50 protein-coding genes, 1 pseudogene and 1 riboswitch are annotated in these 49,477 nt (G+C 35.9%); of the genes and pseudogenes, 23 read left to right on the top strand and 28 right to left on the bottom strand.

Annotation, left to right across the window (positions count from 1 at the left end; all coding sequences use genetic code 11):
- Positions 1 to 97 precede the first annotated feature (97 nt).
- Genes HGC4_RS11810 through HGC4_RS11795 form a run of 4 tightly spaced genes read right to left on the bottom strand, consistent with a single transcriptional unit; the run spans position 98 to position 2,649 of the window.
- Positions 98 to 742 (bottom strand): MBL fold metallo-hydrolase, encoded by a 645-nt coding sequence (locus HGC4_RS11810; RefSeq protein ID WP_050710342.1) that lies wholly within the window; start codon positions 740 to 742, stop codon positions 98 to 100.
- A 49-nt stretch (positions 743 to 791) separates the two neighbouring features.
- Positions 792 to 1,160, bottom strand: a complete 369-nt coding sequence (locus HGC4_RS11805) for a hypothetical protein (protein WP_050710345.1) — start codon at positions 1,158 to 1,160, stop codon at positions 792 to 794.
- 18 nt (positions 1,161 to 1,178) lie between these two features.
- Positions 1,179 to 1,799 carry a 16S rRNA (guanine(527)-N(7))-methyltransferase RsmG gene (gene rsmG, locus HGC4_RS11800; protein WP_050710341.1) on the bottom strand — a complete coding sequence of 207 codons (621 nt, stop codon included), beginning with the start codon at positions 1,797 to 1,799 and terminating at the stop codon, positions 1,179 to 1,181.
- 7 nt (positions 1,800 to 1,806) lie between these two features.
- Positions 1,807 to 2,649 (bottom strand): RsiV family protein, encoded by an 843-nt coding sequence (locus HGC4_RS11795; protein WP_082204164.1) that lies wholly within the window; start codon positions 2,647 to 2,649, stop codon positions 1,807 to 1,809.
- 272 nt (positions 2,650 to 2,921) lie between these two features.
- On the opposite strand from HGC4_RS11795, the gene HGC4_RS11790 reads away from it, so the two are divergent.
- Positions 2,922 to 3,359 carry a hypothetical protein gene (locus HGC4_RS11790; RefSeq protein WP_050710339.1) on the top strand — a complete coding sequence of 146 codons (438 nt, stop codon included), beginning with the start codon at positions 2,922 to 2,924 and terminating at the stop codon, positions 3,357 to 3,359.
- 3 nt (positions 3,360 to 3,362) lie between these two features.
- Here the strand turns inward: HGC4_RS11790 and HGC4_RS11785 are convergent, their stop codons facing one another.
- The gene (locus HGC4_RS11785) at positions 3,363 to 3,710 is read right to left on the bottom strand and encodes a hypothetical protein (RefSeq protein ID WP_050710338.1); all 348 of its coding nucleotides are present in this window, start codon (positions 3,708 to 3,710) and stop codon (positions 3,363 to 3,365) included.
- An 18-nt stretch (positions 3,711 to 3,728) separates the two neighbouring features.
- Complete coding sequence (locus HGC4_RS11780; RefSeq protein WP_050710337.1) at positions 3,729 to 4,031, bottom strand: FtsB family cell division protein; 303 nt, start codon at positions 4,029 to 4,031, stop codon at positions 3,729 to 3,731.
- A gap of 338 nt (positions 4,032 to 4,369) precedes the next feature.
- Between HGC4_RS11780 and xerD the strand changes: the two genes are divergently transcribed.
- Together xerD and HGC4_RS11770 are read left to right on the top strand one after the other, a co-directional pair.
- The gene (gene xerD / locus HGC4_RS11775; RefSeq protein ID WP_185099970.1) at positions 4,370 to 5,293 is read left to right on the top strand and encodes a site-specific tyrosine recombinase XerD; all 924 of its coding nucleotides are present in this window, start codon (positions 4,370 to 4,372) and stop codon (positions 5,291 to 5,293) included.
- A 127-nt stretch (positions 5,294 to 5,420) separates the two neighbouring features.
- Positions 5,421 to 6,044 (top strand): inorganic pyrophosphatase, encoded by a 624-nt coding sequence (locus HGC4_RS11770; RefSeq protein ID WP_050710336.1) that lies wholly within the window; start codon positions 5,421 to 5,423, stop codon positions 6,042 to 6,044.
- Between the two features lie 98 nt (positions 6,045 to 6,142).
- Here the strand turns inward: HGC4_RS11770 and eno are convergent, their stop codons facing one another.
- Entirely contained in the window at positions 6,143 to 7,438 is a 1,296-nt protein-coding gene (gene eno / locus HGC4_RS11765) for a phosphopyruvate hydratase (protein WP_050710335.1), read from the bottom strand.
- Positions 7,439 to 7,669: 231 nt separating this feature from the next.
- On the opposite strand from eno, the gene HGC4_RS11760 reads away from it, so the two are divergent.
- The 4 genes from HGC4_RS11760 to HGC4_RS19140 all read left to right on the top strand — a co-directional run bounded on the left by HGC4_RS11760 (position 7,670) and on the right by HGC4_RS19140 (position 12,724).
- Positions 7,670 to 8,530 (top strand): hypothetical protein, encoded by an 861-nt coding sequence (locus HGC4_RS11760; protein WP_157258254.1) that lies wholly within the window; start codon positions 7,670 to 7,672, stop codon positions 8,528 to 8,530.
- A 45-nt stretch (positions 8,531 to 8,575) separates the two neighbouring features.
- Positions 8,576 to 8,785: riboswitch (cobalamin riboswitch) on the top strand.
- Between the two features lie 328 nt (positions 8,786 to 9,113).
- Entirely contained in the window at positions 9,114 to 10,655 is a 1,542-nt protein-coding gene (locus tag HGC4_RS11755) for an acyl-CoA carboxylase subunit beta (protein ID WP_050710333.1), read from the top strand.
- Positions 10,656 to 10,672: 17 nt separating this feature from the next.
- Positions 10,673 to 12,175 carry an acetyl-CoA carboxylase biotin carboxylase subunit gene (locus HGC4_RS11750; RefSeq protein ID WP_050710332.1) on the top strand — a complete coding sequence of 501 codons (1,503 nt, stop codon included), beginning with the start codon at positions 10,673 to 10,675 and terminating at the stop codon, positions 12,173 to 12,175.
- 12 nt (positions 12,176 to 12,187) lie between these two features.
- Positions 12,188 to 12,724, top strand: a complete 537-nt coding sequence (locus HGC4_RS19140) for an acyl-CoA carboxylase biotin carboxyl carrier protein subunit (protein WP_304437592.1) — start codon at positions 12,188 to 12,190, stop codon at positions 12,722 to 12,724.
- Positions 12,725 to 12,823: 99 nt separating this feature from the next.
- Here the strand turns inward: HGC4_RS19140 and HGC4_RS11740 are convergent, their stop codons facing one another.
- The 8 genes from HGC4_RS11740 to HGC4_RS11705 all read right to left on the bottom strand — a co-directional run bounded on the left by HGC4_RS11740 (position 12,824) and on the right by HGC4_RS11705 (position 18,908).
- Positions 12,824 to 13,699, bottom strand: coding sequence for an aldo/keto reductase (locus HGC4_RS11740; protein ID WP_050710330.1), 876 nt, complete (start codon positions 13,697 to 13,699; stop codon positions 12,824 to 12,826).
- A 73-nt stretch (positions 13,700 to 13,772) separates the two neighbouring features.
- On the bottom strand, positions 13,773 to 14,369 hold the full coding sequence (locus tag HGC4_RS11735; RefSeq protein WP_373419311.1) for a MarC family protein: 597 nt from the start codon (positions 14,367 to 14,369) through the stop codon (positions 13,773 to 13,775).
- A 70-nt stretch (positions 14,370 to 14,439) separates the two neighbouring features.
- Complete coding sequence (locus HGC4_RS11730; RefSeq protein ID WP_050710328.1) at positions 14,440 to 14,889, bottom strand: hypothetical protein; 450 nt, start codon at positions 14,887 to 14,889, stop codon at positions 14,440 to 14,442.
- A 95-nt stretch (positions 14,890 to 14,984) separates the two neighbouring features.
- Entirely contained in the window at positions 14,985 to 15,938 is a 954-nt protein-coding gene (gene rfbD / locus HGC4_RS11725; protein ID WP_050710327.1) for a dTDP-4-dehydrorhamnose reductase, read from the bottom strand.
- Between the two features lie 77 nt (positions 15,939 to 16,015).
- On the bottom strand, positions 16,016 to 16,558 hold the full coding sequence (locus HGC4_RS11720; protein WP_050710326.1) for a DUF4924 family protein: 543 nt from the start codon (positions 16,556 to 16,558) through the stop codon (positions 16,016 to 16,018).
- 87 nt (positions 16,559 to 16,645) lie between these two features.
- A complete protein-coding gene (locus HGC4_RS11715) occupies positions 16,646 to 17,542 on the bottom strand; it encodes a glycosyltransferase family 2 protein (protein ID WP_050710325.1) in 897 nt (298 codons plus the stop codon).
- Positions 17,539 to 18,087 (bottom strand): RsmD family RNA methyltransferase, encoded by a 549-nt coding sequence (locus HGC4_RS11710; protein WP_050710324.1) that lies wholly within the window; start codon positions 18,085 to 18,087, stop codon positions 17,539 to 17,541. Before HGC4_RS11710 ends, HGC4_RS11715 begins: the two co-directional genes overlap by 4 nt.
- Entirely contained in the window at positions 18,084 to 18,908 is an 825-nt protein-coding gene (locus HGC4_RS11705; protein ID WP_050710323.1) for a DUF3822 family protein, read from the bottom strand. Before HGC4_RS11705 ends, HGC4_RS11710 begins: the two co-directional genes overlap by 4 nt.
- A gap of 198 nt (positions 18,909 to 19,106) precedes the next feature.
- Here HGC4_RS11705 and HGC4_RS11700 point away from each other — a divergent pair, with 198 nt between their 5' ends.
- The 11 genes from HGC4_RS11700 to HGC4_RS11650 all read left to right on the top strand — a co-directional run bounded on the left by HGC4_RS11700 (position 19,107) and on the right by HGC4_RS11650 (position 28,605).
- The gene (locus HGC4_RS11700; protein ID WP_050710322.1) at positions 19,107 to 20,522 is read left to right on the top strand and encodes an ATP-dependent DNA helicase; all 1,416 of its coding nucleotides are present in this window, start codon (positions 19,107 to 19,109) and stop codon (positions 20,520 to 20,522) included.
- A gap of 128 nt (positions 20,523 to 20,650) precedes the next feature.
- A complete protein-coding gene (locus HGC4_RS11695) occupies positions 20,651 to 21,199 on the top strand; it encodes an RNA polymerase sigma factor (protein ID WP_050710321.1) in 549 nt (182 codons plus the stop codon).
- The gene (locus tag HGC4_RS11690) at positions 21,196 to 22,539 is read left to right on the top strand and encodes a hypothetical protein (protein WP_050710320.1); all 1,344 of its coding nucleotides are present in this window, start codon (positions 21,196 to 21,198) and stop codon (positions 22,537 to 22,539) included. Before HGC4_RS11695 ends, HGC4_RS11690 begins: the two co-directional genes overlap by 4 nt.
- A 38-nt stretch (positions 22,540 to 22,577) precedes the next feature.
- The gene (locus HGC4_RS11685; protein ID WP_050710319.1) at positions 22,578 to 23,372 is read left to right on the top strand and encodes a hypothetical protein; all 795 of its coding nucleotides are present in this window, start codon (positions 22,578 to 22,580) and stop codon (positions 23,370 to 23,372) included.
- A 375-nt stretch (positions 23,373 to 23,747) separates the two neighbouring features.
- Positions 23,748 to 24,203 (top strand): 50S ribosomal protein L13, encoded by a 456-nt coding sequence (gene rplM / locus HGC4_RS11680; protein ID WP_050710318.1) that lies wholly within the window; start codon positions 23,748 to 23,750, stop codon positions 24,201 to 24,203.
- A 5-nt stretch (positions 24,204 to 24,208) separates the two neighbouring features.
- The gene (rpsI, locus tag HGC4_RS11675) at positions 24,209 to 24,595 is read left to right on the top strand and encodes a 30S ribosomal protein S9 (RefSeq protein ID WP_050710317.1); all 387 of its coding nucleotides are present in this window, start codon (positions 24,209 to 24,211) and stop codon (positions 24,593 to 24,595) included.
- A 194-nt stretch (positions 24,596 to 24,789) separates the two neighbouring features.
- The gene (gene rpsB, locus HGC4_RS11670; RefSeq protein WP_050710316.1) at positions 24,790 to 25,632 is read left to right on the top strand and encodes a 30S ribosomal protein S2; all 843 of its coding nucleotides are present in this window, start codon (positions 24,790 to 24,792) and stop codon (positions 25,630 to 25,632) included.
- Between the two features lie 194 nt (positions 25,633 to 25,826).
- Entirely contained in the window at positions 25,827 to 26,651 is an 825-nt protein-coding gene (gene tsf / locus HGC4_RS11665; protein ID WP_050710315.1) for a translation elongation factor Ts, read from the top strand.
- 96 nt (positions 26,652 to 26,747) lie between these two features.
- The gene (locus HGC4_RS11660; protein ID WP_050710314.1) at positions 26,748 to 27,215 is read left to right on the top strand and encodes a hypothetical protein; all 468 of its coding nucleotides are present in this window, start codon (positions 26,748 to 26,750) and stop codon (positions 27,213 to 27,215) included.
- 1 nt (position 27,216) lies between these two features.
- Positions 27,217 to 27,855, top strand: a complete 639-nt coding sequence (gene pdxH / locus HGC4_RS11655) for a pyridoxamine 5'-phosphate oxidase (RefSeq protein ID WP_050710313.1) — start codon at positions 27,217 to 27,219, stop codon at positions 27,853 to 27,855.
- Between the two features lie 156 nt (positions 27,856 to 28,011).
- The gene (locus HGC4_RS11650; RefSeq protein WP_050710312.1) at positions 28,012 to 28,605 is read left to right on the top strand and encodes an RNA polymerase sigma factor; all 594 of its coding nucleotides are present in this window, start codon (positions 28,012 to 28,014) and stop codon (positions 28,603 to 28,605) included.
- Here HGC4_RS11650 and dinB read toward each other — a convergent pair.
- The 4 genes from dinB to HGC4_RS11635 form a co-directional block, all read right to left on the bottom strand.
- Positions 28,586 to 29,686, bottom strand: a complete 1,101-nt coding sequence (gene dinB / locus HGC4_RS11645; protein ID WP_087880170.1) for a DNA polymerase IV — start codon at positions 29,684 to 29,686, stop codon at positions 28,586 to 28,588. The genes HGC4_RS11650 and dinB overlap by 20 nt on opposite strands.
- A gap of 72 nt (positions 29,687 to 29,758) precedes the next feature.
- On the bottom strand, positions 29,759 to 30,172 hold the full coding sequence (locus HGC4_RS18470) for a DUF2752 domain-containing protein (RefSeq protein ID WP_082204162.1): 414 nt from the start codon (positions 30,170 to 30,172) through the stop codon (positions 29,759 to 29,761).
- Entirely contained in the window at positions 30,129 to 30,500 is a 372-nt protein-coding gene (locus tag HGC4_RS11640) for a TM2 domain-containing protein (RefSeq protein ID WP_050710310.1), read from the bottom strand. Before HGC4_RS11640 ends, HGC4_RS18470 begins: the two co-directional genes overlap by 44 nt.
- Positions 30,501 to 30,551: 51 nt before the next feature.
- Positions 30,552 to 30,893: a TM2 domain-containing protein gene (locus HGC4_RS11635; RefSeq protein WP_050710309.1), complete on the bottom strand. Its 342-nt coding sequence runs from the start codon at positions 30,891 to 30,893 to the stop codon at positions 30,552 to 30,554.
- 221 nt (positions 30,894 to 31,114) lie between these two features.
- On the opposite strand from HGC4_RS11635, the gene HGC4_RS11630 reads away from it, so the two are divergent.
- On the top strand, positions 31,115 to 33,730 hold the full coding sequence (locus HGC4_RS11630) for a valine--tRNA ligase (RefSeq protein WP_050710308.1): 2,616 nt from the start codon (positions 31,115 to 31,117) through the stop codon (positions 33,728 to 33,730).
- 74 nt (positions 33,731 to 33,804) lie between these two features.
- Here HGC4_RS11630 and HGC4_RS11625 read toward each other — a convergent pair whose 3' ends face one another.
- The 7 genes from HGC4_RS11625 to HGC4_RS11595 form a co-directional block, all read right to left on the bottom strand.
- Positions 33,805 to 34,740 (bottom strand): glycosyltransferase family 2 protein, encoded by a 936-nt coding sequence (locus tag HGC4_RS11625; RefSeq protein ID WP_050710307.1) that lies wholly within the window; start codon positions 34,738 to 34,740, stop codon positions 33,805 to 33,807.
- Entirely contained in the window at positions 34,733 to 35,734 is a 1,002-nt protein-coding gene (locus tag HGC4_RS11620; protein WP_199327778.1) for a glycosyltransferase, read from the bottom strand. The genes HGC4_RS11625 and HGC4_RS11620 overlap by 8 nt, the downstream gene beginning before the upstream one ends.
- A 127-nt stretch (positions 35,735 to 35,861) precedes the next feature.
- Entirely contained in the window at positions 35,862 to 36,545 is a 684-nt protein-coding gene (locus HGC4_RS11615; protein WP_050710305.1) for an acylneuraminate cytidylyltransferase family protein, read from the bottom strand.
- 74 nt (positions 36,546 to 36,619) lie between these two features.
- Positions 36,620 to 38,179 (bottom strand): aldolase catalytic domain-containing protein, encoded by a 1,560-nt coding sequence (locus HGC4_RS11610; RefSeq protein WP_050710304.1) that lies wholly within the window; start codon positions 38,177 to 38,179, stop codon positions 36,620 to 36,622.
- An 85-nt stretch (positions 38,180 to 38,264) separates the two neighbouring features.
- The gene (locus HGC4_RS11605) at positions 38,265 to 39,518 is read right to left on the bottom strand and encodes a hypothetical protein (protein WP_050710303.1); all 1,254 of its coding nucleotides are present in this window, start codon (positions 39,516 to 39,518) and stop codon (positions 38,265 to 38,267) included.
- Between the two features lie 253 nt (positions 39,519 to 39,771).
- Positions 39,772 to 41,034 (bottom strand): metallophosphoesterase family protein, encoded by a 1,263-nt coding sequence (locus tag HGC4_RS11600; RefSeq protein ID WP_082204161.1) that lies wholly within the window; start codon positions 41,032 to 41,034, stop codon positions 39,772 to 39,774.
- A 16-nt stretch (positions 41,035 to 41,050) separates the two neighbouring features.
- Positions 41,051 to 41,290, bottom strand: coding sequence for a hypothetical protein (locus HGC4_RS11595; RefSeq protein WP_050710302.1), 240 nt, complete (start codon positions 41,288 to 41,290; stop codon positions 41,051 to 41,053).
- Positions 41,291 to 41,559: 269 nt separating this feature from the next.
- Here HGC4_RS11595 and HGC4_RS11590 point away from each other — a divergent pair, with 269 nt between their 5' ends.
- The 4 genes and pseudogenes from HGC4_RS11590 (at position 41,560) to HGC4_RS11575 (ending at position 46,066) form a co-directional block, all read left to right on the top strand.
- Positions 41,560 to 43,110 (top strand): glycoside hydrolase family 10-like protein, encoded by a 1,551-nt coding sequence (locus HGC4_RS11590; RefSeq protein WP_050710301.1) that lies wholly within the window; start codon positions 41,560 to 41,562, stop codon positions 43,108 to 43,110.
- Positions 43,111 to 43,204: 94 nt separating this feature from the next.
- A pseudogene (locus tag HGC4_RS11585) lies at positions 43,205 to 44,359 on the top strand (class I SAM-dependent RNA methyltransferase); the annotation flags it as partial.
- 174 nt (positions 44,360 to 44,533) lie between these two features.
- Entirely contained in the window at positions 44,534 to 45,142 is a 609-nt protein-coding gene (locus tag HGC4_RS11580) for a hypothetical protein (protein WP_050710299.1), read from the top strand.
- Between the two features lie 12 nt (positions 45,143 to 45,154).
- The gene (locus tag HGC4_RS11575; RefSeq protein ID WP_050710298.1) at positions 45,155 to 46,066 is read left to right on the top strand and encodes a helix-turn-helix domain-containing protein; all 912 of its coding nucleotides are present in this window, start codon (positions 45,155 to 45,157) and stop codon (positions 46,064 to 46,066) included.
- An 83-nt stretch (positions 46,067 to 46,149) separates the two neighbouring features.
- Here the strand turns inward: HGC4_RS11575 and HGC4_RS11570 are convergent, their stop codons facing one another.
- The gene (locus HGC4_RS11570) at positions 46,150 to 47,055 is read right to left on the bottom strand and encodes a sugar phosphate nucleotidyltransferase (RefSeq protein ID WP_050710297.1); all 906 of its coding nucleotides are present in this window, start codon (positions 47,053 to 47,055) and stop codon (positions 46,150 to 46,152) included.
- 154 nt (positions 47,056 to 47,209) lie between these two features.
- A complete protein-coding gene (locus tag HGC4_RS11565) occupies positions 47,210 to 49,333 on the bottom strand; it encodes a Tex family protein (protein ID WP_050710296.1) in 2,124 nt (707 codons plus the stop codon).
- Positions 49,334 to 49,477: the final 144 nt, after the last annotated feature.

Below are 49,477 nucleotides of genomic sequence, written 5' to 3'. Positions count from 1 at the left end.
TAATAAAGAAAGAGATTACCCCTAGGTAATCTCTTTCTTTATTATAATTATACCTTACCTTAAACGGTATAGGTGAGTTTATTAAAAGGGCTAGGAATTATCTACCAGCAAAAAAAGGATTGCTTCTCATTTCTTCAGCAATGGAAGTTTTAGGACCATGACCAGGATAAACAACCGTTTCGGCAGGTAATGTGAATAGTTTCTGGCGTATAGCTTCCAGAAGTTGATCTTGATTACCTTTAGCTAAATCGGTACGTCCGATGCTGCCTCTAAATAATGCATCGCCTACAATAACACAATTACCTTCAGCACTATAAAAGGCAACACTGCCGGGTGAATGTCCCGGAACTTCCAGAATCAATAGTTTTTGATTACCGAATTCAATTGTATCATTTTCCTTTATGTATGTACCTATTTCTGGAGCGTCTTCGCCATCCTTAAATCCAAACATTTTCATTTGAGCAGGCATGCCCTCTAGTAAGAACTGATCGGCTTGATGTGCTTTTGTTTTCAAATCGAACTGATCTAGAATAAACTTATTACCAAATACATGGTCAAAATGTAAATGCGTATTTAAGAGGTGTTTTACAACTAGATTATTATCTAAGATAAAATCGAGAAGTTCCTGTTTTTCATCAGGATAGAAGCAACCTGCATCGATGATAACACATTCGTTTGTTTCGTCATACAAAACGTAAGTATTTTCTGCTATAGGGTTAAATTCGAAAGTCTTGATATTCATAGAACTGAAAATTAAATCAAAAAATGAGGTCTTTTGACCTTTTGTTATATTAATAGGGTAGATCCTCTTCGGCTACACCTATATAATCTGGTGATGGATTAGTCTTGAGTTGTACAGCTTTGATATGTTTATCTTTGTTAAGCAATGCCTTTATTACTCTGTGCATTCCGTCCATAACTCTGCCTTCGGACGATAGTATAATGGGATAAGACAAATCAGCCTCTGTTATTAGAGTAATGTGTTCGGCAATCTTTCTGCATGTAGGAGCATCGTTAAACCAATACGATTCGTCAATTTCCTTAATATCATCCAAAGCTATTAGTTGTATAGGTAAATCTTTAGTCAGCTCTATAAGACGATGTACGTCCCAAGCCAAAAGACCTTTTTCGCTTTTAAGAAGATGATATTGCTTTCTCATATCCAATTAAAGATATAATTATATGGGAACGTAGACTACTTTTTTAGTTTCGAAAAATTCTTCTTCGAAAAATTCCTTAAGGTCGTCTACCTCTGCATATTTTCTGAATGGATGTATTTCTCCCTCAAGCTCACCACCTTTTAAGCAGATAAGCCCATTAGGTAGAGGATTCTTTTGTTCTTGAGATACATTCTTACGGATAATCTTAATCAAGTCACCTAGAGGCATAACAGCACGACTTACTACAAAGTCAAATTTGCCTTTTTCTTCTTCTGCTCTGCAATGTCTAAAACTGATATTGGTCAAACCTATGGCATCGGATACCTCTGTTGCTACTCTTATTTTCTTACCAATGCTATCAACTAAAAGAAAGGTTGATTCGGGGAAGAGTATAGCTAGCGGTACTCCCGGGAAGCCTCCGCCGGTGCCTACATCCAAAATTTTACTGCCTTCTTTAAATTGAATAACCTTAGCTATTCCTAAAGAATGAAGTACATGGTGTATGTACAGATTTTCTATATCTTTTCGTGAGATTACATTTATCTTCGAGTTCCAGTCAAGATACAGATCATATAACGCCGCAAATTGACCTTTCTGCTTATCTGTAAGGTTCGGGAAATATTTTAATAGTATATCCATTAATGTTTTATTTAGCAAAAAAATGAGAGATAGGAGAATCATTTTTCAAAGCTAACTCTATCTCGTTGTAGGGTATAAATATTTTAATTGCATCGAGCTTATAAGCTGAATATTCTCCTTTGTTGAAAACATATGTTATCCCCTTATCATCAAGTAGGAAGTTATCATTAGGAATCATTTCATCAATACCTAAATAACCTAGATCTTCAAGCTCATTAATAGTTTGTACTTTGTTCGATTTTATCAGATAATCTTTAAAGATAGAGGTCAAAAGCTTTTCATACCCCGGTTTGAAAATATCTTCTTCGGTTATAAGCTTCCCTGTTTTTAAATTGATAGCGTGATTCTTAAAGAACTCATAAGAACTAGCTCCGCCTTTATAATTGGACTGCGTGATTTGAAATACAAGGATGTCTCCTTTGTTGAAGGTTATTTGATTTGAAGTTGTCTCATAATAAGAGAAGTATTCTTCGTTGTCGTCATGAGCATCATTATTCTCTGCGAATATCTTCACATCCTCTTTATAATTTTCAATATATGCTTTGGCATAATTATCTACTGCTTCCTGAGGTGTAAATAGGGCATATGTTTCATCAAAAAAAGACGAGATGAAAATACGTTGAAGTGAATCTAATATTGCCCGATCATCATAAGACACAGGGTATGTAAAAGTCAACTTCAGATTACACGATGGCTGTGTAGAATCGTTGTCCCAATGATAGTTTTGTACAGAATGGATTGTGTCAAATTCAATACTATTATCACGAGTGGGGGTCTTCTTTGTGTTACAAGAAAACAAAGACATTGCAATAATGCACAATGTTCCTAAGTATATACTAAAATGTTTCATAAGACTTTCATAAATCTAGTTACAAATGTACCAATAATATTAGAGTAATCTAGTTAAAAAAGGGGATTTTAGAGATCTTAATTAGAGGTGGTATTTTGTGAATGCTCAAGCTTATTGTATTTATTGAGTTCTGAATGTCGAATGTTAATATACGGCGTTTTGACTCTATTAGCTTAGAGTCTTATATTGTGTTAACACTCTTGGTTTTTAATGTATTAATGTTTATTTTAGGAGAGTAATAAGAGTTAACCGAATTAAATATTTCAAATCTGATGCTGAAAACTAACTATCACACGAAGTTATTTTTTACTTTGGGAATATTATTCTCTCTCGTTTTATGTGCTAGAAGTCAAACATTGGAGGATTCGAAAATATGGCTGAGGCAGGAGCGAAAAGATCAGTTAAAATCATCTATACTGTTAGCTCCCCAATCTAAAATGATAACATCAAGGACGGATATTTTCTCTACTTATAAACTTGTAGATGACAAGAAGAAAGAAAAATATACGGTTGATTATTTGAATAACTCTATAAAGGTAGGGATCGAAAATATGATGCTTGAACCTCCTGGACTTTCAGAGAATGGATTTGGGGTGATAATTGGCGGCTTGAACTTAAGTAATCCAAAGGCTTGGTTTACTGCTGCAAAGTTTAAGAAACGAAAACAAAAAATGGAGCAGATAACAAATTGGGTCTATTCAATAGACTGATATTTACTTGTTTTCGTTCTTCTCCTTATTGTATTCTTTCGAAAGCATAAAAGTGGTATAGAGTAGTAAAAATGCTGCTACGAGCATAGAAATTACCCATTCGTTTTTCTGTTCGAACATCAAGTAGGTAGCTATTGCCATGAAAGCGATTCCAAATATCTGAATGCTGAATAAACGTTTTCCTCTTAAGCTTTTACCTGGGTATGGCGTTGTAAAAGTTACACCTGCAAAACCAAGTACGCCTATGGCCATAATAAATGCTGCTACTACAGGATTGAAGATATAGGATATTGCAGCAACTAGTATAAGTAGAGCCGAAAGTTTAAATATAAAATCTTTAGGTTTGGTCATAATTTGTAGGTCTGTAATCTATTCGATGATGAATACTTCTTCGTTTTCTCTTTTCATCAAATAATTTTCACGAGCAAATTTCTCAATATTGTCTTTATCAGAGCGAAGTTCGTTCAACTTACGCTTGTCAGTTTCTGTTTTCTCTTGGTAATACTCAATTTGAGTTTTCAAATTATGAATCTCTAAATCATAACCGAATCGAGAGAAGATATTACTATCTCCAATTACAAAACAACAAATAATAAGGACAACTATAATTGCCAACTGAATTTTGCTGAATTTTCGCAGGATATATCTTCCGATTCTCTTTAACTGTTCCATATTGAGTAATATTATTCTTTTCTTGCCATATAACTTATAACTATCTCTGATTGTTATAACCAGTCTAAGTAATAAAGAGGGCTTTTGAGCTGAATGTGGATTCGAAAATTAATATTCAATACAAATATATAGATATTTAATCAGATGATATCTAAGTAGTGTGAAATATTTATTATTGTACTTAGCTGTTTTAGATAGCCCTGGTTATTGTTATAGTTTATCTAAGTAAAAAAGAGATTAGTTCTTTAATTGAAATATTTTTGTGTAACCGACATAGAAAACGATACATTTGTATGAAATGGGTGTAGCAAATAAGCTGATTATAGTAAATTATATTTATGGCATCTGAAGAAGAAATAAAAAAGTCTGCGAGTTTAATCTCGAAATATAAATCATATTTATTGTTGGAGAAAGCTTTGTCGCCAAACTCAATTGAAGCATATCTGGATGACTTGTCTAAACTATTGCAGTATTTTGAAACAGAGAATCTTAAAATACAAGAGATAAGCTTAGAGAATCTTCAACAGTTTGTTACACAATTGTATGATTTGGGAATCAATGCGCGTTCTGTTGCTCGCGTTTTGTCGGGGGTGAGGTCTTTCTTTAATTTTCTGATCTTAGACGGTTATATCCAAAATGATCCGACTGAATTATTGGAGACTCCCAAGATAGGGTTAAAACTCCCTGTTGTTTTAAGTCTCGAAGAAATAGAGAACATAATCTCGGTAGTAGACCTATCTACAAAAGAGGGTCAACGTAACCGTGCCATTATTGAGGTACTGTATAGCTGTGGTTTGCGTATATCGGAATTGACGAACCTAAAATTCTCGGACTTATTCTTAGATGATGGATTTATTCGGGTCGAAGGGAAAGGCAGTAAACAGCGCTTAGTGCCCATATCGCCAACTGCAATTAAAGAGATCGGAAATTATTTACTCGATCGTAAGCATCTGGATGTGAAAAAAGGGTCGGAAGATATGGTTTTTCTCAGTAAAAGAGGTACGCCTATATCTCGTATTATGGTATTTCATTTTATAAAGCAATATGCTGAACTGGCAGGAATAAAAAAGAATATAAGTCCGCATACGTTCAGGCATTCATTTGCAACCCATTTGTTAGAAGGAGGTGCAAATATTAGAGCAATACAACAGATGCTTGGGCATGAAAAAATAACGACTACCGAAATTTATACGCATATGGATAGGGAATATCTTCGTCAGGAAATAATAGAACACCATCCACGTAATATGGATAAGCGATAATCCTTTCATTTTGTACAGCAAAACTGTAAGAACATAATAAAAAGAGGAAAATGTAGTTTCTATATTTGAAATATCCTTAGGGATTCTTTACTTTTGATAAAACAGAACGAATAAATTCACATAAAAGATGATTAAGAAATATAAATCGCATCCTTGGCATGGTATCTCTCTAGGGAATGAAGCACCTGAGGTCGTGAGAACATTTATAGAGATTGTTCCAACTGATACAGTTAAGTATGAGGTTGATAAGCAAACGGGGTATTTATGTATAGATCGTCCTCAGAAATATTCGAATATCATACCTGCATTATATGGATTTTTACCTCAGACAATAAGTGGCCCTAGAGTAGCCGAACTGAGCAATAACAGGCTTGACAGAACTGATATTGTGGGTGATAACGACCCGATAGATATTTGTGTGTTGACCGAGAAGGATATTACTCATGGTGATATTATTGTAAATGCACGCCCTATTGGAGGTTTTCGTTTAATAGATCATGGGCAAGCAGATGATAAACTGATAGCTGTTTTAGATAATGATGCTATTTATAGCTCTTATCGCGATATTAGTGATGTTCCGTTTGCTGTTATAGATCGTTTGAAACACTATTTTACAACTTACAAAGATATTCCCGGTGATAGTGAGCGTAAATGTGTGCTGACTCATGTTTATAATGTAGATGTTGCATACGAGGTCATCAGACGATCAATAGATGATTACAATGATTATTTTAGTGTGTGTGGAATATAAGACCTCACATTCTTCGATCTTTTTTTGACGCTATAAAAAATATAAAAGCCGATATTCATTTGAATATCGGCTTTTGCTATATAATTAAGAATCGCTTCTTATTTTTTGCGTTGTACACGTTTGTAACCATATACAGCTTTGTCACCCAATTCTTCTTCGATGCGAAGTAGTTGGTTGTATTTAGCCATACGGTCAGAACGGCTCAATGAACCAGTTTTGATTTGTCCTGAGTTAGTTGCAACTGCGATGTCAGCGATAGTAGCATCTTCAGTTTCACCCGAACGGTGAGAAGTTACTGAAGTGTAACCTGCACGGTGAGCCATTTCGATAGCATCTAAAGTTTCAGTAAGAGAACCAATTTGGTTAACTTTGATAAGGATTGAATTAGCACAACCTAGTTCGATACCTTTTCTCAAGAAATCAACGTTAGTTACAAATAAATCGTCTCCAACAAGTTGTACTTTATCGCCGATTGCATCTGTAAGGTTTTTCCATCCGTCCCAATCGTTTTCGTCCATACCGTCTTCGATAGAATCGATAGGATATTTTTCAGAAAGTTCTTTCAAGAAAGCAGCTTGTTCAGCAGAAGTACGTTTAGCTGCGTTAGGACCTTCAAATTTAGTATAATCGTAAACTTTAGCAGTTTTGTCGAAGAATTCAGAAGCAGCACAGTCAAGAGCGATAGTTACGTCTTTAGCTGGCTCATATCCTGCAGCTTTGATAGCTTTAAGGATAGACTCAAGAGCATCTTCAGTACCGTTTAATTTAGGAGCGAAACCACCTTCATCACCAACAGCAGTACTAAGACCTCTGCTTTTGAATTCTTTTGCAAGAGCGTGGAAAATTTCAGCACCCATTCTCAAACCTTCTTTGAAAGAAGCAGCACCAACTGGACGAATCATAAACTCTTGGAATGCGATAGGAGCATCAGAGTGAGATCCACCATTGATGATGTTCATCATAGGTACAGGAAGAGTATAAGTATTAGTACCACCAATATAACGGTACAATGGAATATCTAGAGCATTGGCAGCAGCTTTAGCAACAGCTAAAGAAACACCAAGAATAGCGTTAGCACCCAATTTAGATTTAGTAGGAGTTCCGTCAAGAGCAATCATTTTAAGGTCAACACCTCTTTGATCCAAAGCACAGTCTCCGATAAGTGCAGGAGCGATAACGTTGTTTACGTTCTCTACAGCTTTTTGTACACCTTTACCTAAGTATCTTTTTTTGTCTCCATCACGAAGTTCAAGAGCTTCATGCTCTCCTGTAGATGCTCCTGAAGGAACAGCAGCACGTCCAAATGCACCACACTCTAGTGTTACGTCAACTTCGATTGTTGGATTTCCTCTTGAGTCCAAGATTTCACGTCCGAAAATACGTTCGATTCTCATGTTTGTTTATTTTAGTTTGAATAAATAATATGTCTTAATTTTTAATTCTCACGTTTGCGTAACAAAAATACTTCTTTTTTTCGTTTATTGAAATACTTTTGTGGTGTAAAATGTTTTTTAAGGTCTCAGACCTTTTTTTATACTTTGGTAAGCATAAGTGCAACTAACTGTTATACTTAAATAATATTGCATTATGTGTTTGCTATAACTAATAATAACTTTAGTATGATAATGAGAAAAATAGTAGTGTTGATAGTAGTATGTGTCTCGATAGTAGCCTGTAAAGAGATCTCAAAAGCGGAGAATGGAAGTGATATTCAGATAGCAGGAGATTCTTTAGCAATAAAAGATAGTATTGCTAGTTCCGATTCCATTGACAATATAGATTGGATAGATGAAGAGCTTTATCCTAAAAGTAAGGATTTACCTCTATCGGTATTATCTACAGGAGTTTTTCATGGAGATGAAACGTCTCCCGAAATGATAAATAAAGGATGGTTTGGTATTTTTCAGGATAGAGGACGATATTATATTGCATCTACCACTCTTAGTATTCAAAAAGCGTTTGACGTTGTTTTGGATGAAACGGTAGATGAACACAACTCCTCGAATTGGACAGGGTGGGAAGTTAAGACTTCTCATATTGACACGTCTTTGGTTTTGATAAGTAGTTCGCCTCGCTTATCATCTCATGAAATAAAAACAATACCATTAGACAAAGATTTTATTGACCTGAATGAGAAAAAAACATTTACATATAATGGCTCATCTTATACACTATATTCGACGGGCAACTTAAAACCTGCTGAGTACAATAAAGATGAAATGATTATAAGTAATTATAAACTATATCTCAAGGGATACAAAGAAGGAAAAGAAATAAATCAATTGTTGGCATCTACCCCTACTTTTGATGATACTATGTTTAGAGTATTCTTAATAGGTGATATTGATAATGATGGATTTCCAGATTTAGTATTAAACACAAGCTATCATTATAACCTTTATAGACCAACGGTTTATCTATCATCATTTGCCGATAAAGATCAATTGGTAAAAGTGGTAGGTTTGCACTCAAGTGTGGGATGCTAAAATAAAAAGAGATCGAAAAAAGATATAGATAAAATAAATCGCTTATATTTGCTTTACAGTTTTGGTGTTATTCAGTCACTTTTGCTGAAAGAATAATGAAAAGGGAATCCCGTGAAAATCGAGAACAGACCCGCTGCTGTAAACTTCATAAAGAGTCTCTAAATAACACTCTATACCACTGTTCCTTAATGCGAATGGGAAGGATGTTTAGGGATGAAGTAAGTCAGAAGACCTGCCAAAATATATAAATTCGGATGCTTTCGGGAAACAAGGCAATGAATCTTAACCATAGAAGTTTACAATTAGTAAATATTCGGTCGGTTTTTTTACATATTGTTATTTTATAAATAAGAAGAGAACTATGTTTTTTCTTTTTTATAACTTGTGGCGCTAATTTTAGATAATAAAAGGCAAAATTATAATTACATATTCTGAAAGTATGTAATTGTTGAGTGCGTAATTGTTTGATAAAGAATTGTCTGATTGTAGTTTTCAATTGTGCAGGTATCTGCCGAAATGATAAGTGAATCTTAGACTTTATATTATTGTAGCAAAAGAAGATTAAAGATATTATAGTAATAAAATGAGAAAAATTTACGAACAGTTTGTAGCCCGCGAAAATCTGCTAAATAAGCAGTACGATGAGGCGTACTATAAAAAACAACATCAAAGAGGGAAGTTAACCGCCCGCGAACGTATTCTATTATTGTTTGATGAAGGTACTTTCGAAGAAACGGATGCTTATACGCCACCGGCAACAGCATCTTTTGGGAAAACCGTAGAAGCTTTCGGAGACGGTGTAGTTACAGGATTTGGGTCCGTAAACGGACGTTTGGTATACGCTTTCTCTCAGGATTTTAGTGTGCTTGGAGGTTCTTTAGGTACAGTTCATGCAGCTAAAATCGTAAAAATACAGGATATGGCTCTTAAGACGGGAGCTCCTGTTGTTGGGCTTATCGATTCGGGTGGTGCCCGTATTCAGGAAGGTGTAAGTAGTTTGAATGGCTATGCCGATATTTTTAAACGGAATGTAATGTCGTCGGGGGTAATTCCTCAGATTTCGGTAATAATGGGACCTGCTGCAGGTGGTGCAGTATATTCACCAGCTCTCACCGATTTTATATTTATGACTGCCGATACAAGCTATATGTTTGTAACAGGTCCAAATGTGGTGAAAGAGGTTTTGAATGAAACTGTATCGACCGAAGATTTGGGTGGAGCATCTGTTCATGGAACTAAATCGGGAGTTGCCGACTTTGTATATAATGATGATGAGAATACAATTTTAGGAGTAAAGAAGCTATTGTCTTACTTACCTTCTAATAATATGGAAAATCCTCCCTTGGTAAAATCGGAAGATCCGATAAGTAGGGTAGAGGAGAGTTTGAGGAATATTGTACCCGATGATCCCGATAAACCTTATGATGTAAAAGATATCGTAAGACTAATCGTAGATAAAGGCGAATTTTTAGAAGTTGCCGAAAATCATGCAGCCAATATATTCACTGCATTTGCACGTCTGGATGGTCAAGTGGTAGGTATTGTAGCCAATCAACCTAAAGTCATGGCCGGAACGTTAGATATTGACTCATCTATAAAAGCGGCGCGCTTTATTAATATTTGCGATTCGTTTAATATACCTATTATAACATTGGAGGATGTTCCCGGATTTTTACCCGGAACAGATCAGGAGCATGATGGTATTATTCGCCATGGAGCGAAACTATTGTATGCATATACTTATGCAACAGTGCCTAAGATTACCGTAATTTTGCGTAAAGCCTATGGAGGTGCATACATTGTAATGAATAGTAAAGGTATAGGTGGTGATTTTAGTTTTGCATGGCCTACTGCCGAGATTGCAGTAATGGGTCCTGATGGGGCAATTGCTATCCTTTACAGAAAAGAATTAAAGGAATCAGAAAATCCGGTAGTACTTAAAAAGGAGCTGACTCAGAAATATAGAGAAGAGGTTACCAATCCTTATATTGCTGACGAAAAAGGATTTGTTGATGAGGTTATTGATCCCGCTCTGACTCGTCACAAAATAATCAGGTCTTTAAAAACACTGGAAAGAAAAACTGAGTATAAGCCTAAGCGTAAACATGGTAATATGCCTCTTTAATTTGGATAAGAATCAAGATGAAACAAAAGAATAAAATAAAATCAATATTAATAGCCAATCGTGGTGAGATAGCTATTCGTATAGCTAAGACCACTAAAATAATGGGTATTACTTCGGTGGGTATTCGTACCCTTAAAGAACCGAATGCACTATATTTATCGTCAGTCGATAAAGTAATAGATTTCCCAGATATTGATAACGGCGGCATTCCTGAATTTCTCGATATAGAATCATTGGTGTTATTAGCCAAGAGAAATAATATAGATGCCATTCACCCCGGATATGGTTATCTGTCTGAAAATGCACAATTTGCAACACGCTGTACCGAAGAAGGTATTATATTTATAGGTCCTTCGCCGCGTGTTATTCAGAACATGGGTGATAAGGTAATTGCCAAAGAAATAGCTGCGAAGAATAATGTTCCCATGTTGGGAGGTAGTAATGGAAGCGTTGATACACTTGAGGATGCTTTGGATGTTGCCGAAAAGATTGGATTTCCACTTATTATAAAAGCTTCTGCCGGAGGTGGTGGACGTGGTATGCGTGTGGTGTACAAGAAATCGGAAATGAAACAAATGTATTTCTCTGCGTCATCTGAGGCTCAGAATGCATTTAACAATCCATCGGTATTTATCGAACGCTTTTTGGAAAACCCGAAACATATTGAATTTCAAATAGTAGGTGATTCACACGGAAATGTAATTCATTTAGGAGAGCGTGAATGTTCTGTACAACGCAAACATCAAAAATTATTAGAGGAAGCTCCATCACCAGCTCTTTCTGAAGAACTTCGTGAAAAAATGGCCACCGCTGCTGTCTCTTTAGCAAAAGGTGCAGGATATGTAAGTTTGGGAACAGTTGAGTTTCTGCTTGATAAACAAGGGAATTTCTTCTTTATGGAAATGAATACTCGTGTACAAGTAGAGCATCCTGTGACGGAAATGATAACAGGTCTTGACCTTATCGAATTACAAATTCGTATTGCCAGAGGTGAAAAACTTCCAATTGCTCAAAGTGATGTGAAGTTGAATGGTTGGGCTATTGAGTGTCGTATAAATGCAGAAGATGTTCAATCAGGATTTTCTCCATGTACGGGAATCATTAAAGGATTGAGAACTCCCGAAGGCGAAGGCGTGAGAGTTGATAAAGGAGTTGTTACAGGTTCCGAAATTACTCCCTATTTTGATTCTATGGTTGCTAAATTGATTGTTCATGCAAAAGACCGCCCAACGGTTATTGAAAATACATTGAAAGCATTGAACGATTTTCATATCAAGGGTATTAAAACAACCATTCCATTTTGCAAAGCTGTTCTGCATAATGAAGTTTTTAAAGGAGGAAGTTTCGATACTTCATTCATTGAAAAAGATATGGATTCTCTGGTTCATCACGAAAAAGATGAGGCTCTATTTGGTGCTCTATTAGCGATAACCAATCATCGTATAGAAAACGAGCCAATCAAAGAAGAGAAGCAATCGTTAGATGCATGGTCTTTGATAAACAGAATTAATAATATGTAATCTGGAATGGTAATGAACAAGCAAAATATAACTCAAAAACAATTGGTTGCTCTTGATTTAGATAATTCTAAAGAGTATGAGTTTCTTATTGGAGATAATGATACATATACAATTGGGGATAAAGAGCTGAACGCTCATTTGGAAGAAACTCCTGATGGTTTTACTTTTATGAATGTCAATGGAGTGAGTTATCCCGTAGAAATAGTTGCTCAGAAGCAGAATGAATATGAGATTCTGATTAATGGCATAAGCTATTGTTTTTCGGTAGAAACACCATTCTCTTTGCAGAGAAGAAAAATTCTGAGTTCGCAGGCTAATGAGTCCAGTACTATATTGCTAAAAGCTCCAATGCCCGGTAAAATATTGGATGTATTGGTGAAAACAGGTGATACTGTAAAAGCGGGAGATACATTAGTGATTTTAGAAGCGATGAAGATGCAGAATGCAATCTTAGCAAGTACCAAAGCCATTGTAAAGAAAGTAGTGGTAAAAGTAGGTGATACTACCAGCAAGAGCGATCTGCTTATAGAATTGGAAAAGGATAATTGAGAAGTTGTATACTTTGATATAATAGAAAGAAAGAGCGTGAATATTGATTCACGCTCTTTCTTTTTTAGTTACATTAGGTAATGTAATAAATTACTAATACTACTCCCATTCAGGAAACTGGCTAGTGTCCAAATCTAACTTAGAGATTTGCTGCATATCTGAGGCATCAAGTTCGAAGTCAAAGATATTTATATTTTCCATCATATGTTCTTTACTTGATGTTCTGGGAATGGCTACTATACCTCTTTGTATAAGCCATCTCAAAGTAACTTGTGCAATGCTCTTGTTGTGCTTTTTGCCAATGGCTGCCAATGTCTGATTACTGAAAAGATCATTGCGTCCTTGAGCGAAAGGAGACCATGCTTCCATTTGTATGCCTAATTTTTCCATCGCTGCTTGTGCTTCGTGTTGCTGAAAAAATACATTGGTTTCTATTTGATTGACCGCAGGTTTAATTTTAGCATACATAAGCAAATCTGCTAGTTGGTCAGGCTCAAAATTACTTACCCCGATGGCTTTGATTTTACCTGCCTCATACAGCTCTTCCATAGCTTTCCAAGTACCTTTTACATCTCCCCTTGGTCGGTGGATCAGATAGAGGTCTATATAATCTAAGCCTAATTTATTCAGAGATTCCTCAAAAGCCTTTTTGGTACTTTCGTAGCCCATGTCGCTAACCCAAACCTTTGTCGTAACAAAAAGTTCTTCTCTTTTGATTCCACTCTTTTTGATTCCCTTTCCTACGGCTTCTTCGTTTCCATATATTTTACCAGTATCCAGAAGACGGTAGCCAACAGAAATAGCTTCTGCAACACATCTTTCACCAATGGAATCTGTAAGGTATAAAGTCCCAAAGCCAAGAATTGGCATTGAAACCCCATTGTTAAGAGTTTGCTTTGGTACGGATTGACCAATCTGAGAGTAAATACTAATAGACAAAAAACAGAGTATACAGAGTGCTAAATATTTCTTCATACACTTTCAATATTAGTTTATGTAACAATTATAGTCTTAATCTGTAAGGTTGCGAGAAAGTTTGTATAGTATCTTATTGAGAAAACGATTGTAATAAGATGTGCAAATTAGACGTAAATAGTTTTACAGCAATTCCCATAAGGATAATACCGAAAAATTTACGCATTACATATACACCACCTACTCCAAGAAGCCGTTTTACAAATTTCAGATTTTTGAGAACCAAGAATACGATTATCATATTAAGAAGAAGTCCGATAATAATATTGCTGACCTGAAATTCGGCTCGCATTGATAACAATGCTGTAAATGTTCCCGGACCTGCAATCAGAGGAAATACGATAGGAACTAAAGTAGTAGACCCTGGAGGAGCATCGTTTCTGAAAACTTCTATTCCGAAAATCATTTCCACAGATATAATAAAGATAACTAATGCACCTGCAATAGCAAACGAAGAAACATCAACATTAAATAAATGTAATATCAGTTCCCCAACAAAAAGAAAAGCAGTCATTATGACAAACGAATATATGGCTGCCTGTTTAGGGTTTACATCTTCCCCCTTTTGTTGAAAGTTGAGGAAAATAGGAACTGACCCTAAGACGTCAATCAGTGCAAATAATACAACAAAGACACTTAGTATCTGAGTGAAACTTATACCCATGGTAATTCAATTTAAATACAAAAATATATCATAATAATCATCTTATTTTATCTTTTAAGGATAAAGCACTGGGAGTTTATTTAGTTTCTATTAGAATTATTCCATTAAGAGCTCTTGTCCCATATATAGCTGCAGTAGACGGGATATCTCCAGATAGCACTGTGATTTTCGTTGTCTGACCGTATTCTATATTATTTAGATCTTTTAGATAATGTGCTTGATTATCAACCACTATCAGAGGAAATTTAGAGTGGGCAGTTTTCTCGTCAATGCTCAATTCTTCTCTCATTTTTTTTTCAATGTAAATATAAAGAGATGATTTGGGAGTATTCTTAGGCAAGAATTCATCTTCTCTAATAACTGTGCTATTCCTGTGTAGACTCGATTCTGAGTGTTTGCGATATTTGAGTTGGTTGGACTCTATGTTTAATGTCGAATCCTTACTATTAGTTGAGGTTTCAATCGTTTCTTTACAGTACCCAATAAGAGGAGCTAAGGCGAAAAACAATATTATAAGATATCTCATATGTGATCTAGATTACGGTAAATCAGAGGAGAGTGCAATATAATAAAAAAGGTTACACGAATGGTGTAACCTTTATATTTATTTGTGCTGTAATTTTACTTGATTAGTTCGTTTACGCAAACTTTAAGACTGTCCTCCCATTGAGGAGTTTCAACTTCGAAAGTAGTCTTTATTTTGGTTTTGTCTAAAACACTGTATTGAGGACGACTTGCTCTCGTGGGGTATTGATCTGTTGTAATAGGGCTAACCTTGCAACTTGTAATACCTGCATATTTATGAATAGCCACAGTGAAATCGTACCATGATGTAACCCCCTCGTCGGTATAATGATAGATACCTGCTTTGAAGTGGCTGTAAGATTCACTATGATCTAATATCTTAACAATAGCTTTAGCCAAATCAGCAGCATTGGTTGGGCTACCGGTTTGATCTGCTACTACATTCAATGCATCTCTTTCTTTACCTAGCTTGATCATTGTTTTTACAAAGTTATTTCCATAGATAGAATATAACCATGCTGTGCGGATAATGATTGAATCGGGGCATACTTCAAGTAAAGCTGCTTCACCCTCTTGTTTAGACTTTCCGTATACCGATTTTGGATTTACAGGATCGGTTTCCAAATAAGGACGACTTCCTGTACCATCAAATACATAATCGGTAGATGTATGAATTACTTTAGCTTCATTGTTGGTTGCTGCAATACCCAGATTACGGGCTGCATCTTTGTTTATTTTATAACAAAGTTCAACATCATCTTCAGCTTTGTCTACTGCTGTATAAGCTGCGCAATTGACAATGTATTTGATATTGTTGTCTTTTACAAATTGCTCAACAGCTTGTAAGTTTGTAATATCTAATTCGGCAACATCAGTAAAAATAAAATTAAGATTCGCTTCATGATCTGCGGTTGCACGCTTAAGCTCGCTCCCTAACTGACCATTAGAGCCGGTTACTAATACATTTTTAGGAACTAATTGAAATACGAAAATATTTTTTGCTGACTTGTCTTCGTCATCAGCTTGTTTGTTTCCTGAGAAAAATGCCATTATAGTTAGTTTTTATGGTTGTTGAAATATATGCTTTTTTATTATTGCTTGCTTAGAAAGTAAAACGGTATGTGATTTTATATCTCTAACTTCCCTTCTTTGTCTAAATGGTATCTGTTAGATAGCATTCGAAGAAATGAACTGATTTGAGATATTGCTGCTTGAGTTTCTCCCGAAATTTCCTTTTGCTGTAAGCGTAGTAATAAGAATCCGTATAAAGCAGAGAAACAAGTTTCTAGTTCGGGGGTACTTTTGTCTTCAGATTTTGCTCTCAGCTCTACAATAAAAGGCAGCGTTTTGTAGTAGTTTGAGATGTATTCGGGTTCTTTGGGCGATTTAAGTAATCTTAAATGAAGGTCGGTTAGATCGATAATTACATTTTTGTTGATTTGAAGATGTCCCTTTTCAGTTATACCTTCTAGTTTCATCATCTCGATTAAGCCTTCATACCAATCTTTTATTTCTTTTTTAATATCATCAGTCTGGTCAAATTTATTAATGATACTTTCTTCTATAACATCAATATCTAATTTGTTTGCCCTTAGAATATCTTCTATTTGCCACATATATAGCAAATATTCAGCAATATTTTCGTTCTTTTTTTGTTTGGCTATTAGCATTCTTTTTCGATTAAGTAAGATGTTTAAGTAACGATTGCTAAATCTTATAACTATAACTGTCTCTTATTATTGTATTTATCAAAGTAATTATTTTTGCCTTGAATAGGTGCAAAGATAACCTAGTTTATAGAGATCGAGAATAAATAAACTGGGTTTATTTCCTAAAAGATTCTTAATGAAACTTTTTTTCAGCAATTGAAAAGAGAAGGAAACAAGCCGCGTTAGCCTTAATCTGTCAATCTTAGACTTAGTCTTAAGAAGTTTTACTGTTTCGGTTAAGTCTACTTTGTCATTCCCCGATTCTTGTAATAAATATAGATTCTCCAGAGCTGACTCTGTTCTTTTAAGAAATTCATCGTTTGAGATGATGCCTGTGTGAATCAATGGATTATTGACTTGAGTAATATGATGTCCTTGTTTTATTATTTCGGTATGAAATACAACATCCTCATATCCGTATTCTTGTATACTTTCGTCGAAAGGAGTAAGTAGTAAAACCCGCTTATCTATCATGAAATTGAAAGTCGAGAAATACTGATCAGGATGTTCTTTTCGTGTCTCTATCGAAATAGCTTCTCTATACATCCCGAAAAGCCAACGTAATGAATGCTGACTGTCTTTACAAGGTAGGTACTCGCATCCACCATAACACACTATGCCTGGCGATCGCATTTTTATGTAAGTAGAAATATAATGTGGGGAACAGACCTGAGCATCATTATCTATATAAATAAGATAAGGATGCGCTGCTTTTTGCGGGAAAAGATTACGGATTTTAGCCCTGCTAATATTAACAGGAAGTTCTTCGTAATGTATATTTTCAAGTTTCGATAATTCTCTATTGATCGTTTGAAAGGGCAAGTCCGAAGCATCATCAATCAAAAGTATTTCATACGGAGCATCCAAAGCCTCGCATTGTAGATGTAGGTCTGTTACAAGCTTTGTAACATCAGTATTATATATCGGGATACATACTGAAATCATTCAACACTTTCTTCTTTCTCGAATATAGAAAAGTTGACACTGCCGTAAACTCTTTTCTCTTTGAATAAAGGAGCTGATGAAAAATCGTCTGATTTCGAATGTTCCATCACAAATACTCCTCCGGGTTTCAAAAGATTCTTCTCAAAGATAAGTTTAGGTACCTCTTTCAGGAAAGGAAGATCGTAAGGCGGATCTGCAAAAATAAAATCGAACTGATCTTTGGAAATGTCCAGAAATTTAAAAACATCCATCTTGAATATTCTTAATTCGTTGGCTTCAAGAAGTTTTTGAGTTTTTTCGATGAAAGAATAATTAGGGGCGAATTTTTCTACACATGTAACCTGAGGGCATCCTCTTGATACCAGTTCGAAGCTGATACTACCCGTTCCTCCAAATAAATCGAGAGCCTTTACATCTTCCCAATCAATTGAATTGCTAAGTATATTGAATAAATTTTCTTTCGCAAAATCAGTTGTCGGTCTCGCTTTGAAGTTTTTAGGAAGTTCTAATCGACGTCCTTTATATCGTCCGCTAACAATTCTCATATGGTTGCTAATATTAATAAGTCAAGAGGGGCTTTTCTGCTGTCTGTTTCCATAAACTCTACTTCGCTGGGTACTCCAACCGTTTCTATGCGTTTGATATAATCGCGAAGAATTGGAAGAACAAACTTATCAGAACCTGCAAAATTTTCAAGGATATACAAGTAATCCTGATTCTGGTCAAAGTTGCATTTGTTCCAGATATTCAGAATGAAATATATGAGATTATGCCCATTCTCATGTTGAAATGTAATTGCATGAAGCAAATTAGATTTTTCATCATAACAAAATACATCGAGAAACTCGTTGTGAAAGTTGAGGTACATCTTCGAACGCTTTTCAGCAATTCTGTTTTTGCCCTCAATGTATTTCATTAATAAATTGGAATGATGAAAAAAGGTAGGATTATATAAACTGCGCATCAGAAATTTATAAATTTCTTTATCAGCATTAAATATGGTAATATTGTCTTGAATTGGGTCAGGGCTAATCAGAACTTGTTCAACTTGTTCCTGATGGGTAAAGTTATATAATGCTTCTTTTTTATTTTTTTCGAATAAATAACGGGGGGCAATATCATACTCTTTCGAAACAAAGACAACATTGGTTTGTATAAAAACTTGTGTCAGAAAATTGTAGTCGAAAATTATACGTTGAATGTTGCTCAGTCTATCCGATTCGTTCGAAAAAGAAGTTTCCCGATAACAATAATTGCCACCCATGCGCGGTTCGTGTATGGAGAACGCTAAGCCGTTGGGTGTTATACGAATTGTCAGAATGTATTTTTCTGATTTTCCGAGATCAATATTGTCTGGTAGAAACATAATATCTTATTTAATGTTTACAAATTTAGAAAAAGAAACTTTATGTACTATTTTTATACCTTAATAAGTGAGGCAAAATAAATAGAGCCTTGCTTTTGTCAAGATAAAACTTTTCACTTGCGAGTTGTGATGACAGCAAGAATAACTCTTGTAAAGCTAAAATGCAAAATAGGTCTGTGACCTGAATTTAAATATCAAATGTCTCTAAATAGTTTCTTCCTAGAACAGATTAAAAAGAACTTCCCGTTTGAACCGACCGGCGAACAGGCGTCGTCTTTGGATCAGATAACTGATTTTCTATTTTCGCGAACTTCCGATGGCGTTTTCTTGCTCAAAGGATATGCGGGAACAGGAAAATCTTCACTAATTGGAGCTTTGGTAAAAACGATGACCGATTTTGAACAAAAAACGGTTTTGTTAGCACCTACCGGACGTGCAGCAAAAGTTTTCTCAAGCTACTCCAACCATCCTGCATTTACGATCCATAAAAAAATATATCGGCAGAAACGCTTTTCGGGCGAGGCTTCGGGTTTTGTGCCTATGGATAATCTGCACAAAGATACTTTATTTATTGTAGATGAAGCGTCGATGATTAGCAATGATGGTATTGATTCCTTTAGTTTTGGTTCGGGTAGACTTTTAGACGATTTGATTCATTATGTATATGGTGGAGAGAATTGCCGATTATTGCTTATTGGCGATGAGGCTCAGTTACCACCCGTGATGCAGGAGACTAGCCCAGCTTTGCAAATAGATACGCTGAAAGGATACGGTTTGGAGGTTTGGAGTACAACGATGACCCAAATTGTAAGGCAGGCAGAAAACTCAGGTATATTATTTAATGCAACACATATACGAAATGCATTATTGGAAAATACGACCGAATTATTCCCTAAATTGAAATTAGAAGGCTTCGACGATATTCGAAAGGTTTCGGGTGAAGAACTGATCGATGAAATATCAGCAGCTTATGATAGAGATGGTATAGAAGAGACCATGATTGTATCTCGTTCAAATAAGAGAGCTAATATATATAATGAGGGTGTTCGCAATCGAATATTGTATAGAGAAGAAGAATTGTCGTCGGGAGATATGCTCATGGTCACTAAAAATAATTACTTTTGGACTGAGAATGTTGAGCAGATTGATTTCTTGGCGAATGGCGAACTACTTGAAATATTAAGAGTCAGACGTACACAAGAGATATATGGTTTCCGATTTTGTGATGTTTTAGTGAAGCATCCCGATTATGATATAGAATTGGAAATAAAGATATTAATAGATACCTTACATTCTGATACTACCGGACTGTCTCAAGAGAAGAACGCAGAACTGTTCTATAATATATTGGAGGATTACACTGATATAACAACCAAGAATGGAAAAATGCAGAAGATGAAAGTCGATCCTTTTTATAATGCGGTACAAGTAAAGTATGGATATGCTGTTACTTGTCATAAGGCACAAGGTGGAGAGTGGACGAATATCTTTTTGGATATTGGGTATATAACGGAAGAACATCTGGGCATAAATTTCTATCGTTGGTTATATACTGCTTTAACCCGTGCCTCTAAACGACTTTATTTGGTGAATTTGCCAGATGAGTTTTTTTAAGAGGATCATATTGATATATAATAAGGGAGACTTCAATTCTTAATATTTTGTTAATTTAATTAAAATGCAACAACAGAAAGCAACATTCTGAAGTTGTATTCATCTAATAACTGAACCTAAAAATCCGAATGGAAGAATTGCAACTAATAGAGGGATGCAAGCAACAAGATCGTAGGTCACAGCAAATCGTTTACGAACGATATGCTCGTGTGATGTATGGTATTTGTCTGCGGTATTCGTCAGATGCAGATTCTGCACAGGATTTATTGCATGATGGGTTTCTAAAAGTTTTTGCACATATAATTTCTTACGAAGGAAAAGGTTCTTTTGAGGGGTGGATGAAACGAGTTTTTATAAATTTGGCATTAGAAACCATTCGTAAGGATAAAATAAAAAAACAATACTCGGAAGATATTGAAAATCTGTCTGATATTGATGAAATAAGAGATGATTCGGAGGATGATACGGCTAAAATTTCAGAAACGGAATTGATGAAAATGATACAAGAATTACCTCAAGGGTATAGATCGGTTTTCAACTTGTATGCAATAGAGGAATATTCTCATAAAGAAATAAGTGAAGCGCTAGGCATAGCCGAGGGGACATCTCGTTCTCAATACATCAGAGCAAGGTTGTTATTACAAGAAAAGATTAAAGCATACTTAAAAAGACAATGAAACCGGACAAGGATCACATAAAGGATATTTTTTCCTCAAAGCTAAATGGTTTTGAGCCTGAGCTTCCTCCATTATTATGGGAGAGGATTGAGGCTGATCTGCCAGCTCTTCCGGTGATAGAGAAAGCGCCTGCTAAAACTCCTATATATAGAATTTTGACGTGGGCTACTGCCGCTGCTGCTGTGGTTTTAGGTGTTTTGTTTTTTATACCTCAGGAACAGAATTCTGAAAGTGTTGCCCTTTTGATGAATGACAATACAACAAGAGATAGTCAGATTCAGGAAAAGTATAAAATAATAAACTCAGAAAAGTCTAGTTTGTCAGACATCGGTGAAGAGTCTGTAAAGAAACACTCTTCATATATGCTATTGGCTGAATCTAAAGTAGAGACTAAAGCTGTGTCTGAAAAAGCCACTGTTGAATCTCCTCTAAAGGCAGAAGTGCTATCGGAAAAAACAACATCCGGAAAAGCAACCATTACTGCAACCTCAGAAAATAGAAGCTCATCAATAGTTAATAATGATATTTATGTTGCAGAAGAAAAGAGCTCTGAGAAATTTCAGCCAAAAGATGCAGCTTTTGATGAGGATCTGAAAGCCCGAATAGCGGCTTTTGAGGCTGAGGGCGATAGGGCTAAGAATATTTTGGCAGACAATAATATTCCTAAAAAAACAAAACGAAGCGATTCTGAGCCTAAAGGAATAACTCTAGGTTTGGGGGGAGGTAGTGGATTGTCTAAATCTGATGATGTTACAAACGCTCTTCGCTATGCGAATGCTTCTTCAGATGGGGCTGTAAACATGTTGAAGAGAGAGAGGTTGAAGATGGAGCATAACCAGCCAGTCTCTTTTGGAATTGCTGTCAATAAAAAAATAACGAATAGAATTTCGATAGAAAGCGGTATTGTATATACTTATGTTTCAGCAAGAATAAAGGAGGATCCGAATATGGAATTTAAGCAAAATGATTTGCAATATTTCCACTATCTGGGTGTGCCTCTGTCTGTAAATTATAAATTGGTTGAGTGGAAGAAAATCGAATTTTATACTTCAGTGGGAGGTATGATTCAAAAAGATATTTATGGAAAACTAAATAGCGATAGTAATGTAGATGGTTTGCTTAATTTTGGTAAGTCTACAAGCCGTAAGGTTTCTCAAGACAGACCCCAGTTTTCGGTAACAGGTTTATTAGGTATAAGTTATCCTTTGTATAATAAGTTATCTGTTTTTTCCAGTTTTGGAGGGGCTTATTATTTTGATGCAGGAAATGAGTATCAAACTATATTTTCAGATAAAAAATGGCTGTTTAATCTCAATCTAGGATTGAAGTTTGGCTTTTAAATTAATATACTAAATAGAAACAATAGAAATAATTAATTATGAAAAAGACCTCTTTGTATTTGTGCGTAATAGCTGTGTTGGCTACGGTCTTCTCCTCGTGTTTGGGAGATAATGAATCTACAACATCAGCTTCTAAAACTTTTACTTTTATCCAAGAAGATCCAGCTACAGGTAAATTGTATGCTGCTATAAAAATAGGTTATGGACTGGCTTATATAACTGGTACAGGTTTAACCGATGTAAGTGCAGGAGATGCAGCATTGATCTCTTATAAAGTAAATCTAAATAATCTGGGTGGTGGTACAACTATAAGCCAAGCAGAATATATTTCGGTAAATGAAGTATTTCCTAGACCTCATAAGGTTGTAAGAAATCAACCAATGGATACTTTAGTGAACAATAGTCCATTTAAATCTGTAATTATAGATGTGCCAGATCAAAACATGTCTTTCAAAAATAGATGGTTGTTCCAGTTTTCGGCAGATCTGAAAGGTGATAACCAAAATTTTGATGTGGTTTTCTCTTATGACAAGGATAGTCAAAAAGATAAAGATGGAAACGCCTTGGCTGAAAATACAGTTATAGTAGATGTTACTTTAGTGAAAACAGGTGTTGCTACAGAAGGTGCAACAGCGAAACCTAAGACCAAACCTGTAGTAGTTGATTTTACAAGTTTCAGAAATGAGCATACACCATCAACTATTCCAGACAATGGCGTGTTGATGTATGTTTGGTTTAGATATATTTATGAAAATCCAACTACTAAGAAAGCAGAACTTTACTACTTGAAATCGGGAGTTGGTTTAGGATATTGGAAAGAAACTGAAAAATAATAGAGAATACTCCAAGGAGTAATTTTGATATGATATATAGTAAGGGTTGTCCATGATTGTGGACAACCCTTTTTGCTTTATTCTTCAAAAAGTCGATTGATCTAAAAGGTAATAGGTGTAGATATTACCTCGGAAATATCAGAAATACATGACTCGCGAAGGATGCAGTTTTTTTATTCTCTCTTTTTCTTGATAATTTATAGTATTTTTTTGATAATTGACAGGAAATCTGTACCTTTGCGAGCCGATTATTATAAATGTGAATATAAATATTTGATATATAGCTGGTTATTTGCTTAAATAAGTGTCCTTAGTAAATAAGTAAAACCAATGTTGTCAAATAAAAGTCATTAACCAAATTAAAAAATAAAGAAAGTGGATACTTTAAGTTATAAGACCATTTCTGCAAACAAAGCAACTGCTAAAAAAGAATGGGTTGTGATTGATGCATCAGGTCAAACTTTAGGCCGTTTGGCTTCAAAGGTGGCTATGCTTTTGAGAGGAAAGTACAAGCCAAGCTTTACTCCCCATGTTGATTGTGGAGATAATGTTATCATCATTAATGCTGATAAAGTAGTTCTTACCGGTAACAAATGGACAGAACGTGTGTATTTGAGATATACAGGTTATCCAGGTGGACAACGTGCAACAACTCCTCAAGTATTGATGGGTAAAGGAGCTGATCGCTTAATGCATAAAGTGGTTAAAGGTATGTTACCTAAGAATAAATTAGGTGCAGCTTTATTGAAAAACCTTTATGTATATGGTGGAACAGAGCACAAACATGATGCTCAACAGCCAAAAGTAATAGATATTAACACTCTTAAATAATAACAATGGAAGTAATAAATGCAATTGGAAGACGCAAAGCTGCAGTAGCTCGCGTATACCTAAGCGAAGGAACTGGGAAAATTGTTATCAACAAAAGAGAACTAGCAAATTATTTTCCATCAACAATTCTTCAATATGTTGTAAACCAACCTCTAAATAAATTAGGTGTTGCCGAGAAATATGACATTAAGATCAATTTGAACGGTGGTGGATACAAAGGTCAAGCAGAAGCTGCTCGTCTAGGTATTGCTCGTGCTCTAGTGAAGATCAACGCTGATGATAAACCTGCTTTAAGAGCTGAAGGTTTCATGACTCGTGATCCTCGTGTTGTTGAACGTAAAAAACCAGGACAACCTAAAGCAAGAAAGAAATTTCAATTCTCAAAACGTTAATTTGGATATGGCTTTCTCCCTCGAACATTTGCTTTTGGTTGCATAAGTTTATAGGAGAGAATAGAAATATAGACGTAGATATGATACGTCGGTCAAAAGTTACGTTTAGTATCTAAATTGGCGGGACTTCATACAAAGAGCTACCCGACAATTCAATTACAGAAAAAGAAAGTAAACGCATTAAAAAAACAAAAATGGCAAAATTAGAATTTGACCAATTATTAGAAGCTGGTGTACACTTCGGACACTTAAAAAGAAAGTGGAATCCAGCAATGGCTCCTTACATTTTCATGGAGCGTAATGGCATTCACATTATCGACCTTTACAAATCAATCGCAAAAGCTGACGAAGCTGCTGCTGCATTGAAACAAATAGCAAGATCAGGAAAGAAAATTTTATTCGTGGCTACTAAAAAGCAAGCGAAAGAAGTTGTTGCTGATCTAGCACTATCAATAAATATGCCTTACGTAATTGAGCGTTGGCCAGGAGGTATGTTAACCAACTTCCCAACTATCCGTAAAGCAGTGAAAAAAATGTCGACTATCGACAAAATGATCAAAGACGGTACATTTGATACTCTTTCTAAAAGAGAGAAACTTCAAGTTACTCGCCAACGTGCTAAATTGGAAAAAACATTAGGATCTATCCAAGATCTTACTCGTTTACCAGCAGCATTGTTTATCGTTGACGTATTGAAAGAAAATATTGCAGTTAAAGAAGCTCAACGTTTGGGTATTCCTGTATTTGCTATGGTAGATACAAACTCAGACCCTTCTGATATCGACTTTGTTATTCCAGCAAATGACGATGCTTCTAAATCTATCGAAGTAATTCTTTCTCACCTTTGCGAGTCTATCAAAGAAGGTTTGGAAGAAAGAAAAGTAGAGAAAGCAGATAGTACTGCTGCTGAAGCACAAGAAGATGGTGCTAAAAAAGACCGCAAAAGAACTACAGCTAAAAAAGAACGCACCACGAAAGATGATGACGATGCTTTGAAAGCTGCTGTTACAAGCAAATTCGTTAAAGACGAAGAATAATAATTATACTAAAGGTTAAGAGTAAGTACTAAGGATAAGTTTCTTGGGCTCACTCTTGACCTTTTGCTTTCTTAAGAAAAAGCAGTATTTAATGTCGTATTTGAAAGTTATAACTATCTGTCGATATTGTGCCTGCCCAAAGAATAAGAAAGTTCTAGACCAGAATATTAATAATCAAAAAATAATATAAAGATATGGCAGTTACTATGGCTGATATCCAAAACCTTCGTAAGAGAACAGGTGCGGGTATGATGGATTGTAAAAATGCATTGAGCGAAGCAGAAGGAGATATCGAAAAAGCAATCGAAGTAATTCGTAAAAAAGGACAAGCTTTCGCAGCAAAACGTGGCGATCGTGAAGCTTCTGAAGGTTGCGTACTTGCAGGTACAAATGGCGATTTCGCAACAATTGTTGCTGTAAGATGTGAAACTGACTTCGTAGCAATCAACTCTGAATTTGTTGGAATGACTACTTCTATCTTAGACGTAGCATTAGCAAACAAACCTGCTGATTTGGATGCACTAAATAACTTGGAAATTGCAGGTCGTAAAATCTCAGATGTAGTTGTAGACCGTATGGGTATAACTGGTGAGAAAATGGAGATCGGTGCGTACGAAACTATTATTGCTCCAACTGTAGTTGCTTATGTTCACCCAGGTAACAAATTAGCTACAATTGTAGGATTTAACAAGCCTAATGTTGATGCTCAAGTAGGAAGAGACATTGCTATGCAAATTGCAGCAATGAATCCTGTTGCTTTGAAAGCTGAACATGTGTCGGAAGAAATCAAACAAAGGGAGTTAGCTCTTGCTAAAGAAAAAGCTTTGGAAGCAGGAAAACCTGAAAATCTTATCGACAAAATTGCTGAAGGTGCATTGACTAAATTCTACAAAGAATTTACTCTTCTTCAACAAGAATTCATTAAGAATCCAAAACAAAATATTGAGCAATATCTTCAATCAGTAGATAAAGAATTGACAGTTACTGAATTCAAACGTGTTACCTTGAATGCAGAGTAATTGATTGACTTCAATATATTATAGTATACGAAAGCCGTGCTCTCCAAGAGTGCGGCTTTCTTTTTTATATTCTTTAGCTGAAACGTTTAGTAGAAAATGAAAAAACAATATTTCTCAACCCGAAGACCTAAGCTATATGCTCTAACATATCTTATAATTGGATTATTTATTCTAGGTTGTTTAATCGCTGTGTTAGTTGCGTTATTACTTTTGTTTTCGCTGACATTATTTCTTAATATTTTGGATGAGTTTATAGTGCTTTTTATTGTAATTGTCATTGTGGCAATAGTTTATATATCTAGATCAATTTCGTACTATCGAAGAGAGCATATGGTTGTGGCGGAAGTCGACGAAAATGGTCTGTATTATCTTACGAGATTGAACAACATAAAGTATACATATTTTGTTGAAATAAAAGAGATATATTTGAATGTGGATAAGAAGATCAAAGTTCTTTACAAAAATGGAAAAAACTTGTCTATATCATTGGAGATTTCTGATGATGAAAAAATGGAATTTATCTCGCTTGTGAAAAAGAATCTTATAAAGAAAGGTGTAAAATAGTATGATTAATATTTTTGATTTGCGGAGAGATTTCACACTTCGTACTTTAGATGAAAAGGATGTTTTGCTAAATCCAATAGCACAGTTTGAGATATGGTTTAAAGAGGCTATTGAGGCGGAAGCTTTAGAGCCTAATGCCATGAATTTGGCTACCGTAGGGTTTGATATGAAGCCATCATCAAGAATTGTATTGTTAAAACAGGTAAGAAGTGAGGGCTTTGTATTTTTTACAAATTATGATAGCCGAAAAGCAAAACAAATGGCTGAGAATTCGAACTGTGCCCTAACTTTTGTCTGGCAAGAGTTAGAGAGGCAGGTTCGCATTGAGGGGCGGGTAGAGAAGATTCTACCTGAGGAGTCTGATTTGTACTTCGAGAGGCGTCCTGTAGCTAGTAAACTGGGGGCATGGTCTTCGCCTCAAAGTTCAATAATGCCTAATCGTGAATATCTGGAAAACTTGGTTGCCGATTTTGAGCAGAAATTTGCTAATGTTGAAATATCAAGACCCGCAAATTGGGGAGGGTATCTTGTTCGTCCTACTTTGGTCGAATTTTGGCAAGGACGCGCAAATCGTTTACATGACAGAATTCAATATACTTATGAAAATAAGGAATGGATAATTAATAGATTAGCTCCTTAATTTTAGCCGAATAACTGAAAAGGTTAATTTATATTGTAAAATAGGTAGTAAAGATTTGCAAATGTGAGATAAATATTATTCATTTGTAATAATTATAAACCAAAACTACGAAGCCTATCGAAAAAACATTACTCATAGTAATTTAGACATATAGTAATGGATGTATTAAAGAACATGACTGATGAAGAGTTGGTTATTTCTTATTCGATTGGTAATAATCTAGCTTTTGATGAACTTCTTCTTCGTCATCAAAAGAATGTATATAATTATATATACTTCATAATAAGAAATAGAGAAATGGCAGAGGATGTTTTTCAGGAAACATTCATTAAAGCTATTACCACAATAAAACAAGGTCGGTACGTAGAAAATGGTAAGTTCAGGGCATGGATAATGCGTATAGCTCATAATCTTGTGATAGATTATTTCAGACAAGAGAGAAATGAGAATACGGTATCTAATGACGAAACTGAGATTGATTTGTTGAATAACGCAAATCTATGTGAAGGCACAATAGAAGATCAACTTGTTTATGGGCAAATCTTGCAAGATGTAAAGAAGTTGATACAATACTTACCCGAAAGCCAACGAGAGGTATTGGAAATGAGATACTATCAAGGGCTAAGCTTCAAGGAAATTTCGGAACAAACAGGAATAAGCATTAATACTGCTTTGGGCAGGATGCGTTATGCTATATTGAATATACGTAAAATGGCGGAAGAGAATGGTATTATTCTTTCAGTCGGGTAAAATCGTCCCAATCCTTAAACTCTAAAGATAATTGTATAGCATCATGCCAGATGATGCTATCTGTGTTTTTTATACTTAAACCTAATAGGCGTACTTTTGCCGATATATCTATATCCTTCATTAATTCGAAACCCACTTTGTATAAAGTTTCGTAATCGGTGACCATTGATAGCAGAGTTTTGCTTCTTGTTATTGTTTTAAAATCGGCATACTTTGCCTTTAACGTAATTGTGCGTCCCAAAAATTCACTTCTTGTTATTCTCTCTACTACATCTTTCGCAATCTCATCTAGCTCTATGGCGAGTTCTTCAAAAGAGTCTATGTCTCTGCTGAAAGTATTCTCAGATCCTACGGATTTACGTTCTCTGTTGGGTTCTACTTTGCGGTCATCTATTGCTCTGGCATTCATATAATACATATGTCCAGCTTTCCCGAAAAGTGACACAAGTTCGGGTTCGCTCTTCGCTTTAAGGTCCGCCCCGTTCTTTATGCCGAGTTGATGCATCTTTTGCGCTGTGACTTTTCCCACACCAAAGAAACGCTCAATAGGTAAGGTTTCTACAAAGCTTTCGGCATCCTTAGGTCTTATTATAAATAATCCGTTGGGTTTTTTGTAATCAGAAGCAATTTTCGCTAAGAATTTATTATAAGAAACTCCTGCAGACGCAGTGAGCGAAGTTTCTTCATATATCTTTTTTCTTATCTCTTTTGCTATTTGTGTGGCATAGGGTAATGCTTTGTGATTTTCGGTTACATCAAGAAAAGCTTCATCTAAAGATAATGGTTCCACAAGATCGGTATAATCTAAAAATATATCCATAATCTGATTGGATGCCGATTTGTAGACATCAAATCGAGCAGGCACAAATATTAGGTGAGGGCACTTTCGTAATGCTGTCTTAGATGGCATTGCAGACCTCACTCCATAGGTACGTGCCTCATAGCTGGCAGCAGCAACTACGCCTCTGTCGCCGGCATAACCTACGGCTAGGGGCTTACCTCTATATAGTTCGTTGTCTCTTTGCTCGATTGAAGCATAAAAGGCATCCATATCTATGTGAATGATTTTCCTCACATACAAATTTAATGAATATAGGGATAAAAACTATTAAGGGAGTAGACCTTTTTGTGTATTTGCTAAAGGTGATGAGACTTATACTCCTCTCTGAATATTTATGTACCAACTAAATAAGGTTAAGAGGAGAAATAGAATGTATACTTTCCAAGTTATCAGTTGATTCATTTTTGATACGAAGTGGTCTTTTCCTCTTATAGCATCAAATAATAATAGAAAGAAGCTAATAAGGACGAAGATTGTGAGAGGTATTCCAAGAATATGGTAGTGGAACGATTGAATGAAGTTACCGTTGAAAAGTGCTAAAGTTGCGCGCCCCAATCCACAACCGGGACAAGGTATATGCGTAAGATTCTTGAAAATACAGATAGTGCTGTTGTGCTCGTGGTTTTGGTGAAGATCCATGAGCAAAAGGGTGGTATAAGCTAATACAATTGCCAGAGCATATTTAAGGCTCTGGGGTAATTGCTTTATTGGGGAGGTTATTGGCATAGGACATGAACATATTGTAGTTATACTCTTTGGTTAGATTGCCTATGATAAACCAATCTATAATAGTCCAAATAAAACATCCTCCACAAGTAATCAGCTTGATGACTCCTAATAGAACTTGTCCGATCATCATTCGGTCAATACCTAAATATCCGACCAGTACTGATAAGCAGATAATCATAGATGTATCTTGATAATCTAATGATGTTGCAATAATAGATTCTTGAGAAGTCATTCCTTTCAGCCTCTCTTTGATGATAGATAAGCGGTGAGAGGGAAACTTATTCTGATTATTTATGGTAAACAGAATTATATCGTTTTCATTCATAGTATAATAAAAAAAGGCTCTCTTTCGTAAGGGAGCCTTTATATTTTTGTTTTATACACCCAGAGCTTGTGTGAATAAATTGAAGTTGTATTCTCTTGCTTTATCTTGTATTAAGAACCAGTCTACAATTGTCCATACACAACATCCACCAGCAGTAAGTAGTTTTAATACACCTAAACCAGTTTCGCCTAGCATAAATCTGTCTATACCTAGAGGACCAGCCAAAAGAGATATTATAAGCATGGTTGTTGGGTCTTTATAATCCAAAGATAAAGCTAATTGAAATTTGCTGTCATCTAATTGGCTTAGTTTATTGGAAATTAAAGAAAGTTGGCTTGTTGAAAATTTCTTTCCATTTGTAGCCAAAAACATATCAATTTTGTTTTGATCCATTGGGTGTTTTTTGTTAGTTATTTTATTAAAATTAAGGCAAAAGTATTCATAATAAACGGACTATGCAATAGGCTAAAAACCATTCTGTTTTTTTGTATAATAATGTTATAATACAGTTTCTTATGGTGCTAATACATGGTAGGGATGATTTAATGTTTTGGTAAGCATCTATATCTGCAAACATTTTCGTATTTTCGCAGTTCGAAAAATATTTTTTAATTATGGAAATTGCAAGTAAGTACAATCCTGCGGAAGTAGAGGATAAATGGTATGAGTATTGGATGAAAAATAATCTTTTTCATTCTGAACCAGACAGTCGCGAGCCGTTTACTGTCGTCATTCCTCCTCCTAATGTCACAGGTGTTCTACATATGGGACACATGTTGAACAATTCTATACAGGATATACTAGTCCGTCGTGCACGCATGATGGGTAAAAATGCTTGCTGGGTTCCTGGTACCGACCATGCTTCTATTGCCACCGAGGCTAAGGTGGTAGGGCGATTAGCTTCTCAAGGAATCAATAAAAGAGATCTTACTCGTGATGAGTTTTTGAAACATGCTTGGGAATGGACTGATGAACATGGTGGAATCATCCTTCAGCAACTACGTAAACTTGGTGCTTCGTGTGATTGGGATCGTACGTGTTTTACACTGGATGAGAAACGTTCCGAAAGTGTATTCAAAGTATTTGCAGACCTTTATCGCAAAGGTTTAGTATATCGTGGAGTGCGTATGGTCAATTGGGATCCTGCTGCCAAAACTGCTCTGTCGGACGAAGAGGTGATACATAAAGAAGAAAACAGTAAATTATATTACTTAAAATATAAGGTCGAAGGCGAAGATGGTTTTGCTGTTGTAGCAACTACACGTCCCGAAACTATTTTTGGAGACGTTGCTGTTTGCATCAATCCAAATGATGAAAAAACAGCGCATCTGAAAGGTAAGAAAGTTATAGTTCCTATTGTAAACCGTGTTGTTCCTATCATCGAGGATGATTATGTAGACATGGAGTTTGGAACGGGATTTCTGAAAGTTACTCCTGCCCATGATGTGAATGACTATATGTTGGGCGAGAAACACAATCTTGAAGCTCTTGATATCTTCAACGATGATGGAACACTCAATGCGCATGGTCTTCAATACGAAGGGATGGACAGATTCGATGTTCGCAAGAAGATCGAAAAAGATTTAGCAGAATCTGGCTTATTGGACAAAGTTGAAGCTTATACCAATAAAGTTGGATTTTCGGAGCGTACAAATGTGCCTATTGAACCAAAGCTATCTATGCAGTGGTTTTTGAAAATGGAAGATTTGGCAAAGCCTGCTCTTGATGCTGTTGAAGACGATACAATAAAATTCTATCCGGCACGCTATAAAAATACATACCGTTATTGGATGGAGAACATCAAAGATTGGTGTATCAGCCGTCAGCTTTGGTGGGGACATCGTATTCCTGCTTACTATTTGCCCGAAGGTGGTTATGTAGTAGCGGAGACTCCCGAACTGGCTTTGATTGAAGCTCAAAAAAAGAATCCAAGCTTAACAATGGAAGATCTTCGTCAAGATGAAGACTGTCTGGATACTTGGTTCTCTTCATGGTTGTGGCCTATATCGGTATTTGATGGCATAAATCATCCTGATAATAAGGATATAGAATATTATTATCCTACGAGCGATTTGGTAACAGGTCCGGATATTATCTTCTTTTGGGTAGCCCGTATGATAATGTCGGGGTATGAATATCGTAAGAAGCCATGTTTTCAGAATGTATACTTTACAGGAATTGTTCGCGACAAACAAGGTCGTAAGATGTCTAAACAATTAGGAAACTCTCCTGACCCTATTGAGCTGATGGCTAAGTACGGAGCAGATGGGGTACGTATGGGCTTATTACTTACGGCTCCTGCAGGAAATGATATTCCTTTTGATGAAGCTCTTTGCGAACAAGGACGTAACTTCAATAGTAAAATATGGAATGCTTTCCGTCTTGTAAAAGGGTGGGAGGTTGATAGCTCAATAGAGCAACCCGAAGCAGCAGCTATTGCTGTTAAATGGTTTGATGATGTATTGTCCAAAACAATTGCAGAAGTAGATGAGCTGTTTGCTAAATACCGTTTGTCGGAAGCTCTAATGCTTGTTTATAAATTGTTCTGGGACGAGTTTTCATCGTGGTATTTGGAAGTAATTAAACCAGCTTACCAAAAACCGATTGATGCTAAAACTTATCAACAAACACTTGGTTTCTTCGATTCACTATTAAGGATATTGCATCCATTTATGCCTTTCATTACAGAGGAATTATGGCAAGCTCTTTCGGAAAGAAAAGATGGCGAAAGTATAATGATTGCTTCTATGCCTGCTGCAAAGACAGTAGATAGCGAACTTCTGAATTCTTTTGAGAAGGTTAAAGAAATTGTTTCGGGTATCCGTACCATCAGATTACAGAAGAATATAGCCAATAAAGATCCGTTGGAATTAGAGATTATGGGAGATCATGATGACTCATTTAATTCTGTTATTTCTAAAATGGGTAATATCTCAGAGATAAGAAAGACATCGGATAAAAATCCATTGGCAATATCTTTCCTTGTAGGAACTACAGAATTTGCTGTACCTATGGGTAACAATATTGATGTGGAAGCCGAAATTGCAAAACTTGAAGCAGATCTTGTTTATCAACAAGGTTTCTTGAATTCGGTTATGAAGAAGCTGAGTAACGAAAAGTTTGTAGCTAATGCAAAAGCTGATGTAGTAGATGCAGAGCGTAAAAAACAAGCGGATGCTGAAAGTAAGATCAAAACCATTGAAGAAACTATTCAAAGCTTAAAGAAATAAGGTTACGACTTTATCCTATACCTATATAAAAAGAGCTCTACCAACGGTAGAGCTCTTTTTATTTAAGATATGCATTAAGCAGTTGTTTCGGTTTCTTTAGCTATATATATAGGACGCTTTTTTGTTTCCAGATAAGTTTTCGATAAGTACTGTCCGAGTATTCCAAGGCAAAGCAATTGAATACCTCCAATAAAGAATATGGCACATATCAAAGATGGATAACCGGGAACGGGGTCGCCCCATAGTAAAGTCTTGGTGATAATCATACAAATCCAAACGAGTGATATAAGGAAGAATACAAACCCAAATACAGAGGCTATAGCCAAGGGACGAGTAGAGAAAGCTATAATACCTTCGAGTGAATAAAAGAATAGTCCCCAGAACGACCATTTTGTCTCTCCGGCTACACGTTCTACATTTTCATAAGCAATCCATTTGGTATTGAAGCCTACCCATCCAAAAATGCCTTTCGAGAATCTGTTATATTCTCCTACCTTCAAGATAGAATTTACCATTGCACGAGACATCAATCTGAAATCTCTGGCACCATCTACAATTTCAGTATCTGATATCTTATTGATTAGTTGATAGAACTGTTTGGCAAAAAATGAACGGATGATAGGTTCTCCCTTTCGGTCTTCGCGACGGGTTGCAACGCAATCAAAATCTTCAGTTTTAAGAGACTCATACATCTCAACCAGCAAATGTGGAGGATCTTGAAGGTCGGCATCCAACATGGCAACATAGTCGCCCGTTGCAGCCTCAAGTCCAGCGTATATAGCTGCTTCTTTACCGAAGTTTCGAGAGAATGAGACATAACGTACTCTGTCATCCTTTTTCCTGAGTTCTTTGATAACTTGTAGCGTTTTATCTTTAGAGCCATCATTCACAAAAATGAACTCGAAATCTTGTCCATTCATTTGTTGAGCTACTTTTACTAGTTCTTCATATAAATATGGAAGAGCCTGTTCTTCGTTGTAGCAGGGAACAATTGCTGATATTTTATCCATTTATAACTTTGTTTTTGTATAAAATTAGAGTGTTGAAGAGGTTGAGCAAAAGAATAAGGCGATATTTTATCATTCCGATTATTAAATCTCCTTTTAATCCTGATTTCTCTCTCTGTATATCTTTTATAGACAATCTAGTGTTCGGATTGTTTATTATTGTTTTAATATTTTTATATCGCTTGAAGAAGCTGTTCGTGTTATTTGTAAAATACTCATTATTAATAGACGTAACAGCCCTTAAGGTGTAATCGTTTTTAATCCGTTTATTAGCTTCTGCTATAAACGAATCAGATTTTGCGTGAGTATATGCTTTCTTAAGGTCATCAAGAAATATTAATTCTTGTTGCCAACGGATAGGATCGTATCTGTTAGACAGAGATTCATCATTTACTTGATAGTGATAGAAGACTGAATCTATAAAGAACATTCTGTTTGAATGTAACATTGCTGTAATAGTGAATAGTCGGTCTTCGCATCTCCTCAATTCTTTGTTGAAGCGGATATGATTTTTCTCGATAACCTTTCTTCTGAATAGATGAATCCAAAGAACTCCGAGGATAAACATACCTCCGAATTTTTCTGATCCCACCATTGGCAATACGATTTCTTGCTCAAATCTTTCCCCAGCATATTCTCCTTTAAAAGGCAGTTGATTCAATCTTTCACCTTTTCGATATGCATTGAATCTCAGTATATCTATACTGTTATTATCCAGATAGGGTATAAAAGTTTCGTATGTGTTTAGCTCTATGTAATCGTCGGGGTCTACAAAACTTATATAATCTCCCGTTGCGATATCCAATCCTGAATTACGAGCAGATGAAACTCCTCCGTTTGCTTGATGTATTACATTTATGCGGGGGTCGTTTTGGGCATAAGCATTACAAATATCTCCCGAAGAATCCGTTGATCCATCATTTATAAGAATAATGTCTAAAGCGGTGTAGGTCTGCTTCACAACGGAATCCAGACAACGCCCCAGAAATTGTTCCATATTATAGATCGGGATTATTATAGAGATAGTAGGAGTCATAAGTTACATTCAATAATATCGTTGTATGTTTACTTGTAGTGGCAGATTTGTATATCTGTCCGAATTACTACATAATTACTAAAAAGGTCTATGACCTTAGTTTTTTATAGATAGCTTCTGCTATAAAAAAATCTTCTTCCCAATCGATGTCGAAAGAATCTATATCGTTATTCTCAAATAAGAATGGTTTCTTTCCGATTCTGTCTTCAAGATTTCTGTATATATCTATATCTGCCAGAAATATCCCGCTATTGATTTCGTAAAGCGGCTCAATAGTTTGAGTTCTTGGCCATTTCTCTTTGTTGCGGTCATAATTTACAGCACCTTCTTTGTTCCAGATGAAAGTTCTCAAGGCGGTAACCGACATTAGAGAATCATGATCGCCTTTACTTAGAGCATTTCTATAAGCATCAATTGCTTCTTCGTATATCTTACCGTCAATAAAAGGTGATGTTACATGAGTCCACAACACAGCTCCTTCTGTGATGATAGTAGGTACATATTTTACGAGATCATCAGTAGATGTGCTTGATGTTGCCAGATGCTCAGGTCGTCTGTCTATTTTTATTTTATCGCTTGATACTGTTTCGGCTAGTTGAATAACCTCTTCATCATTAGTAGACAAAACAATAGAGTCAATAGCATTACAAGCTACCAGTTGTTGTAATTTTATCTTTAATAGTCCACCCTCAATATCTGCAAAAATACGGGTGTTCTTATGAGGAACTCTTTCGCTGCCTGCCCTACATGGAAGAAAAACGGATATTTTCATTTAATGAAACATTATTTAGTTATAACTAACTGTCGTATTTATATTTATGAAAGCAATAACAAGATCTGAGACCTTTAATCTATTAATAATCGGTATACCGATAAATTTTTCACTCCTTGATATTTTGTAGCAGTTATGGTTGCTACCTCTATATCGGGTCTTTTATCTACAATCTGTGAAAGCAGATATTCGTTTTCGGAAGTGAGTAGTCTTTCATTCTCATTTATCAAGCCATCGTAGCCGTCATATCCTGCAATATATACAGTTGTTGCAGATAATTCTATTGCTGTTTGCAATGCCAACGCTGTATGCGAATCCTGATAAAGTGGAGAGAATGTTACTTCTTTAAGCTCAAAGCTTTTGTCGATTAGCTGTTGAGGAATATAAGTTCCCATTTTTCGAGGATAAGAAGGCAGAACACATGAGATCTTGTTCAGGTCGAAGTCAGCAAATACTTTCTCTAAACGGTGTCCTTCGTTTCCTACTAAACAGAAAAACTGAGGAATATCTATATCATTATAATAACCTGCATTTTTGCTGCTTGCATGAATGATGCAAATTGTCTTGTCTTCTTGTTTCTTTATGAACTGTTTTATTGCAGTAGCACAATTGGCTCCACTAGGACCTCCTCCTATAATAAGGACAGTGTCGAAATGTGATTTGTTTGAATTGAAAATAGGAAGTTTCAGGTTATCTCCTTTTTTATCTTTCATATTATGCAATGCCTGCAAGATACTATTGATAGAGTAAAAGCGGCGAGTAACCCAATCCATCACATCCTTTTGTGGTAGTGAATTGAAGCCCGAAACCATATAAGGAAGGTTGGTTCCCCAACCGTATTCTTCTTTTAAACGTTCAAAATCGGCAACAGTAGTGCTAAGGCTGTTGAAATCTAACGATACACCTTCTTTTGAGGAGAAGTAAGATAGCAACAGTTCGGTTTTCATATTACCTGCACCTCGTCCCATTCCCGTGATGGTAGTATCAATAAGTTCGCATCCAGCTTTTATGGCTGCCAGCGTATTGGCAAATGCCAATTCGGTATTGTTATGACCATGAAAGCCAATTTTACATTGCAGTACCGATCTTAAGTGTCGGGTTATAGTTTCTACTTCTTCTGGAAATATACCCCCATAAGAATCAACCATCGAGAAACTATCAACTTTACCATTTAAGGAGGCTACATCTGTCATGAAATTGGGATATTCGGTCATCCATTTGGATACGTACATTACGTTGAATCCCATTTCGAATCCCATTTCCTTGATGCGAGCAGCAGTTTCCCCTGCACGCTTTATATTGGCAGGATCCACAGCCATTCTTATAATGTCTATTGTTCCTTTGCAAGAAGATAAGAGCTTTTCAAGATCATCTATCTTAACTTCTTTCTCATTCAACATAATACCTATCTTCTTCGAAGGCATATGTTGGCGAGCGTATTTCAATATATAATCGGGACAGTAATTATACTCCCCTTTATATCCATCCTGAACTAAAGATCGGTACCCGATTTCAATATATGATACAGGCAGTTTTTCCATTGCCTGAAAATAATTGAGAGTCAGGTTTTCATTAAAATCCCAATTGGTATAATATCCTCCGTCTCTAAGGGTACAATCTACTATATCTATCATAATAAGTAATTTCAACTATTTATAAATACATTTCGATAAGTATAATTCATTGTGATTATTATACTAACCGAAGCAATAAAAAGGTCTAAGACCTCAATTCTGGATTAAATACATACTTAATAATCTCTTTCATCTCTTGTCTTACTTCTTCCTCTGGTTTTTGGCTAAACTCATTTAGTTTAGTTTCGAACTCCGATAGGTTTACGAATTTGTCGTTCATGCCGATAAATTCTTCATTTTCCGATTCTGACCATCGTAAAGAAATCTTACCCAAAGCCAACGATTCGTAATAAGCAGTTGTATTAACGGCAATGGTAAAGTTGACCATATCTGATCTTAGCACTTCTTGTACCGAATGTTCCCGTCCAAGGAAAATCATATTGTCGGAAATGCTGGCAAATGATTTATGTTCTACATCCATCAAAAAAGGATGCTTCTTTATATAGAATAATACTTTGTTGTTATGTTTCTTATTGAAGTCTTTTAATAACGAAAGTAGCTTATCATTAGATGGAATATAAATGGCTCTTCCTAATAGTACTAAACATTTAGTGAAAGACTTATCGATATGAGAGATCATTAAATCTTTATACTTGGGATTCCCCATCAATATTAATCTTGATTTGTCTATACCTTTTGAGGTCAGATAATCAACTGTTGATTGCCCCCAGCACAAAAGCTTGTCAGCTATCATATTGTCGAAATTAATATAATCGAAAGGAATCATTAGCTTGAAATTGCAAAAGATTCCATGCTGCATCGATATGGTTTCTATCCCTCTGTTTTTAAAGTAAAGGGTAAGTAAGCTTTCTTCCTTATAAGCTGCATTGAAACAAATATATCTTTTGATATTTTCGGGACATTGCACCTTTTCAAGTACGTTTATCTGGTTAAACAACTTGGTCAATAAGCCTACTAAAAACAGCTTAGTCATAAAAGATTCATCAATTGGACGACCAAAAATGAGTTTGAATGCTTTTGCCAAGTGCTTTAAATAAGAGAAACTAAGGAATGACACTTTCTTATTGGGTAGGGCAGACAGTTTAACAATTGAAGAGTCGGGATAAATGGATTTTACGGAATTAGCCAAATCCTGATAATCGTCTCTATCTATCAGAAATGATATAACAGAAGATGATTTGGTGTCAAGAACTTGTCCCAGGTCTTTAATCTGTGTGCTGATATAAAACTCTTTAAATACTTCTCTTGCCGAAATAGCATCGTCACTAAACAGGAAAGTAAAATAACCTGGAACCAAATACTTTACATTATACCCTTTGTATGTATAATTTAACTTTTCGAGTAAAGATTTATACCGATTATAATAGGTTTTATCCATGTAAATAGTGAATATCTGTAATTAGCTTAAGGTCTGAGACCTCTTTATTGTTCTGACTTTTGATCTATCCTTAGAGTTATAACTGACCCAATACAGCAATGATGTTCATTATGTGTATAAAGGAACAAAGTTAATCAATTCACCATTATAGTAAGATACATCTTGGATAAATTTAATAATCAATGGATTATTTTAGAATCTTATACTTCTGAGCAATCTTTTAGTAAAATAGAATTAAATATCACTGAATGTATCAGAATGATATCTCTACATTATTATCAGCCGGGTAAAAATCTAATTCTATATTATCATTAGGAACAGGCATCGACGAATCCAGCTCTTTAGACAATTGTTTGATTGTTGTTTTTAACTCTTCGTCTACAACTTCGTCTCCTGCAAGATGCATTACGAATATTTTTCCGATCATATCAGACATTAATGATAAAGTGGCATCGGGTAATTGTAAGCCCATCGAGCGTATTTTGCTGATGGCAATTGCACGACTACGTTCCTGCATAATAGCTTTATTATCTTCGGATATTGTTAGATTATTGGGAATGGAAGTGATGTTTTTTGTCGAAACTTTCATTCCTTTTTTATTCAATTCCACAAAACGGTAAGGAAACGGGTAAGCGCAAAGAGAGCCGGTTTCTATATCATAGATTTTGTTACCCGATGGCGATCTGTATTCTGTTATGTCATTAGCATGAAAATGCCCCGTAAATATTGCTTTCATGCCCAGATCGGCAAAAAGAGGAGCCAGTCGTTGCCAGTCGTTGATCACATAATCTTTGAAAAATGTTGCCTGAAACATAATATGTTCTACCAATCCGTGGTGCATCATACTCACCACCTGAATGTTCTTTTGTTTGGCTTCATTCATTACCTCTACGATCCACCGTTCGGTTGAAGGAGATATTTGCCCTGAAGAAATAGTTGATGTAGTGTGTTCTTTGTATCGGCAGCCATCAATAGCTAGTAACCAAGTATCATTATTTAACTGAGCTACATAGCTGAGCGATGCTGTATCTCGCCTTAATGCTCTGTTATAACCACAGTCGCTATAAATATGCCTGAATTCCATAGGGGTGACACTTTCTACGGGGTATGTTCTATCTCCTTCGTAACGTACCGGATTTGGCACATTTACATCGTGATTTCCGGGAACAACAAAAACTCTTACACCTTTATCAATGAGAGGTTGAAGCTTTTTGACGAAATCAATATGACTTTGCTTCTCTCCATCTTTGGTCATGTCTCCCGGAATAAGCAATACCTCTATATCACTCTTTAAATATTCGGCCAAAACCTGATCTAAAACTTGAGGTACATCGGTTATCGCTTTCCCGCCTGAGTTCACAGCATTTTGAATGGCTGAACCATTATCCATCAATTGCTCCGATAAATAATGAGGATCACTTATTACGCCTATTTTGAGGCTTTGGGTTTCTTGGGCACACGAAGTGAAACTCCACCCAAAAAAAAGTATAATAGAGAGTATAATATGATATCTCATTGTTTTTATAATTGCTTTAGTAGGAAATATATGTATTTTGGAGCATCTCGTATGACTTTTGTTTGGTCTTCTCGTAGATTAGGTATACACATACACCTAAAACTATTGATAGAATAATCATGTATCCACCTCTCTCTATCAATTGCCTCTTGCGATGATAGATCCCAAAAGCAAGCACAATTGCTCCTATGGATGCTAAGGCTATTAAGATATATTTTGCGAAAACGGCTATTTCGGTTATCTGGTCGGGCATCATAATCTATAAAAATGTTATTAGTGAATTTTACAAAAATAATAAAAGGTATATTAATATACAGTTTGTGTTACTAAAGTTAAATGCTTATTGTCTCTACATTGTTCATTTCTCGGAGAAATAAAAGTTTGTTAGCCCTTAAATAGCTATAAATAATATGGGGAAATTAGGTTAAGATTTAGATTGTCTTTTGTTTACTGCCCAAAAGCTTTAGTCTTCGCATTAATTATTCTATTTTTGCAAAACAAAATTTAAAATATCAAAAACAAGTGATGAAAAGGTGTTTCAGATATCAATATTTATTGACTGTTTTGCTGGTAGGGCTTATCTTATCTTCGTGCGGAAGTAAGAAAACGGTAACCAGTTCGGCAGATCTCCAATATCCCAAAAGAGAATTTAGAGGAGCATGGATTCAAACGGCATGGCAAGGTCAGTACAAGTCGATGAACAGTACGCAGATGAAAGCATATTTTTCCGATGTATTGAATAAATTTCAAGCAGCAGGTATCAATGCAGTTATCTTTCAGGTACGTCCTCAGGCAGATGCTTTCTACTATTCGGAGTTAGAACCTTGGAGTAGCTTTTTAACCGGAACCCAGGGTAAGCCAATGGCTGATGGATTCGATCCTTTGACTTTTTTGGTTGAAGAATGCCACAAGCGTAATATGGAATTGCATGCATGGTTGAATCCTTATCGTGTATCTCTATCCGAGAATCAGGTACTCACTAAGAGTCATATGTATTATCAATATCCCGATCGTTTTGTAAAATACGGAACACAAATTTTCTTCGATCCGGGAATTCCTGCTAACAGAGATTTTATTTGTCAAGTAGTAAAAGATATTGTAAAAAGGTATAATGTAGATGCTATCCATATGGATGACTATTTTTACCCATACCCCATTGCAGGAAAACCATTCCCCGATGATCGCAGCTTTGCAACCTATGGTGCATCTCAGGGATTCGATCAGGCACATCGTGACGATTGGCGTCGTAACAATGTAAATTCGCTAATAAAAGAAATCAAAGAAACTATCATAGTAACAAAACCTTGGGTACGTTTTGGTATCAGCCCTTTCGGGATATATCGTAACAAAAGAAGTACACCCAATGGAACGGGAAGTAATACAACCGGATTGCAAAATTATGATGACTTATATGCTGACGTGAAGCTGTGGGTGAAAAATGGTTGGATTGACTATAATATGCCTCAGGTTTATTGGGAAATAGGTCATAAAGCAGCCGATTATACAACACTTGTAGAGTGGTGGGCAAACAATAATTTTGAACAACCCTTGTATATTGGGCAAGATGTAAAGCGGACTATGGATGCTGTAATGCCTTCGGGCGATAATCAGTTGGCTGAAAAGATGAGACTATCAAGAAGCTACAAAGCCGTAAATGGTAACTGTTTTTGGTATGGTCAAAATATAGTTGAGAATTATAGAGGCATTACCAGTAGTTTGATATCTACCTATCATAAATACCCATCGCTTATACCTGCTTATACACACATGTATAGAGGTGCACCCAAGAAGGTGAAAAATGTAAAGGAGAAATACACAGAGGCGGCTCATCTTCTGGTTTGGGATAGAGATGGCGAAAAGGGAGATCCTTTAGCGGGTACTTACTTCGTGGTTTACAGATTTGCACAAGGACAATCTGAGAATTTAGAGGATGTCCGAAACATTGTAGGTATTACACGCGATACAAAATACCCACTACCTTATGAAGGTGGAAAAAAGAAATACAAGTATGTTGTGACGGCAGTTGATGCTTTTCATAACGAATCGAAGGGTGTTGCTAAGAAGCTATCATTGTAACGAGAAACTTTTTTAAGCCATTGTTACTTTAGAGCGTATAATTGAAGTTATTTAAAAATAGAAATAGAATTAGATGAGTAGGAATACTTTTGAAATGGTTGCTAAAACAATGTCGGGACTCGAAGAAGTCTTGGCAGAGGAATTGACCGCCTTAGGTGCTGATAATCTTCAGATCGGGCGGAGAATGGTTTCGTTTACAGGCGATCAGATGTTGATGTACAAAGCAAATATACATTGTCGTACAGCTTTACGAATATTGAAACCACTGTTCAAGTTCAAAGCAAAAAATGCCGATGAGGTATACGAAGAAATCAAGAAATTCAAATGGGATGATTTCCTTTCAGAGAAAAATACCTTTGTGATAGACGAAGTAGTCTATTCATCGTTGTTTACACACTCTAAGTTTGTGGCGTATCGTGTAAAGGATGCTATTGCAGACTATTTTATACAGAAAACAGGTAAACGCCCATCGGTGAGTATTACCAACCCCGATATATTTATCAATGTGCATATCTCGGAAAATCAGTGTACAGTATCACTCGACAGCTCGGGAGAGTCTTTGCACAAAAGAGGATATCGAGTAGCTCAAACCGAAGCTCCATTGAATGAGGTATTGGCTGCGGGAATGATTCTTAAAACAGGGTGGAGAGGCGAATGTGATTTTGTTGATCCCATGTGCGGATCGGGAACATTGCTTATCGAAGCCGCTATGATTGCCATGAATATTCCTCCGGGTATTTATCGTCCCGGTTTTGCATTTGAGAAATGGCCTGATTTTAATCAAGACCTTTTCGATACCATTTATCAGGATGATAGTAACGAGAGAGAATTCAAGCATAAGATCTACGGTTCTGACATCTTGAAAAGTGCTATCGCGATTTCGACCGAGAATATTAAAAGTGCGGGAGTTGCCAAATATGTAGAGCTTAAAGCAATGCCTTTTCAGCAATACAAAGAAGCGCCATCCGAAAAAGGTATTCTTATTACGAATCCTCCTTATGGAGAGCGTATCAAATCGGATGACTTATATGGTATGTACGAAATGATAGGTGAAAGATTGAAGCACGTATTCGCAGGATATACTGCTTGGATACTTAGTTATAGAAAAGACTGCTTTGATAAGATAGGTTTGAAACCATCAAAGAAAGTACCTCTTATAAATGGTTCTTTGGAATGTGAATTTCGTAGATACGATCTGTTTGCAGGAAAGAAGTACGATAAGAAGAATCGAGAAGAAAGAGAAGAGCAGTAATTTATATTACTAACTGAGATATGTGGGATTTAAAATAAGACGAAGGAGCTTATTTTAAATCCCACTTTTTATATAAATCTACGATTTGTCCCATAACGTATGCATCTAATGTCATAAGTATATATTGGCTGGTATCTACCTTTGTTGCTATAATTTAAAAATAGAAACAAAATGGAAATAGATTTGGTTTTTTACGCTATATTAGCAGCTTTAGGATATGTGTTACTGCAATCGTTGTTCATTATGGGTGTTTGGATTGCAGCGGCTGGAGAGACAGAGGTAATGCCCGATGGTAAGGATAAGGATAGTGAGATGATTCTTTATCCTCTTAAAAAGTTCCTTATGCAGTCTGAAACGAAAACTGTTTATTTTTCAGGGGACCAATTTACCAATCTGATTAATAAAATCCAGATGGTTCTACCGGAAGTGAATTTGAATGTGATAGATGAAGCTCTTTTTTTGAATGGAGAAAGAGATAATAATACCTCGTTTCTTAACTCTTTAAATAGTGTATTATCTCAAATAGATTCACAAATAAAGATTCGAATTAATAATAATGCAATAAGCTTCTACAAAATATATCAAGAGCCGCGATTTAGCAAGTATTTAAGGAAACCCCTTATACAATGTCCTATGTGTATGGCTTCGTTTTGGAGTATATTCAGTTATTGGATACCTGTTTTATGTCTGTTTGGATTTAGTTTTTGGTATCTTTATTTGGGCGTTATAAATATCTGTTGTGTATCTTATTGTAATTTCTTATTGAGAAAAAAGCTTTAAAGATTTGATCGAATGGCAACTCAGGAAAATAAAGACAAGTATATAGTGAATAATACCTCTTATTTGAAGGAGGGACGAAATCATAATTTTCTGGAAATAATACCACTAGAGAATTTGAAAGTTTTGCAGAATCAGTTTAACTCAGGTTCCGACAGACAGGATTATTATACTATTGTATTGCTGACTTCGGGAAGTATAACCGAGACAATCGGCTATAAAACATACTGTTTCGAACCTAATACTTTGTATTGTATTCCTGCAAATGCATTGCATTCGGTCGATTCATGGAGCCGTGATGTAAAAGGGTTTCATTGCACTTTTGATGTCGAATATTTTCTTCTTTGTATTCATAATCAGATTAAGCTGACTCAGTTTCCATTCTTCCAATTGGGAAAGACTCCTTTTATGAAAGTTTCAACAGTTGAAAGGAATATGCTGATTGAAATTTTCAAAAAGATGAACATTGAATATTCGCGCAAGAAAAGTTTAAATGATGACTTATTGGTACGACTTTATCTTAATGTTCTTTTGATAGAGATTGAACGTATATATAAGCACAAATCGGATACCGGTAATATGGGTATTCCTAGGCAGCAGCAAATAGTTATGCAGTTTCAGGAATTGGTATCTCAGCATTATTTACAATTGCGTAAAGTGTCGGAATATGCTGACCTCTTATATATTAATGCGCATTACCTAAATGATCTGGTGAAAGCAATAACAGGTAAACCTGCCAGTACATATATTCTGGAACAACTATTGATGGAATCTAAGTCGTATCTGATACAGACTAATTATACTGTAAGTCAGATTGCGATAGCTTTAAACTTTTCTGATGAATCTTACTTCTGTCGCTTCTTTAAAAAATATACAAAGATGACTCCTGTTGAATTTAGACAGAATCATCATCAACATAGCAAGTAATCTATATAATTAGATGAATCTTAAAACAAAGCAGCAGGAAAATATAGATTTTCCTGCTGCTTTTATATTCTAATTCTATACTCTTATTTCCAAAGTGGAGTAGGGTACTCACCGCTATCAGCAAGACCTTGAAGCTTGTCAACTACCGATTGACGGTCTTCAGCGTAAGTTACACCAAACCATTTAGAAGTAGTATCTAATATTTTTACATCCGCAGTTTTATTTTTGATCAAATGATCTACCATAAGAGGAATAAAATATTCAGACTTCAAGTTATCTTGATTCTTTTTCAAGAAGTCTACGAAGAAATCTTCCGAATATTGGAAATACTCAGGAGTGAATCCCCACATATTCATAGATACAGGAGTGTTTTCTTCCAATTCATGCCATTCGTTTTCACCCTCTTTATACTGAATCTTACCATCTTTACGTTCGATGTGAGTACGCTCAGTAACCGTAGTCAAGAAGCCTTTATCATCACTGGCACAAACACCACGTGCAACAGATCCGCTTTCTGAAAGTGTATTACATAAACGGTATCCTACCATGCAATAATGGTTTTTGCTTCCTTCAAGATCGGTAAGGAATTTAGCAAGAGTAGCAAATCCGTCGCGACCATAGAAGTCATCGGCATTGATTACAGCGAAAGGTTCGTTGATAACGTCTTTACCCATTAGCACTGCATGGTTAGTTCCCCATGGTTTAACACGGTCGGGACTTACAGTAAAGCCTTCGGGTAGATTGTCGAGTTCTTGAAATACTATTTCTACCGGAATATGTTTGTTGTATTTAGATGCAACTTTGTCTATGAATTCTTTTTCGAAAGATTTACGGATTACAAATACTAGTTTGCCGAATCCACTTTTTACGGCATCATAGATAGAATAATCCATGATTGTTTCGCCACTGGGACCCAATCCATCCAATTGTTTAAGACCTCCGTAACGGCTACCCATACCGGCAGCAAGCACAAATAATGTAGGTTTCATTCTAATGTATTTTATGTTGTAATATTATAAGGTTTATAACGTCAAAGTTAAGTTTTTATTTGTTTAGGCAAAAGAAAGTATCGAATGATATATTTAGAAATATAGCAGTCTATAGATATTCTGTTTGCTAAAGCAATAAAAAGGGTAAGAGACTTTAATCGAGTCCTTTCATCGATAAAGCTACTCGTTTTCTGTCGGAGTCAACTGATAATACTTTCACTTGAACGTACTGATGTAGAGATACAATCTCAGTAGGGTCAGATACAAACCTGTCTGCTAATTCTGAAATATGTACCAAGCCATTTTCTTTAATACCTACATCAACAAAACATCCGAAATTGGTAACGTTAGTAACTATACCGGGTAGAACCATGCCTTCTCTTAAATCTGCAATGGTCTTGATTGTAGGATCAAATTCAAAAGCCTGAATCCCTTTTCGTGGGTCACGTCCCGGTTTATCTAATTCTTCAATAATATCGTTGAGAGTAGGTAAACCTACTTTATCATTCACATATTTATTTAGATTCAGGTTCTTTTTCAGTTCCTTGTTTTCGATCAACTCTTTTACGTTGCAACCTAAATCTTTAGCCATAGTTTCTACTACGATATAACTTTCTGGGTGTACAGCCGAATTATCAAGAGGGTTCTCTCCATCGGCAATTCGTAAGAATCCAGCACATTGTTCAAAAGCTTTTTCACCCATTCGAGGAACCTTAAGCAATTGCTTGCGAGTTTTGAATGCTCCGTTTTCGGCTCTGTAATTTACAATGTTTTGGGCTAGGGTAGGACCTAATCCCGATATATAAGTGAGTAAATGTTTACTTGCAGTATTTACATTTACGCCAACCATGTTTACGCAACTTTCCACTGTTAAGTCAAGCGATCGTTTCAATTTCGTTTGATCTACATCGTGTTGATATTGACCTACACCTATTGATTTAGGATCTATTTTTACTAATTCTGCCAAAGGATCCATCAAACGGCGACCAATAGATATGGCTCCACGAACTGTTACATCGTATTCTGGAAATTCCTCCCTTGCAATTTTAGATGCAGAATAAATAGATGCACCGTTTTCGCTTACTACAAATACTTGTACTTCTTTTTCGTAACGGATCTTCGTTATGAAATGTTCTGTCTCGCGGCTGGCAGTTCCGTTACCTATGGCAATAGCATCAATTTTGTAAGTCGATACCATTTGTGAAATCTTTCCTGCAGCTTTAGACGATTCGTTTTGAGGTGGATGAGGGTATATCGTTTCGTTATGAAGTAAATTTCCTTGCGCATCTAAGCAAACTACCTTACAACCTGTTCTATATCCGGGGTCTATACCAAGTACTCTTTTTTGTCCGAGAGGAGCAGCTAGGAGCAGTTGTCTGAGATTTTCGACAAATACACGTATGGCTTCTTCATCTGCAAGATCTTTCGACATGGTAGCGAATTCTGTCTCTATGGATGGCTTAAGTAATCGTTTATAAGCATCTTTGATAGCGACTTCTACATATTCGGATGCTTCTGTAACTCCTTTTACGAATTTACGGTTGAGGCGTTCCAAAGCATCTTCTTCTAGAGGTGCAATATTTATTCTTAGGAATCCTTCCGCTTCACCACGTCGCATAGCTAATATGCGGTGAGATGAACAACGACTCAATCGTTCTTCCAGATCAAAATAGTCTCTGTATTTGTCTCCTTCTGTTTCTTTGCCTTTAACGACTTTAGAGGTGATAAATGCATCCCTTTGAAAGAGATTACGTATTGTATTACGGGCAGCCTCATCTTCGCTTACCCATTCGGCAATAATATCGCAAGCACCATTTATGGCTTCTTTAGTATCCTGTACATCTCCTTTTACAAAAGCAAGAGCTTTAGATTCTACATCAAACTTCTGTTGTAGCATCAAAGCCTGAGCCAATCCCTCTAATCCTTTTTTACGTGCTATTTCGGCACGGGTTTGGCGTTTAGGTTTGTAGGGTAGATAAATATCTTCGAGCTCGGTTGAATTCCAGCAATTTTCTATTCTCGATTTCAGTTCGGGAGTTAGTTTCTCTTGTTCTTCTATCGTTTTTAAAATGGTTTCTTTTCGCTTTGTTAGTTCTATCAGCTTATCGTATTGCTCTTTGATATCGGCAATCTGAACTTCGTCTAGTCCTCCGGTTACTTCCTTCCGGTAACGACTGATAAACGGGATGGTAGCTCCATCGTTAAGTAAGGCTATTGTCTTTTCTATTTGGCTCTCTCTAATATTCAGAGCCGATGATATTAGCTTATTAATGGTCATATAGTCAATATATAATATTTTATTGCAAATCTACTTCCTGCCTCATCTAAGGCCGTGTATTTGCTAGTTAAAATAGATTAACAGGATCCGTTTGTATATCAAATGCTTATTAGAGTCTGGTACTTATTAATAATGAGTATTTTA

This window comes from Dysgonomonas sp. HGC4 (assembly GCF_001261715.1).
Classification (GTDB): domain Bacteria; phylum Bacteroidota; class Bacteroidia; order Bacteroidales; family Dysgonomonadaceae; genus Dysgonomonas_A.
Note: the sequence above shows the minus strand (reverse complement) of the source record. Positions and strands in the feature narration are given on the sequence as shown.

Coding starts and splice junctions, on each gene's coding strand:
- HGC4_RS11595 (WP_050710302.1), bottom strand. CDS start 41,290: ATGATGCCCGACCAGATAACCGAAATAGCCGTTTTCGCAAAATATATC.
- HGC4_RS11605 (WP_050710303.1), bottom strand. CDS start 39,518: ATGGATAAAACCTATTATAATCGGTATAAATCTTTACTCGAAAAGTTA.
- HGC4_RS11640 (WP_050710310.1), bottom strand. CDS start 30,500: ATGAATGAAAACGATATAATTCTGTTTACCATAAATAATCAGAATAAG.
- HGC4_RS11785 (WP_050710338.1), bottom strand. CDS start 3,710: ATGACCAAACCTAAAGATTTTATATTTAAACTTTCGGCTCTACTTATA.
- HGC4_RS11760 (WP_157258254.1), top strand. CDS start 7,670: ATGAGAAAAATAGTAGTGTTGATAGTAGTATGTGTCTCGATAGTAGCC.
- rpsB (WP_050710316.1), top strand. CDS start 24,790: ATGGCAAAATTAGAATTTGACCAATTATTAGAAGCTGGTGTACACTTC.
- HGC4_RS11600 (WP_082204161.1), bottom strand. CDS start 41,034: ATGAGATATCATATTATACTCTCTATTATACTTTTTTTTGGGTGGAGT.
- HGC4_RS11805 (WP_050710345.1), bottom strand. CDS start 1,160: ATGAGAAAGCAATATCATCTTCTTAAAAGCGAAAAAGGTCTTTTGGCT.
- HGC4_RS11720 (WP_050710326.1), bottom strand. CDS start 16,558: ATGCTAATAGCCAAACAAAAAAAGAACGAAAATATTGCTGAATATTTG.
- pdxH (WP_050710313.1), top strand. CDS start 27,217: ATGATTAATATTTTTGATTTGCGGAGAGATTTCACACTTCGTACTTTA.
- HGC4_RS11650 (WP_050710312.1), top strand. CDS start 28,012: ATGGATGTATTAAAGAACATGACTGATGAAGAGTTGGTTATTTCTTAT.
- HGC4_RS11570 (WP_050710297.1), bottom strand. CDS start 47,055: ATGAAACCTACATTATTTGTGCTTGCTGCCGGTATGGGTAGCCGTTAC.
- HGC4_RS11810 (WP_050710342.1), bottom strand. CDS start 742: ATGAATATCAAGACTTTCGAATTTAACCCTATAGCAGAAAATACTTAC.
- tsf (WP_050710315.1), top strand. CDS start 25,827: ATGGCAGTTACTATGGCTGATATCCAAAACCTTCGTAAGAGAACAGGT.
- HGC4_RS11630 (WP_050710308.1), top strand. CDS start 31,115: ATGGAAATTGCAAGTAAGTACAATCCTGCGGAAGTAGAGGATAAATGG.
- HGC4_RS11695 (WP_050710321.1), top strand. CDS start 20,651: ATGGAAGAATTGCAACTAATAGAGGGATGCAAGCAACAAGATCGTAGG.
- xerD (WP_185099970.1), top strand. CDS start 4,370: ATGGCATCTGAAGAAGAAATAAAAAAGTCTGCGAGTTTAATCTCGAAA.
- HGC4_RS11635 (WP_050710309.1), bottom strand. CDS start 30,893: ATGGATCAAAACAAAATTGATATGTTTTTGGCTACAAATGGAAAGAAA.
- HGC4_RS11755 (WP_050710333.1), top strand. CDS start 9,114: ATGAGAAAAATTTACGAACAGTTTGTAGCCCGCGAAAATCTGCTAAAT.
- HGC4_RS11740 (WP_050710330.1), bottom strand. CDS start 13,699: ATGAAGAAATATTTAGCACTCTGTATACTCTGTTTTTTGTCTATTAGT.
- HGC4_RS11620 (WP_199327778.1), bottom strand. CDS start 35,734: ATGGAACAATTTCTGGGGCGTTGTCTGGATTCCGTTGTGAAGCAGACC.
- HGC4_RS11770 (WP_050710336.1), top strand. CDS start 5,421: ATGATTAAGAAATATAAATCGCATCCTTGGCATGGTATCTCTCTAGGG.
- rfbD (WP_050710327.1), bottom strand. CDS start 15,938: ATGGCATTTTTCTCAGGAAACAAACAAGCTGATGACGAAGACAAGTCA.
- HGC4_RS11710 (WP_050710324.1), bottom strand. CDS start 18,087: ATGAGAATTGTTAGCGGACGATATAAAGGACGTCGATTAGAACTTCCT.
- HGC4_RS11700 (WP_050710322.1), top strand. CDS start 19,107: ATGTCTCTAAATAGTTTCTTCCTAGAACAGATTAAAAAGAACTTCCCG.
- eno (WP_050710335.1), bottom strand. CDS start 7,438: ATGAGAATCGAACGTATTTTCGGACGTGAAATCTTGGACTCAAGAGGA.
- rsmG (WP_050710341.1), bottom strand. CDS start 1,799: ATGGATATACTATTAAAATATTTCCCGAACCTTACAGATAAGCAGAAA.
- HGC4_RS11715 (WP_050710325.1), bottom strand. CDS start 17,542: ATGATTTCAGTATGTATCCCGATATATAATACTGATGTTACAAAGCTT.
- HGC4_RS11750 (WP_050710332.1), top strand. CDS start 10,673: ATGAAACAAAAGAATAAAATAAAATCAATATTAATAGCCAATCGTGGT.
- HGC4_RS11575 (WP_050710298.1), top strand. CDS start 45,155: ATGGCAACTCAGGAAAATAAAGACAAGTATATAGTGAATAATACCTCT.
- HGC4_RS11795 (WP_082204164.1), bottom strand. CDS start 2,649: ATGAAACATTTTAGTATATACTTAGGAACATTGTGCATTATTGCAATG.
- HGC4_RS11790 (WP_050710339.1), top strand. CDS start 2,922: ATGCTGAAAACTAACTATCACACGAAGTTATTTTTTACTTTGGGAATA.
- HGC4_RS11730 (WP_050710328.1), bottom strand. CDS start 14,889: ATGAGATATCTTATAATATTGTTTTTCGCCTTAGCTCCTCTTATTGGG.
- HGC4_RS11780 (WP_050710337.1), bottom strand. CDS start 4,031: ATGGAACAGTTAAAGAGAATCGGAAGATATATCCTGCGAAAATTCAGC.
- HGC4_RS19140 (WP_304437592.1), top strand. CDS start 12,188: ATGAACAAGCAAAATATAACTCAAAAACAATTGGTTGCTCTTGATTTA.
- HGC4_RS11705 (WP_050710323.1), bottom strand. CDS start 18,908: ATGTTTCTACCAGACAATATTGATCTCGGAAAATCAGAAAAATACATT.
- HGC4_RS11610 (WP_050710304.1), bottom strand. CDS start 38,179: ATGATAGATATAGTAGATTGTACCCTTAGAGACGGAGGATATTATACC.
- HGC4_RS11690 (WP_050710320.1), top strand. CDS start 21,196: ATGAAACCGGACAAGGATCACATAAAGGATATTTTTTCCTCAAAGCTA.
- HGC4_RS11615 (WP_050710305.1), bottom strand. CDS start 36,545: ATGAAAATATCCGTTTTTCTTCCATGTAGGGCAGGCAGCGAAAGAGTT.
- HGC4_RS11685 (WP_050710319.1), top strand. CDS start 22,578: ATGAAAAAGACCTCTTTGTATTTGTGCGTAATAGCTGTGTTGGCTACG.
- HGC4_RS11590 (WP_050710301.1), top strand. CDS start 41,560: ATGAAAAGGTGTTTCAGATATCAATATTTATTGACTGTTTTGCTGGTA.
- HGC4_RS11660 (WP_050710314.1), top strand. CDS start 26,748: ATGAAAAAACAATATTTCTCAACCCGAAGACCTAAGCTATATGCTCTA.
- HGC4_RS11625 (WP_050710307.1), bottom strand. CDS start 34,740: ATGGATAAAATATCAGCAATTGTTCCCTGCTACAACGAAGAACAGGCT.
- rpsI (WP_050710317.1), top strand. CDS start 24,209: ATGGAAGTAATAAATGCAATTGGAAGACGCAAAGCTGCAGTAGCTCGC.
- HGC4_RS11580 (WP_050710299.1), top strand. CDS start 44,534: ATGGAAATAGATTTGGTTTTTTACGCTATATTAGCAGCTTTAGGATAT.
- HGC4_RS18470 (WP_082204162.1), bottom strand. CDS start 30,172: ATGCCAATAACCTCCCCAATAAAGCAATTACCCCAGAGCCTTAAATAT.
- HGC4_RS11565 (WP_050710296.1), bottom strand. CDS start 49,333: ATGACCATTAATAAGCTAATATCATCGGCTCTGAATATTAGAGAGAGC.